This is a genomic window from Arthrobacter sp. efr-133-TYG-104, from assembly GCF_030208915.1.
Classification (GTDB): Bacteria; Actinomycetota; Actinomycetes; order Actinomycetales; family Micrococcaceae; genus Arthrobacter.
In genome coordinates this window covers 115,344-171,092 of the sequence record NZ_JARVTA010000008.1, presented here as the reverse complement: position 1 = coordinate 171,092, position 55,749 = coordinate 115,344, and the positions used below count along the sequence as shown (strand labels likewise).

Annotated in this window: 55 protein-coding genes and 1 pseudogene (2 of these 56 running past the window's edge); 35 read left to right on the top strand and 21 right to left on the bottom strand. The window is 62.8% G+C overall.

Going from position 1 to position 55,749, the window contains the following annotated elements:
* On the top strand, positions 1-303 hold the 3' portion of the coding sequence (proC, locus tag QRN04_RS08385) for a pyrroline-5-carboxylate reductase (protein WP_284975555.1). Its footprint begins 528 nt before the window's first position; the window shows 303 of its 831 coding nt (coding positions 529-831); the start codon falls outside the window, past its left edge; it ends in the stop codon at positions 301-303.
* 26 nt (positions 304-329) lie between these two features.
* Here the strand turns inward: proC and QRN04_RS08380 are convergent, their stop codons facing one another.
* Positions 330-968 carry a potassium channel family protein gene (locus QRN04_RS08380; protein ID WP_410550918.1) on the bottom strand — a complete coding sequence of 213 codons (639 nt, stop codon included), beginning with the start codon at positions 966-968 and terminating at the stop codon, positions 330-332.
* A gap of 40 nt (positions 969-1,008) precedes the next feature.
* Positions 1,009-2,442, bottom strand: coding sequence for a TrkH family potassium uptake protein (locus QRN04_RS08375; protein WP_284975553.1), 1,434 nt, complete (start codon positions 2,440-2,442; stop codon positions 1,009-1,011).
* Positions 2,443-2,543: 101 nt separating this feature from the next.
* Here QRN04_RS08375 and QRN04_RS08370 point away from each other — a divergent pair, with 101 nt between their 5' ends.
* From QRN04_RS08370 to gdhA, 3 genes are all read left to right on the top strand, one after another.
* On the top strand, positions 2,544-3,770 hold the full coding sequence (locus tag QRN04_RS08370) for an acetoin utilization protein AcuC (RefSeq protein ID WP_284975552.1): 1,227 nt from the start codon (positions 2,544-2,546) through the stop codon (positions 3,768-3,770).
* A 67-nt stretch (positions 3,771-3,837) separates the two neighbouring features.
* Positions 3,838-4,428 carry a metalloregulator ArsR/SmtB family transcription factor gene (locus QRN04_RS08365; RefSeq protein ID WP_284975551.1) on the top strand — a complete coding sequence of 197 codons (591 nt, stop codon included), beginning with the start codon at positions 3,838-3,840 and terminating at the stop codon, positions 4,426-4,428.
* A 114-nt stretch (positions 4,429-4,542) separates the two neighbouring features.
* Entirely contained in the window at positions 4,543-5,880 is a 1,338-nt protein-coding gene (gene gdhA / locus QRN04_RS08360) for an NADP-specific glutamate dehydrogenase (protein ID WP_284975550.1), read from the top strand.
* A gap of 80 nt (positions 5,881-5,960) precedes the next feature.
* On the opposite strand, the gene QRN04_RS08355 is transcribed toward gdhA, so the two are convergent.
* Complete coding sequence (locus QRN04_RS08355) at positions 5,961-7,292, bottom strand: alpha-hydroxy acid oxidase (RefSeq protein ID WP_284975549.1); 1,332 nt, start codon at positions 7,290-7,292, stop codon at positions 5,961-5,963.
* Positions 7,293-7,369: 77 nt separating this feature from the next.
* Between QRN04_RS08355 and QRN04_RS08350 the strand changes: the two are divergent.
* Positions 7,370-7,837: pseudogene (locus tag QRN04_RS08350) on the top strand (FadR/GntR family transcriptional regulator); the annotation flags it as partial.
* Between the two features lie 45 nt (positions 7,838-7,882).
* Here QRN04_RS08350 and QRN04_RS08345 read toward each other — a convergent pair.
* On the bottom strand, positions 7,883-8,935 hold the full coding sequence (locus tag QRN04_RS08345; RefSeq protein ID WP_284975548.1) for a LacI family DNA-binding transcriptional regulator: 1,053 nt from the start codon (positions 8,933-8,935) through the stop codon (positions 7,883-7,885).
* Between the two features lie 204 nt (positions 8,936-9,139).
* Between QRN04_RS08345 and QRN04_RS08340 the strand changes: the two genes are divergently transcribed.
* The 4 genes from QRN04_RS08340 (at position 9,140) to QRN04_RS08325 (ending at position 12,263) form a co-directional block, all read left to right on the top strand.
* Positions 9,140-10,159, top strand: coding sequence for an acetylxylan esterase (locus QRN04_RS08340; RefSeq protein WP_284975547.1), 1,020 nt, complete (start codon positions 9,140-9,142; stop codon positions 10,157-10,159).
* Between the two features lie 217 nt (positions 10,160-10,376).
* Positions 10,377-11,525, top strand: coding sequence for a 3-deoxy-7-phosphoheptulonate synthase (locus QRN04_RS08335; protein WP_284975546.1), 1,149 nt, complete (start codon positions 10,377-10,379; stop codon positions 11,523-11,525).
* Positions 11,526-11,778: 253 nt separating this feature from the next.
* Entirely contained in the window at positions 11,779-11,991 is a 213-nt protein-coding gene (locus QRN04_RS08330) for a helix-turn-helix domain-containing protein (protein ID WP_017199160.1), read from the top strand.
* Positions 11,992-12,164: 173 nt separating this feature from the next.
* Complete coding sequence (locus QRN04_RS08325; RefSeq protein ID WP_003792170.1) at positions 12,165-12,263, top strand: 30S ribosomal protein bS22; 99 nt, start codon at positions 12,165-12,167, stop codon at positions 12,261-12,263.
* Between the two features lie 81 nt (positions 12,264-12,344).
* On the opposite strand, the gene QRN04_RS08320 is transcribed toward QRN04_RS08325, so the two are convergent.
* Positions 12,345-13,163 (bottom strand): HAD family hydrolase, encoded by an 819-nt coding sequence (locus QRN04_RS08320; protein ID WP_284975545.1) that lies wholly within the window; start codon positions 13,161-13,163, stop codon positions 12,345-12,347.
* Positions 13,164-13,269: 106 nt separating this feature from the next.
* Between QRN04_RS08320 and QRN04_RS08315 the strand changes: the two genes are divergently transcribed.
* Positions 13,270-13,524: a glutaredoxin family protein gene (locus QRN04_RS08315; RefSeq protein ID WP_284975544.1), complete on the top strand. Its 255-nt coding sequence runs from the start codon at positions 13,270-13,272 to the stop codon at positions 13,522-13,524.
* A 75-nt stretch (positions 13,525-13,599) separates the two neighbouring features.
* Positions 13,600-14,334 (top strand): redox-sensing transcriptional repressor Rex, encoded by a 735-nt coding sequence (locus tag QRN04_RS08310; protein WP_502868773.1) that lies wholly within the window; start codon positions 13,600-13,602, stop codon positions 14,332-14,334.
* Positions 14,335-14,368: 34 nt separating this feature from the next.
* Here QRN04_RS08310 and QRN04_RS08305 read toward each other — a convergent pair whose 3' ends face one another.
* The 3 genes from QRN04_RS08305 to QRN04_RS08295 all read right to left on the bottom strand — a co-directional run bounded on the left by QRN04_RS08305 (position 14,369) and on the right by QRN04_RS08295 (position 16,780).
* Positions 14,369-15,148, bottom strand: a complete 780-nt coding sequence (locus QRN04_RS08305) for a hypothetical protein (RefSeq protein WP_284975542.1) — start codon at positions 15,146-15,148, stop codon at positions 14,369-14,371.
* Between the two features lie 215 nt (positions 15,149-15,363).
* Positions 15,364-16,062, bottom strand: a complete 699-nt coding sequence (locus tag QRN04_RS08300) for a hypothetical protein (protein ID WP_284975541.1) — start codon at positions 16,060-16,062, stop codon at positions 15,364-15,366.
* Between the two features lie 166 nt (positions 16,063-16,228).
* A complete protein-coding gene (locus QRN04_RS08295) occupies positions 16,229-16,780 on the bottom strand; it encodes a YceI family protein (RefSeq protein ID WP_284975601.1) in 552 nt (183 codons plus the stop codon).
* Between the two features lie 213 nt (positions 16,781-16,993).
* Here QRN04_RS08295 and QRN04_RS08290 point away from each other — a divergent pair, with 213 nt between their 5' ends.
* Genes QRN04_RS08290 through ccsB form a run of 5 tightly spaced genes read left to right on the top strand, consistent with a single transcriptional unit; the run spans position 16,994 to position 21,827 of the window.
* Entirely contained in the window at positions 16,994-17,659 is a 666-nt protein-coding gene (locus QRN04_RS08290) for a histidine phosphatase family protein (RefSeq protein ID WP_284975540.1), read from the top strand.
* Between the two features lie 2 nt (positions 17,660-17,661).
* Entirely contained in the window at positions 17,662-18,267 is a 606-nt protein-coding gene (locus QRN04_RS08285) for a TlpA family protein disulfide reductase (RefSeq protein ID WP_284975539.1), read from the top strand.
* Between the two features lie 4 nt (positions 18,268-18,271).
* A complete protein-coding gene (locus QRN04_RS08280) occupies positions 18,272-19,027 on the top strand; it encodes a cytochrome c biogenesis CcdA family protein (RefSeq protein WP_284975538.1) in 756 nt (251 codons plus the stop codon).
* Positions 19,027-20,766 (top strand): cytochrome c biogenesis protein ResB, encoded by a 1,740-nt coding sequence (resB, locus tag QRN04_RS08275; RefSeq protein ID WP_284975537.1) that lies wholly within the window; start codon positions 19,027-19,029, stop codon positions 20,764-20,766. The genes QRN04_RS08280 and resB overlap by 1 nt, the downstream gene beginning before the upstream one ends.
* Positions 20,766-21,827 (top strand): c-type cytochrome biogenesis protein CcsB, encoded by a 1,062-nt coding sequence (gene ccsB / locus QRN04_RS08270; protein WP_284975536.1) that lies wholly within the window; start codon positions 20,766-20,768, stop codon positions 21,825-21,827. Before resB ends, ccsB begins: the two co-directional genes overlap by 1 nt.
* 31 nt (positions 21,828-21,858) lie before the next feature.
* Here the strand turns inward: ccsB and QRN04_RS08265 are convergent, their stop codons facing one another.
* The gene (locus QRN04_RS08265; RefSeq protein ID WP_284975535.1) at positions 21,859-22,227 is read right to left on the bottom strand and encodes a PLD nuclease N-terminal domain-containing protein; all 369 of its coding nucleotides are present in this window, start codon (positions 22,225-22,227) and stop codon (positions 21,859-21,861) included.
* Positions 22,228-22,315: 88 nt separating this feature from the next.
* Between QRN04_RS08265 and QRN04_RS08260 the strand changes: the two genes are divergently transcribed.
* The gene (locus QRN04_RS08260) at positions 22,316-22,624 is read left to right on the top strand and encodes a DUF4229 domain-containing protein (RefSeq protein WP_284975534.1); all 309 of its coding nucleotides are present in this window, start codon (positions 22,316-22,318) and stop codon (positions 22,622-22,624) included.
* 42 nt (positions 22,625-22,666) lie between these two features.
* Here QRN04_RS08260 and QRN04_RS08255 read toward each other — a convergent pair whose 3' ends face one another.
* From QRN04_RS08255 to QRN04_RS08235, 5 genes are all read right to left on the bottom strand, one after another.
* Positions 22,667-23,548 carry a 1,4-dihydroxy-2-naphthoate polyprenyltransferase gene (locus QRN04_RS08255; protein WP_284975533.1) on the bottom strand — a complete coding sequence of 294 codons (882 nt, stop codon included), beginning with the start codon at positions 23,546-23,548 and terminating at the stop codon, positions 22,667-22,669.
* Between the two features lie 62 nt (positions 23,549-23,610).
* Positions 23,611-24,747, bottom strand: coding sequence for an AMP-binding protein (locus tag QRN04_RS08250; protein WP_284975532.1), 1,137 nt, complete (start codon positions 24,745-24,747; stop codon positions 23,611-23,613).
* 8 nt (positions 24,748-24,755) lie between these two features.
* On the bottom strand, positions 24,756-25,721 hold the full coding sequence (locus QRN04_RS08245; protein ID WP_284975531.1) for a 1,4-dihydroxy-2-naphthoyl-CoA synthase: 966 nt from the start codon (positions 25,719-25,721) through the stop codon (positions 24,756-24,758).
* A 21-nt stretch (positions 25,722-25,742) separates the two neighbouring features.
* Complete coding sequence (locus QRN04_RS08240) at positions 25,743-26,180, bottom strand: VOC family protein (RefSeq protein WP_284975530.1); 438 nt, start codon at positions 26,178-26,180, stop codon at positions 25,743-25,745.
* Between the two features lie 48 nt (positions 26,181-26,228).
* Positions 26,229-26,972, bottom strand: a complete 744-nt coding sequence (locus tag QRN04_RS08235) for a CPBP family intramembrane glutamic endopeptidase (protein WP_284975529.1) — start codon at positions 26,970-26,972, stop codon at positions 26,229-26,231.
* A 239-nt stretch (positions 26,973-27,211) separates the two neighbouring features.
* Here QRN04_RS08235 and QRN04_RS08230 point away from each other — a divergent pair, with 239 nt between their 5' ends.
* The 12 genes from QRN04_RS08230 to paaZ all read left to right on the top strand — a co-directional run bounded on the left by QRN04_RS08230 (position 27,212) and on the right by paaZ (position 43,012).
* Positions 27,212-28,675: an amino acid permease gene (locus QRN04_RS08230; RefSeq protein ID WP_284975528.1), complete on the top strand. Its 1,464-nt coding sequence runs from the start codon at positions 27,212-27,214 to the stop codon at positions 28,673-28,675.
* A 109-nt stretch (positions 28,676-28,784) separates the two neighbouring features.
* Entirely contained in the window at positions 28,785-29,441 is a 657-nt protein-coding gene (locus QRN04_RS08225; RefSeq protein ID WP_284975527.1) for a pentapeptide repeat-containing protein, read from the top strand.
* 179 nt (positions 29,442-29,620) lie between these two features.
* The gene (locus tag QRN04_RS08220; protein ID WP_284975526.1) at positions 29,621-30,370 is read left to right on the top strand and encodes a peptidoglycan-binding protein; all 750 of its coding nucleotides are present in this window, start codon (positions 29,621-29,623) and stop codon (positions 30,368-30,370) included.
* Positions 30,371-30,377: 7 nt separating this feature from the next.
* Positions 30,378-32,846, top strand: coding sequence for a hypothetical protein (locus QRN04_RS08215; RefSeq protein ID WP_284975525.1), 2,469 nt, complete (start codon positions 30,378-30,380; stop codon positions 32,844-32,846).
* 132 nt (positions 32,847-32,978) lie between these two features.
* Positions 32,979-34,205: a thiolase family protein gene (locus QRN04_RS08210; protein ID WP_284975524.1), complete on the top strand. Its 1,227-nt coding sequence runs from the start codon at positions 32,979-32,981 to the stop codon at positions 34,203-34,205.
* Positions 34,205-35,026 carry an enoyl-CoA hydratase/isomerase family protein gene (locus QRN04_RS08205; protein WP_284975523.1) on the top strand — a complete coding sequence of 274 codons (822 nt, stop codon included), beginning with the start codon at positions 34,205-34,207 and terminating at the stop codon, positions 35,024-35,026. Before QRN04_RS08210 ends, QRN04_RS08205 begins: the two co-directional genes overlap by 1 nt.
* A complete protein-coding gene (locus QRN04_RS08200; protein ID WP_284975522.1) occupies positions 35,023-35,886 on the top strand; it encodes a 3-hydroxyacyl-CoA dehydrogenase family protein in 864 nt (287 codons plus the stop codon). Before QRN04_RS08205 ends, QRN04_RS08200 begins: the two co-directional genes overlap by 4 nt.
* A 25-nt stretch (positions 35,887-35,911) precedes the next feature.
* On the top strand, positions 35,912-36,523 hold the full coding sequence (locus QRN04_RS08195; protein ID WP_284975521.1) for a GNAT family N-acetyltransferase: 612 nt from the start codon (positions 35,912-35,914) through the stop codon (positions 36,521-36,523).
* 74 nt (positions 36,524-36,597) lie between these two features.
* Complete coding sequence (locus tag QRN04_RS08190; protein ID WP_284975600.1) at positions 36,598-37,329, top strand: tyrosine-protein phosphatase; 732 nt, start codon at positions 36,598-36,600, stop codon at positions 37,327-37,329.
* Between the two features lie 27 nt (positions 37,330-37,356).
* Positions 37,357-38,334: a glycosyltransferase family 2 protein gene (locus tag QRN04_RS08185; protein ID WP_284975520.1), complete on the top strand. Its 978-nt coding sequence runs from the start codon at positions 37,357-37,359 to the stop codon at positions 38,332-38,334.
* 160 nt (positions 38,335-38,494) lie between these two features.
* The gene (locus QRN04_RS08180) at positions 38,495-40,699 is read left to right on the top strand and encodes an S-layer homology domain-containing protein (RefSeq protein ID WP_284975519.1); all 2,205 of its coding nucleotides are present in this window, start codon (positions 38,495-38,497) and stop codon (positions 40,697-40,699) included.
* 213 nt (positions 40,700-40,912) lie between these two features.
* Positions 40,913-43,012 carry a phenylacetic acid degradation bifunctional protein PaaZ gene (paaZ, locus tag QRN04_RS08175; protein WP_284975518.1) on the top strand — a complete coding sequence of 700 codons (2,100 nt, stop codon included), beginning with the start codon at positions 40,913-40,915 and terminating at the stop codon, positions 43,010-43,012.
* Between the two features lie 98 nt (positions 43,013-43,110).
* Here the strand turns inward: paaZ and QRN04_RS08170 are convergent, their stop codons facing one another.
* Genes QRN04_RS08170 through QRN04_RS08160 form a run of 3 tightly spaced genes read right to left on the bottom strand, consistent with a single transcriptional unit; the run spans position 43,111 to position 45,580 of the window.
* The gene (locus QRN04_RS08170) at positions 43,111-43,713 is read right to left on the bottom strand and encodes a TetR/AcrR family transcriptional regulator (protein ID WP_284975517.1); all 603 of its coding nucleotides are present in this window, start codon (positions 43,711-43,713) and stop codon (positions 43,111-43,113) included.
* A gap of 38 nt (positions 43,714-43,751) precedes the next feature.
* Positions 43,752-45,113: a phenylacetate--CoA ligase PaaK gene (paaK, locus tag QRN04_RS08165; protein ID WP_284975516.1), complete on the bottom strand. Its 1,362-nt coding sequence runs from the start codon at positions 45,111-45,113 to the stop codon at positions 43,752-43,754.
* An 8-nt stretch (positions 45,114-45,121) separates the two neighbouring features.
* Complete coding sequence (locus QRN04_RS08160; protein ID WP_284975515.1) at positions 45,122-45,580, bottom strand: hotdog fold thioesterase; 459 nt, start codon at positions 45,578-45,580, stop codon at positions 45,122-45,124.
* A gap of 108 nt (positions 45,581-45,688) precedes the next feature.
* Between QRN04_RS08160 and QRN04_RS08155 the strand changes: the two genes are divergently transcribed.
* Positions 45,689-46,264 (top strand): GNAT family N-acetyltransferase, encoded by a 576-nt coding sequence (locus tag QRN04_RS08155; RefSeq protein ID WP_284975514.1) that lies wholly within the window; start codon positions 45,689-45,691, stop codon positions 46,262-46,264.
* Here the strand turns inward: QRN04_RS08155 and QRN04_RS08150 are convergent.
* Positions 46,244-47,800: a putative bifunctional diguanylate cyclase/phosphodiesterase gene (locus tag QRN04_RS08150; protein ID WP_284975513.1), complete on the bottom strand. Its 1,557-nt coding sequence runs from the start codon at positions 47,798-47,800 to the stop codon at positions 46,244-46,246. The two genes, QRN04_RS08155 and QRN04_RS08150, sit on opposite strands and share 21 nt — an antisense overlap.
* Positions 47,801-47,802: 2 nt before the next feature.
* The gene (locus tag QRN04_RS08145) at positions 47,803-48,855 is read right to left on the bottom strand and encodes a hypothetical protein (protein ID WP_284975512.1); all 1,053 of its coding nucleotides are present in this window, start codon (positions 48,853-48,855) and stop codon (positions 47,803-47,805) included.
* Positions 48,856-48,962: 107 nt separating this feature from the next.
* Between QRN04_RS08145 and QRN04_RS08140 the strand changes: the two genes are divergently transcribed.
* Positions 48,963-49,139 carry a hypothetical protein gene (locus tag QRN04_RS08140; RefSeq protein WP_284975511.1) on the top strand — a complete coding sequence of 59 codons (177 nt, stop codon included), beginning with the start codon at positions 48,963-48,965 and terminating at the stop codon, positions 49,137-49,139.
* Between the two features lie 118 nt (positions 49,140-49,257).
* Here QRN04_RS08140 and QRN04_RS08135 read toward each other — a convergent pair whose 3' ends face one another.
* Positions 49,258-50,853 (bottom strand): ATP-binding protein, encoded by a 1,596-nt coding sequence (locus tag QRN04_RS08135; protein WP_284975510.1) that lies wholly within the window; start codon positions 50,851-50,853, stop codon positions 49,258-49,260.
* A 219-nt stretch (positions 50,854-51,072) separates the two neighbouring features.
* On the opposite strand from QRN04_RS08135, the gene QRN04_RS08130 reads away from it, so the two are divergent.
* Both QRN04_RS08130 and QRN04_RS08125 read left to right on the top strand, forming a co-directional pair.
* Positions 51,073-51,453 carry a DUF7793 family protein gene (locus QRN04_RS08130; RefSeq protein WP_284975509.1) on the top strand — a complete coding sequence of 127 codons (381 nt, stop codon included), beginning with the start codon at positions 51,073-51,075 and terminating at the stop codon, positions 51,451-51,453.
* Between the two features lie 19 nt (positions 51,454-51,472).
* Positions 51,473-52,282, top strand: coding sequence for a class I SAM-dependent methyltransferase (locus QRN04_RS08125; RefSeq protein WP_284975508.1), 810 nt, complete (start codon positions 51,473-51,475; stop codon positions 52,280-52,282).
* An 18-nt stretch (positions 52,283-52,300) separates the two neighbouring features.
* On the opposite strand, the gene QRN04_RS08120 is transcribed toward QRN04_RS08125, so the two are convergent.
* Complete coding sequence (locus QRN04_RS08120) at positions 52,301-54,520, bottom strand: S9 family peptidase (protein WP_284975507.1); 2,220 nt, start codon at positions 54,518-54,520, stop codon at positions 52,301-52,303.
* Positions 54,521-54,716: 196 nt separating this feature from the next.
* On the opposite strand from QRN04_RS08120, the gene QRN04_RS08115 reads away from it, so the two are divergent.
* Positions 54,717-55,514: a glycosyltransferase gene (locus QRN04_RS08115; protein WP_284975506.1), complete on the top strand. Its 798-nt coding sequence runs from the start codon at positions 54,717-54,719 to the stop codon at positions 55,512-55,514.
* A protein-coding gene (locus tag QRN04_RS08110; protein ID WP_284975505.1) for a glycosyltransferase family 4 protein crosses the window boundary here: on the top strand, positions 55,511-55,749 show its 5' end (the start). 1,204 nt of this gene lie beyond the right edge of the window; only the first 239 of its 1,443 coding nucleotides appear in the window; its start codon is at positions 55,511-55,513; the stop codon falls past the right edge of the window. The genes QRN04_RS08115 and QRN04_RS08110 overlap by 4 nt, the downstream gene beginning before the upstream one ends.

Here is a 55,749-nt window from a genome sequence, read left to right as displayed (position 1 = left end):
AGCGGCTCAGGGCCTGCCTATGCCTTCTACCTGGCCGAGGCGATGGCGGCAGCGGGAACCGAGCTGGGGCTCGATCCTGAGCTGTCCGTGATGTTGGCGCGGGAGACCGTGGCCGGAGCAGGTTTCATGCTCGCAGAACCGGGCGCGGACCCCACTGCCCTCCGTGTGGGAGTGACAAGCCCCAACGGCACCACCGAGCGCGCCATCGCCGTGTTTGACGACGCCGGGATTCCCAAGATCATTGCCGACGGCGCCCGGGCGGCAGCCGCGCGGGCAGCGGAGATCACGAAGCAGCTCAGCTAAGGTTCGGCCCAGCCGTGGGGAGCCGCCTAAGGGCGTGCCGCGAACCGTTCCAACAAATCCACATGGCCGGAGACGATCAGCATGTCGTGGCTGGACACCTTGGTTTCGGGACGGGCGTACGTGAAGTCCTCGCCGGGGGACTTCACCCCCACAATGGTCACGCCGTACTTTGACCGGACCTTGGACTCGTCGAGGGTAAAGCCCACGGTTTCCTTGGGCGGGTACATCTTGACGATCGCAAAGTCGTCGTCGAACTCGATGAAGTCAAGCATCCGGCCGGAGACCAGGTGTGCCGCGCGGACCCCGGCATCGGCTTCCGGGTAGATCACGTGGTTGGCACCGATTCGGGTGAGGATCTTGCCGTGCGAGGGCGTGATGGCCTTAACCCAAAGGTGTTCAATGCCCAGGTCAACCAGGTTCACCGTGATCAGCACGGAGGATTCGATCGATGTCCCGACGCCCACCACCGCGGAGCTGAACTCCTGTGCACCGAGTTGGCGCAGCGCATCGATATTGGTGGCATCGGCCTCAACTACGTGGGTGAGGACGGGTGCCCATTTCTGGACCAAGGTGCGATCCCGCTCGATGGCGAGGACTTCGCGTCCCTGCTTGACCAGTTGCTCGGCTGTGGCGGACCCGAAGCGGCCAAGGCCGATGACCAGCACCGGGGCGTTGTGGGCGGGGCGGTTGGCCGCCCCCGTGGTCTTAGCCAATGATTGGCCTCTCTTCCGGGTAGTGGTACAACTGGCTGCGCTGGCGCAGGGCCAAACCGGCAGCGAGGGTTACGGTGCCCACGCGGCCGGCGAACATGAGTATGGCCAGGACGTAGACGCCCGACGGCGGCAACTCACCACTGAGGTTGGTGCTCAGGCCCACAGTGGCGAAGGCGGAGATGGTTTCAAAAAGTACCCGATCCAGGGACGCTCCGCTAATGGAGAGCAGCAGGAATGCGGCCACGGAAACGAAGGTGGCCCCGGCGACGATCACGGAGATGGCCACCCGCATGGTGCCTTGGGGGATGGTGCGGCCGTACACCTTCACGTCGGCATCGCCGCGGGCTTCGGCGATGATCGCTAGGAACATGACGGCGATGGTGGTTACCTTGATGCCGCCGGCAGTCGAAGCTGAACCGCCGCCGGCAAACATGAGCGCATCGCTGAGGAGTTTGGTGGTGGGCTCCATCTGGTTCTGGTCCACCAGGCTGAAACCGCCGGAGCGTGTCATGACAGAGGCAAAGATGGAGTGAATCACCTTGTCGCCGAAGTTCATATTGGCGATGGTGCGTACGTTATCCCACTCCATGAGGCCCCACAGCAGGGCACCGGCCACCAGCAAAATGAGGGATACCTGGATGGTGAGCTTGGTGTGGAGGTTCCATTTCTTCCAGTTGAGCCCGTTTTGTTGGAGCACCATCACCACGGGGAAACCCAGGCTTCCAAGGAAGACGCCAAGCATCAGGGGGACCAGTATCCAGAGATCGGTCTCGTAGGGGACTACGCCGTCCGAGTGTGGGGTGAATCCGGCGTTGTTGAAGGAAGAGATGGCATAGAAGATTCCGTGCCACACCGCCTCCCAGAAGGGCTCGCCCAACACCAGGAAACGGGGAATCAGGGACAAAGCCAGGGCGCCTTCGATGACCACCGAGGTGACGATCACGATCCGGAGCAGGGTACCCACTTCGCCAAGCCTGCCGGCGTGGTTCATCGCTTCCTGGGCGATGAGTTTGCCGCGAACGCCCAGCCGTTTGCTCACCATCAGCGCCAAGAGCGAAGCCAAGGTGAGGGTACCCAGGCCGCCCACGAAGATGCCGAGCAGGATGACCAATTGCCCGAAGAAGGACCAGTACGTAGCTGTTGAAACTACGGTCAGGCCGGTCACGCAAACACTGGACACCGCCGTGAACAAGGCTTGGTGCAGGGGAGTGGATTCCCCTGAAGCAGAGGCGGCGGGCAGCGACAACAACCCGGTGAACAGCACGATGACGGATGCGAAAATGACCAGGGCCAAACGGGCCGGTGAGCTGTTTGCAACGTTGTCGATGAAGTCGCGGACGCGGGTGAAAATCCAGAGGCCCTGACGGTCCTGGTGCGTGGGCTGCCAGTTGGCCGGGCTCTGGGACCTCGACTGGCTTTGGGACATGGCGCTCTTCCTCGGTTGAACAAGCTTTCCTGAGTAGTAAACCACTATTCGCGGGCCTGACCGGGCGATGTGGCCTTTCAGCCTCCGGTAGCCTGTTCAGGGTGAACTCCAGAGTTGGGATATCAGCTTCCAGCATTACGCGGTCCGCACTCCCAACGACGGTGGTGTGGGACCCCGCGATGACGGCTTACGACTTCGGCCCGGGTCACCCCATGGCGCCCCGGCGGCTGGAGCTAACTGCACGGTTGGCCCTGGCGCTCGGACTTTTTGACCACAGCCATGTGGCAGTTGAGGCGCCGGCCGTGGCAACCGACGTCGAGCTTTTGACTGTTCACAGCCGGGAGTACATCCAAGCTGTGCGTCGCGTCGGTGCGGATCCTTCCAGCCCCGACGACGCTCGCGGGTTGGGGACCGAAGACGATCCCGCGTTCGCAGGAATGCACGAGGCCAGCGCACGGCTTGCCGGCGGTTCACTGCTGGCTGCCGAGTCCGTCCTTTCCGGCAGGTCGGTTCGGGCGGTGAACTTCAGTGGCGGAATGCATCATGCGGCGCGTGGGAAGGCCAGCGGCTTTTGCGTGTACAACGACGTGGCCATTGCCATCCAGCGGCTGCTCGACGGCGGTGTGCAGCGCGTGGTCTGCATCGACGTCGACGCCCACCACGGCGATGGGACGCAGGGCATCTTCTGGGACGATCCCAGGGTCATGACCGTGTCGCTCCACGAATCCGGCCTCACGCTATTCCCCGGAACGGGTTTCGCCAACGAAACGGGGGGACCAAACGCGGTCGGGACCGCCGTCAACGTGGCGCTTCCTGCTTTCACCGGCGATGCGGCCTGGTTGCGTGCTTTCCACGCGGTAGTGCCGCAGCTTGTGGCCGCCTTCGCACCCGAGGTCATCGTCAGCCAGCACGGATGCGATTCCCACCGCCTTGATCCCCTGACGCACCTCAACCTCAGCGTCGACTGCCAGCGCGAGGCCGCTGCCGCCGTCGCCGGCCTTGCCGCCCGCTACTGCGAGAACCGCTGGATTGCCACCGGGGGAGGCGGCTACGAGGTCACCGGCGTTGTGCCGCGCGCTTGGAGCCATCTGATCGGTATGGTCACGCAGCGACCCGTACCGGTCTCGAAGCCCGTGCCGGAGGCGTGGCGGAGCTATGTGAAGGAAACCTACGGCGAGCCCACCCCCGCGTTGATGGGCGACGACGTGGACATCTGGTGGCGTTCTTGGGAGGTCGGCTACGATCCCGCAGACGAGGTGGACCGCGCCGTCATCGCTACGCGTAAGCAGATATTCCCGCTGTATGGCTTGGATCCCTGGTTCGACTGACGTGTCCTGCACTCGGGCGGCATGAAACAGGATGCCAACAGGCGTATATGTCGCTAGGGTGGGAGGCATGGTGACTGACGACGTATTTGCCGTCATAGCTGAGGCAACCAGACGCGACATCCTGGTCTCCCTCCGCTCTGGGGATAAGGCTGTAGGTGAACTCGTGGCGGAGCTGGCGGCGAGCCAGCCCACTATTTCCAAGCACTTGAAGGTGCTCCGCGAGGCAGACCTCGTCACCATGCGCGCACAGGGCCAGAAGCGCTTCTACACCCTGAACACCAAGCCGCTCGCGGGCATCGCCTCGTGGCTGGAAACGTTCGACGTCGGGCAGGTTAAGCCCGCCGTCGTCGCGCCTTCTGGTGGGGAGCCAGCAGCCGCCGTCAACGGGCCTGCTGCCGTCACCGCCCCCGCCGGCGCGGTGACCGAATCCGGGACGACCGAATCGGGGGCTGACACGCCTGCTACGCGGGTGGACGCCGTCGGCCAGGCCGTGATGGCGCATGCCACCGAATCATCAGGGATTCTTGAGGGCGCCCCGGATGACACCATGCCCCAACACATCGGACGCACCGTGGGCCGGGCCGCCACCAAGGCCGCTGATTTGCTGGCCAACCTTCCGAATCTGCCCAACCTGCCAAAGTTCGGCCGGAAGCGCTAACAGCCGGGTTGGGTCACATTCCCCCCGGATGGAGATGCCGGGGAAGCAAGTGCAACCATGGGCGGGACTGAACACGTCCCCTACAGCTGGGCGCACTGAGGATAGGAACCCCCCATGGATTCAAGGCTCGAAGGTATCCGGGACACCGTGCTTGCGCGGAACCCGGGTGAAAAGGAATTCCACCAGGCCGTCATCGAGGTCTTTGAAAGCCTGGGCCCGGTCCATGACAGGCACCCCGAATTCCTCGAGGGCGCAGTCCTTGAGCGCCTGTGCGAACCTGAGCGGCAGATCATTTTCCGCGTCCCGTGGACCGACGACGCGGGCCGGGTCCATGTCAACCGTGGGTTCCGTGTGGAGTTCAACTCGGCGCTGGGCCCTTACAAAGGCGGCCTGCGTTTCCATCCCTCCGTCTATCTGGGGATCGTGAAGTTCCTCGGGTTTGAGCAGATCTTCAAGAACGCATTGACGGGCATGCCCATCGGTGGCGGAAAGGGCGGCTCGGACTTCGACCCCCGGGGGCGTTCCGACGCCGAGATCATGCGTTTCTGCCAGTCCTTCATGACTGAGCTGTACAGGCATATTGGCGAGTACACCGACGTGCCGGCGGGGGACATCGGGGTGGGAGGCCGTGAAATCGGGTACCTTTTTGGCCAGTACAAGCGCATCACCAACCGCTACGAATCCGGGGTCCTCACGGGCAAGGGCATCTCATGGGGCGGGTCGCTCGTTCGTCCCGAGGCCACCGGCTACGGCACTGTCATCTTTGCCCAAGAGATGCTCAAGACCCGGGGACAGTCCTTTGACGGGCAGCGGGTGGTGGTTTCGGGCTCAGGCAATGTCGCCATCCATGCTATCGCCAAGGCACAGTCCTTGGGGGCCACCGTGGTTGCCTGTTCCGACTCCGCCGGATACGTCGTGGACGAGGCGGGGATCGACGTCGAGCTTCTGCGCCACATCAAGGAAGTGGAGCGCGGGCGCCTGACCGAGTACGCCGCCCGCCGCGGTGGTGCCACCCACGTAACCGGTGGTTCCGTGTGGGACGTCAACGGCACGGTGGCGCTGCCGTGCGCCACGCAGAACGAGCTCGACGGCGATGCTGCCGCCAAGTTGGTCAGCAACGGACTCATCGCGGTCGCCGAGGGCGCCAACATGCCTTCCACAAGGGAAGCCGTGTCCGTGTTCCACGAGGCAGGCATCCTGTTCGGCCCAGGCAAGGCCGCCAACGCAGGTGGTGTTGCCACATCCGCGCTGGAGATGCAGCAGAATGCCAGCCGCGATTCATGGTCTTTCGAGCACACCGAACAGCGGCTCACGGAGATCATGGTAGGCATCCACGATCGCTGCGCAGCAACCGCCGACGAGTACGGTGCGCCTGGAAACTACGTGGTGGGCGCCAACATCGGCGGCTTCGTCAAGGTAGCGGACGCCATGCTCGCCCAAGGCCTCATCTGAGGTTGCTACCCAACTAGGGGACAGATCAGGCCGTACTGAGCCCTCATAGCGACAGGTGCTGTCCCCTAGTTGGGTGGGGGTTAGCGCTGCAGCAGCCGCACGTGGTCCGGATTCAGGTCCGAGACCTTGCTGACGCCCAGCAACGCCATGGTCCTGGTCATGTCCTTCTCGAGGATCTGGATGGCACGGTCCACACCCGGGCGGCCGCCCGCCATCAAACCGTAAAGGTACGCCCGGCCAATCAGGGCAAAGTCAGCACCCAAGGCCAGTGCAGCCACGATGTCCGCACCGCTCATGATGCCCGTGTCCAACATGACGGCAGCCTTGCTGTTGTCCGACGCCAGCCCCGTTGTGACCTCGGGAAGCAAGTGGAACGGGATGGGTGCGCGGTCCAGTTGGCGGCCCCCATGGTTGGACAACACGATGCCATCGGCGCCGTGGTCCACCACTTGCCGGGCGTCCTCCACGGTTTGGATGCCTTTGACCACGAGCTTGCCCTTCCATGTTTCACGCAGCCAGTCCAAGTCCTGGTAGGTCAGTGTCGGATCAAACATGGAATTGATGAGCTCGGCCACAGTCCCGGTGTAGCGCGATAGTGAGGCAAACGTCAGGGGTTCGTGGGTGAGGAAGTTGAACCACCACGCCGGGCGGTAGGACGCGTCCACCACCGTTTTCAGTGTCAGCGCCGGCGGTATGGTCATGCCGTTCCGGACGTCCCGCAGGCGCGCACCTGCAACAGCGGTGTCCACGGTGACCATCAGGGTGTCGTTACCGGCCTTCGCGGCCCTTTCGATCAGCCCAAGGGAGCGCTCGCGGTCCGTCCACAAGTACAGCTGGAACCAGTTCCGGCCGTTCGGGGCAGCGGCTGCCACATCCTCGATCGAGGCGGTGCCCATGGTGGACAGGGTGTAAGGAATCCCGGTGGCTTCGGCTGCTTGTGAGCCCGCGTATTCGCCCTCGGACTGCATCATGCGGGTAAAGCCGGTTGGTGCGATCCCGAAGGGGAGGCGTGATTCCTGGCCCAAAATGTCCGTGCGGAGATCGATTCTTGAAACGTCCCGCAGGATGCCAGGGCGGAATTCGATGTCCTGGAAGGCCTGACGTGCGCGACGAAGGGTGATTTCTTCCTCGGCAGCACCGTCGGTGTAATCAAAAGGAGCCTGCGGGGTGCGACGCTTGGCCATGTCCCGCAGTTCCCAAATGGTGCTGGCCCTCTTCAGCCGGGCGGTCTTGCTGAACTCCGGCTTCTTGAACTGCATCAGCGGCGCCAGGTCCGCGACGCTCGGTATGCGTCGCTTCAGTGCCGGCGGCCGCACGACGGCGGCTGGCGGCTGGGGTGCGCGGGTTACGTTTTGGTCGCTCCCGGCATCGGCTGGCGCGGCGGTGATCTTGGGATCGATCGTGTCGGTCATGCGGGTCTCCCTAGGGTTCGCGTGGTCTAGCCACACTCTAGGGCATGTGGTCTGACCACATCAAGTACTATTCGGATATGCGCACGCACGAGCTGGTCCTGCAATGGATCGAAAAGCAGATTTCCGACGGCGAGCTCACCTTGGGTGGCCGTTTACCCGGCGAGCGGGCCATGGCTGAGCAACTGCAGGTTTCCCGGACCTCGGTCCGTGAGGCCGACCGGATCCTGGAGGTCATGGGGGTGGTCCGGGCCGGCGTTGGATCCGGGAAAGATGCGGGAACGGTAGTGATTGCCGAGCCGGGAACTGCTTTGGGTTCCACCCTGCGCTTGCACGTGGCCACCCGTCACCTGCCGGTAGGGGACATGGTGGAAACCCGCGTGCTCCTCGAGTCGTGGGCAGCCGGTCGCGCCAAAGCCGGCACGCCTGCGCTTGAGGAGGCCGCCAAGCTCTTGGATGAGATGGATGCGGGCCCGGACGTCGGCACGTTCCTCACCTTGGACTCACGCTTCCATGTCGCCCTGGCACAAGCGGCGGGAAACGCCGTCTTCTATTCCGAGGCTGGAGTTGCCCTGGTCTACGCGGGCCACTGATCAGGCGCTGGGCTGATCAGGCGTGCCCCCTCGTGGGCTCAATGAAGGCGCCGCGGTGCTTTTCCGGATCTCCATTCGTGGCCGGAACTCGTCCCGGACCGGTGCGGGTGCTTCACCGGGCTGCTGGATCTGTTCCCGCATCCTGCGCCACGCCAGGCTACCGATTTCGTTGATCGGTACGGCGGCGGTGGTGAGCGGGGGAGTGGTGTACCGGGCGAACGGAATATCGTCGAAGCCCGCCACGGAGATGTCATCCGGAACGCGGAGTCCACGCTCATGCAAGCCACTCAGCAACCCCATGGCCACAAGATCGTTGAATGCAAGGATTCCGGTGGCACCGCAGGCAATCACGAGGCCGGTTGAATCGTGTCCTGAATCGAAGTTTGAGCCTCCGGGAAGCAGCTGGAGTTCGATCGCGGGGTGTTGCTCACGGAAAACTTCCAAGCCGGCAAGGCGCTGCCTGTTGGACGCGCTGTGTTCCGGTCCCGCGAGGAATGCCAGTCGCTTATGCCCAAGCGCTACAAGGTGGTGGGCCAAGTCCTGGATGCCCTGTTCGTAGTCGACGTTCAGGCTGGGGGTGTTGTCCACCGTCGTGCGGTTGATGAGCACCAACGGGTGCAGGCTCGGCGCAAGTTCCTCCAACTGGGCGTCGCCCATCCTGGGCGCGCACAGCACCACGCCGTCGCATCGACGCCGGGCCTCGCCAGCCAAGATTGCCTCCTCGCTGGTAACCTCCGAGGAATCGGCGATGAGGACCCGGTATCCGTCTGCCCCGGCGGCAATGCTGAGGCCGCGGAGGATGGCCTGGAAGGTCGGATTGGCAAGGTCCGGGACCACGATCCCGATGGTGTCCGTTTTGCCCAAGGCCAGGCTCCGGCCCACTGGATTGGGCTGATACTTCAGTTCTGCGGCTGCCACCCGGACCCGCTCAGCGATGCCTGCATCCACCGCGGCATTGCCGTTCATGACGCGGGAGACAGTGGCGTGCGAGACGCCGGCCTTAAGGGCAACATCGGCAATGCCAATGCGTTTGTTGGCGTTGTTACGTGCCATGCCGCCCTCCCCATCTATCGCCGCACCCTGCCGGAGCAGCCTGCCATGAGCCTCGCGGCCCGGAATCGGGCCCGCTCGCACGCCGAGGCGTTGACAGAAAGCTTATAGTGCCTCGGTAAACGATTTCTTGGTTCACTCGAAACTGTCCAGCGGCCGGTTGCAGGGCTCGCTTGCGAGGCCGTGCGGAGGACGTAGGATGCCCTCATGCCTCTTTTCGACCTCCCGCTCGAGCAACTCCGTGATTACACTTCCGCGGCAGTACCGCCGGCCGACTTGGACGCCTTCTGGGACCGCACCATCTCCGAGGCCCGGGCTTTCCCGCTCGACGCCGTTTTCGAACCGGTGGATAACTACCTCACGGTCATCAACACTTTTGACGTCACATTCTCCGGCTTCGGCGGCGACCGCATCAAGGGCTGGCTTCACATTCCCGCGAATTGCGAGCCGGGCCAGAAACTTCCTGTGGTGGTCGAATTCATCGGATACTCCGGCGGGCGGGGCTTGGCCAACCAGAATACCCGATGGGCCCAGGCCGGCTACGCGCATTTCATCATGGACACCCGCGGTCAGGGGTACGGCGGTGTGTCAGGCGATACGCCCGATCCGCACCCTTCGGCGGGCGAGGTCAACTTCGCCGGGCTCATGACCCGGGGTTCGGGGCACCAGGAGGAGTACTACTTCCGCAGGGTCTACGTGGATGCCTTCCGTGCGGTGGAAGCGGCACAGAGCCACGCCGCCGTCGACCCCTCCAAAGTAGTGCTGACCGGGGTGAGCCAAGGTGGCGGGATCACCGTCGCGACCGCTGGGCTGACGGCCGGAAGGCTCGACGGCGTCATCGCCGCACTGCCCGACGTCCCGTTCCTGCAGGATTTCCCGCGAGCAATCGACATCGCCCCGCGTGGTCCGTACCTGGAAATCGCAGGATTCCTCGGCAGGCACCGCGACAAATACGAGCCTATGCTGGCGGTTCTTAACTACTTCGACGGCGTGCATCTGGGCCGGGCGGCCACCGTTCCCGCGCTGTTCTCCGCCGCGCAAATGGACGATATTTGCCCGCCCTCAACGGTCTTTGCCAGCTACAACAGCTACGGCACCGGCCCTTCCGCAAAGGTCAGTGCGCCGGACAAGGACATTGAGGTGTATCGCTTCAACAACCACGAGGGCGGCCAGGAGCACCACTGGATCAAGCAACTTCAGTTCCTGCGCAAACTCTTGTCATCATGACGGACACGATTTGCCCGGTGTGAAGAAGCGCAGTTATGGTGTGGCTATGACTAACCGTTGGTATGCGTATTTTTCGTTGGCTCTGGAGGGGCCCGCGTCTAACTGACACGCATCCAACTTTCCTTCAGAGCCAACAGGGCAGAGATCATTCTCTGCCCTTTGCCATATCCGGCGGGTTCTGAGACGGGACCCGCTCCGCACCGGACAGGACCCAGACATGACCAGCATCGCCGCCGAATCCCCTGAATCGCTCCATGCCGCCGAACCCACAGAGGCAAAGCAGCCCGCCACCTCCAATCTGCGGGTGGCCCGTTTCGAACCGCTTCCGGCACCCCAGGACCTCATCGCTGAGCTGCCGCTGGACGGCCACTCAGCTGCCGTCGTCGACCGTGGCCGCGACCAGGTCCGTGCCATCATGGACGGCGTGGACGATCGCCTCCTGGTGATCGTGGGCCCGTGCTCCATCCATGACCCCAAGGCGGGCCTCGAATACGCCCGACGGTTGGTCAGCCAAGCGGAGAAGCACAAGGCCGACCTGCTCATCGTCATGCGGACTTACTTCGAGAAGCCCCGCACCACCGTCGGCTGGAAGGGCCTGATCAATGATCCCCACCTGGACGGCAGCCACGACATTGCCGCGGGCTTGCGTGCCGCTCGCGGCTTCCTGAAGCAGGTCACGGCACTGGGCTTGCCCACGGCCACCGAGTTCCTCGAGCCCATCAGCCCGCAATACATGGCGGATCTCGTTTCGTGGGGCGCAATCGGCGCGCGCACCACCGAAAGCCAGATCCACCGCCAGCTTGCCTCCGGCCTTTCCATGCCCATCGGTTTCAAGAACGGTACCGACGGAGACCTCCAAGTGGCCATTGACGCATGCGGTGCATCTGCTGCTGAGCAAGCCTTCCTGGGAATCGACGACGGCGGCCGGGCAGCCCTGGTGGCGACCTCCGGCAACCCGGACACCCATGTGATCCTGCGCGGCGGACGCAAGGGCCCAAACTACTCGCAGGAGCACGTCGCCGCGGCGTCGTCCAAGCTGGCGGCCAAGGGACTGAACCCGCGACTGATCGTGGACGCCAGCCATGCCAACAGCGGCAAGAGCCACCACCGGCAGGCCGAAGTTGCCTTGGAAATCGGCGCCCAGCTGGAGGCAGCGGAGACCTCGCCGATTGCCGGCGTCATGCTGGAGAGCTTCCTCGTGGGCGGAGCCCAGAACTTGGATACCGCCAAGCAGTTGGCCGGGGAACAGGAGCTGACGTACGGGCAGAGTGTCACGGATGCCTGCATGGAATGGGACGTCACGGCATCGGTGTTGGAGCAGCTCGCAGCCTCGGCCCGGAAGCGTCGGCAGGCTACCGCGGAGTAGGACTCTGGGGCCCGGTCCGCGCGGCCCGTTTCGTGGGTTTGCTGCGCAAAGTGCCGTGCGCTCGGCCTTCCACGCAGCGATCCCCCGTTCCGGGAACGTCCTGCTCCCGGAGTCGTGTCCCACTTGTCGGAAATGCTTTCACATTGGCCCCAGCAGCCTCTAGAGTATCTATCACAGGGTTGTTTGATGGCTCAGCATCGGCACACCGTCTATCTGGGGTGTCCTACTGGCTGAGAGCAAAGGAATATGGGAAATGTCCGCGGAGACTAACTTCTCGAATGCGCGTTTCATGACGGTGGCTGAAGTGGCCGACGTTCTTCGCGTTTCCAAAATGACCGTGTATCGATTGGTGCACTCAGGGGAAATGCCCGCCGTCAGGTTCGGCCGCTCCTTCCGTGTCCCGGAGGAAGCAGTTGCACAGTACCTCAAGGGTGCTGTTGTTGACGGGCAATCCGAGACTGCCTGAGACCGCATGTTCCGTCCGGGCTTTGCTGCGCGGACGGTGGTCACAGAGTGCCCCGTGAAAGCGGTACCCTGTTAAGGAACGTTTTACGTCAATGTAAGAATCTGTCAGTTGTACTGTCTGCTTCCGCGGATGCGTTCCAACAGACAGGACCTTCTAGTTTGTAAGGAACTTTCGTGGGTTCAGTTATTAAGAAGCGCCGCAAGCGTATGGCCAAGAAGAAGCACCGCAAGCTGCTTCGCAAGACACGCCACCAGCGTCGCAACAAGAAGTAGGGATACTTCATCAAGCGTGAATGCCCGTTGCCTTTCGAGGCGGCGGGCATTTTTGCGTCTACCCGCCCATGCCGGCGAGGGCTAAGGCCGCGGGCCGCGGAACCTTGAGAAGCCCCGCCATAGGCCGTAGATCGCCCCGCCGACGGTAGCTGCCTTAAGCCCCAGGGTCGCGGCACGGCGCCCCGCGCGGTAGTCATAGACAGGCCAGTTGTTGTCGCGGGCGTGCCGGCGAAGCTTTCCATCGGGGTTGATAACTACTGGGTGCCCCACCATGGTCAACAAGGGGATGTCATTGGCGGAATCGCTGTAGGCCCAGCAATGATCGAGGTCCAGTCCTTCGCGCTCCGCCACGAGTTGTACTGCCACGGCCTTCGCCGGACCATGCAGGATGTCGCCCACCAGCTTACCGGTGTACATCCCGTCGCTGACTTCGCCCACGGTACCGAGTGCGCCCGTGAGTCCGAGCCTCGTGGAGATGACAGTAGCAACCTCAACCGGAGTGGCTGTCACAAGCCACACCTTCCGGCCTACTCGGAGGTGCTGTTCGGCGAGAGCCTTGGTTCCGGGCCAGATCCGCGATTCGATCATTTCGTCGTACACTTCTTCGCCCAGGGCCTTGATGTCTTCCACCGAGATCCCGGCCGCGAGAGTCAGCGCCGAATCGCGCACGGCATGGACATCTTGCAACGTCTCGCCGCGCATGACGAACTTGAATTGTTTCCACGCGAAACCGGCTGCCTGACTGAGCGTGAAGGCTTTGCGCTCGTACATCTTGCGCGCCACGTGGAAAAGGCTCGCGCCCTTCATGAGGGTGTTGTCCACGTCGAAGAAGGCCGCTTCCCCTGTGTGCTTCTGCAGTTGCGCGTCTGCGACCACAGCGGCGTTCTTCTCCTCGGGCATGCCTTGAGTCTAGTCAATTGCCGGGTCCCCGTGCTTCGCCGCACTGGAGCGCGAGCGGTGGGCATGAGATGGGCGTGGGAGAGGGTGGTGGGGATACCGTTGAGGCATGGTCATTCCCGACGTCGTTCTCCTCACCAAAGCTGACTGCCACCTATGCGCCGAGGCGCGTACCGCCGTCGAGCGTGTCACCGCGGCGCTGGGCGTCCCGTGGGCGGAGCGAAGGATCGACGACGACGCCGGGTTGCAGGAGCAGTACGCGGAGGAGATTCCCGTGGTGTTGGTCGACGGCATCCAGCGTGATTTTTGGAAGATCGACGAACAAAGGTTGGCCCGGACCATCAAGAAGGCCATGGCACGCTGACCCTCCGATGCCGGGAGCAGCAGCTTTTGTTCAGTTTCACCGCGGAGCCATAGAGTGGAACAACGAAGCGATGCAATGGAGAGTACCGTGACTGCTCTGGAACCGTCCCCGGGAGCAGCAACCGAAGGCAACGATCCTGCCAGGAGGCAGATCCCGCCCGCGGCTGTGGCCCGGATGACCCTCTACTTGCGTGCGCTCAATTCCCTGCTGGCTGAGGGTGTGGAACGGGTGTCCTCGGAAGCACTGGCCGAGGCATCAGGCGTCAGCTCCTCCACCCTCCGCAAGGACCTTTCCTACGCAGGTTCGTACGGAACCCGCGGAGTGGGGTACGAGGTCCAGTACTTAAGCCGTCACGTTGCGGCTGCACTCGGACTGACACACGACTGGAAGGTCGCGATCGTCGGGGCCGGTAACCTCGGAAAAGCCCTTGCCAGGTATGGCGGTTTTGAGTCCAGGGGTTTCGACGTCGTGGCGATCTTCGACGCCGATCCCATGGTCATAGGTAACGAGGTGGGCTGGCTCCGTGTCAGTGATTCCGCCGAGCTCGAACGTGTCCTGGAACGGACCCACACAAACATGGTGGTGCTTGCACTTCCGGCCACGGTTGCCCAGGAAGTGTGCGACCGGGTGATAGCCGCGGGAATCAGGAGCATCCTCAGCTTCGCCCCTGTGCTCCTCCAGGTACCGCCGCACGTCAACCTGCGCAAGGTGGACATGGCCACGGAGCTGCAGATTCTGGCCTACCACGCACAGCGGGCGCAGACGCCGGGCCAGGCCGTTGAGCCAGAGCCGGGTCTCCGCCCGCGGTAGTTCGTTGCTGGATCGTTTGTTGCTGGGATGCTTCCTAGTTGCCGTACGGGTTCTGGAACGCACCACTGAACGGCTTCGCCTTGCGGAAGTACGGTGCCGACGACGGCAGGTACAGCAAGACGATGGCGGCGATACCCAAGAGGATCGTGATGGTGGTCAAGCCCAACTGCGCAAGCCCCAGCAGTGAAAGCGCGGCGAGGACCGTGCCCAGGATGCGTGCCCAATTCTTACCGCGCCGAATCTTGAAGGCAACCAAAGTGTAGAGGCCGATCATGATGATGGAAATGATGACCAGGAACGTAATCGCCAAGTTGATGAGGTTGCTCACTGTAACCGCGGGATCCTGCGTGCCCTGAGCTTGGATTGCCTGTTCCACCATCGATTGGCCAGCGCTGGAATTGAGCATGACGATGGTGAGCGGTAGCGAAATCAGCGTCAGGAGAGCGCAACCAAGGAGCATCCAGAAGGAGACGTTGACCAGCTGGGGCACGCCCGTTGCGGATGCTGCTGCTTCACTGGGCCAGCTCATCGGTTGGTTGTACATCGGTGCCGTGGGCTGGGAGACCTGGCCGTATTGCGGCGCTGGGGGCGGGGAGGCCTGGCCGTACTGTGGCGCTGGCGGCGGGGAAGCTTGGCCGTATTGCGGCGCGGCGGGCGGCGGGGAAGCCTGCCCGTACTGTGGCGCGGGCGGAGGGGAGACCTGACCGTACTGCGGGGCAGGGGGCGGGGACGCCTGACCGTACTGTGGGGCGCCCGGTGGCTGGGGGTGGTTGGTGTCGCCCGGGTTGGTGGGCGGGAGGGGCGGGTTGCTCATGGCATTCCTTTGCTCGTTCGACTGCTGGTTCGGCCGCCGGGATCAGCAAAACGACCCTGCCCCCAGCGTGGTTCTGATTCCACCGTACCCCCCTGCGCTGAGCGTGTTCGTGATCCCACGCACCTTTTCCGCCGTCGTCGCAAAATCATCATGAAAGGCGTACTTCCACGATGAAGGCCGCAGCCGTCCGGGGACGGCCGCGGCCTTGCGCTCTCTTAGACGAAGTGCTTCTGGGAATCAGGAAGCCACATCATGACTGCGCCAACCACCGCGGCCAACGATCCAAGAAGACCCAAGTTGAATGTGATGAGAAGGAAAAGGAGAGACAGGACAGCAAAGCCACCTAAAATCGATAGAACCAGTCGGGACCAACGGGCGCCTTCCTTGAGACGTATGGCGACGAAGATATACACCGCAGCTAGGACTAGCGCGAAGACGAGATTGGCGATACCAGCGCCGACCGCGAGTCCCCCGAAGATATCGCGGTAGACAAAGATGTTTACAAAACTCGTCAAGATCCCTAGCACGGCGGCCGCAACCCAAAGCCAGTACGATATGACCAAAGTTTGGGGCACTCCTCTGGTATCCCGGAACCGTTGGGCGATGTTATTGAAATCCAAGCCGAAAACATTCCGTGGTGGAGCGCTGTAGCCCAAGCCGTAGGGGGGTGCAGGATTGTGGGTAGCGGGAGGTCCGTAGGTGGGCTGTCCCGGCGCGGGCTGCGAGTACTGCTGTCCGGGCGAGGGCTGGCCCATTCCGGGCTGCTGCGGAGGCTCGTAACCCGGAGGTGGCTGGTAACCCGGGGGCGGTTGGTAGCCCTGCGGAGGCTGGTAACCCGCAGGAGGAACATTGCCTGGCTGCGGAGGCTCGGAGCCGGGCTGCTGTGGCTGGGGTGCTTCATCTGGGGTACTCATGGCATCACTGTAGACCGCGGGTTGAGGGTTGCATAGGCAATTTTGAGCCAATTCGCAGGTAACTACAGGCTGTTTGCCGAACAATCGGCAAGTGCTCTTGGGAAATGAGAAACGACGCCCCCACCAGCCGTTGGCTGCGCGGGGGCGTCGTCGAAAATGCGGCTGCTTATGCGGCTGCCGGTGCGATGAACGCGAGTTCCAGGTTGATGACTACCTTGTCGCTGACCAGCACGCCACCGGCTTCGAGGACGGCGTTCCAGGTGAGGCCGAAGTCCTTGCGGCTGATGGTGGTTTCGCCGGAGACGCCGGCGCGGGTGTTACCGAAGGGATCGACGGCGACGCCGTTGAATTCGGTTTCGATGGAAACTTCCTTGGTCACACCCTTGATGGTGAGATCGCCCACGAGGTCAAAGCTGTTGCCGTTGGACTTGACGTGGCGGGAAACGAACGTGATTTCCGGGAACTTCTCCACATCGAAGAAGTCCTCGCCCTTGACGTGTCCGTCGCGGTTGACGTCGCCCGAGTCGAAGCTGGCGGTCCGAATGGTCGCGGTGACTTTGGAATCGATCAGGGTCTCACCGAGTTCCAAGGTTGCTTCGGCATCCTTGAACTGGCCGCGTACCTTGCTGATACCTGCGTGGCGAACGGTGAAGCCGATTTCGCTGTGCGAGGCGTCAAGGGTCCAGGTGCCGGTGGTGACGTCAGCGGGAAGGGTCATCATGGTGTTGCTCCTATGGGTAGTGGTAGGTACTGCTTGCTCGACGCTTGCGATGCTTCCTGTTTACTTGAAAGATCAACCGAGCTTCGTACCCAGTATAAACATGCATATGCATCTTTTATTCCAACTCCACGGAACATTTCGGGAAATTTCTGAGTTCTACTAGATGTAGAAGATTTCGGATCGCCCCGCTTCTTTGAGAAACTGGTAAACATGCCCCAAGCAACTGTCCATCTGCTTCGCCATGGCGAGGTCCACAACCCCGATGGCGTCCTCTATGGCCGGCTGCCGGAATTTCATCTCTCCGAACGCGGCCGGGACATGGCGCGGATGCTGGCCGAGCACTTCGTTGCGCGCGCCACCGCAGGCGCCAAGATCTCGTATTTGGCTGCGTCGCCGCTGACGCGCGCCCAAGAGACGGCGATGCCCACGTCCGAGGCACTCGGCCTGGAGATTCATACAGAACCGCGCATCATTGAAGCTGAGAACCACTTTCAGGGACTCCACCCCACCAAAGCCGAGTTCCTCAAACCCAAGCACTGGTGGTACTTCCGGAACCCGCTGCAGCCTTCCTGGGGCGAACCATACAAACAGCAAGCAGCCCGCGTCCTTGCGGCAGTGCAGGACGCCCGGATTGCGGCCATCCACTTGGCCGGAGATGGCGCCGAAGCAATCCTGGTCAGCCACCAGTTGCCTATTTGGGCTACGAAGTTGACCGCGGAGGGGCGCAGTTTGGCCCACGACCCCCGTAAGCGGGAGTGCACGCTCGCGTCCTTGACGTCCCTCGTGTTCGACGACGCCGGCAAGATTATCCGCGTCGACTACAGCGAACCTGCAGCCGTTCTTCTTCCCGGTGCAGCCAGCACCCCGGGAGCATAGCCATGGACAACACTTTTTCGCGCCGCGGGGTCCTGGCCGCCGGGGGAGTCCTGCTCGCCGGCTTGGCAGTGGGACTTTCGGCCTGCGCGCAGCCCGACTCCTTGGCCGAGCAGGCCAAGAAAGGCGACAACAAGAACTACGTCGCCGGGGACGGATCAGTGACCGAGTTCGCCAAGGCCGATCGCACGGCCCCGGTTGCCCTCAAGGGCACCCTCTTCGACGGGACCGCCGTCGAACCCGGGGTGCTCAAAGGCAAAGTCACCGTACTGAACTTCTGGTTCGCAGCCTGTGCTCCCTGCCGTGTGGAGGCGCCACAGCTTGAAGCCCTCCACCAGGAATTCAAGGGCCAAGGCGTCCAGTTCTTCGGTGTCAACCTGAGGGACGAGAAGGCGACGGCGGACGCTTTCGATAAGACTTTCAGCCTCACCTACCCGAGTTTCGATGACAAAGACGGTGCCGTGCTGCTCTCGGTGTCCGGAATCGTCCCTCCGGGTGCAGTGCCCACCACGCTGGTCCTGGACAAGGATGGCAGGGTGGCATCGCGCGTCCTCGGCGGAATCGAAAAGGGCACGCTTAAGGCACTCATCACCTCAGCAGTGGCTGAGTAGGCTCATGAACAGTCCTTTCGCTGAAACGATCCTGAACGGCTCGCTGTTGCTGGCCGTGCCGGTGGCGTTGCTGGCAGGACTTGTCTCGTTCCTTTCACCCTGCGTGCTTCCCCTCGTTCCGGGCTACTTGGGCTACGTCACCGGCCTGACCGGCGTCGACCTTCAGAAGCAGCGGCGAGGCCGCATGTTGGCGGGAATCGGCCTGTTTGTTTTGGGCTTCTCCGTGATCTTCGTTCTCCTCGGCGGTGCGTTCGGGCAGCTGGGAACGTTGCTGACCGGAAGGCAGAACGCGTGGATCACGCAGCTGCTGGGTGTGTTGGTGATCGTCATGGGCGTTGTGTTCATGGGCGGTTTCGGGTGGTTGCAGCGGGACGCGAAGATCCACGCAAAGCCACCGGCAGGCCTGTGGGGCGCTCCGCTCCTGGGGTTGACCTTCGGCCTGGGATGGGCGCCCTGCATCGGACCGACGTACTCCGCGGTACAGTTACTGAGCCTGTCCGGTGGTTCGTCCGCCGCCAAAGGCGCCCTGCTCGCCTTCGCATACAGCCTCGGCCTGGGGATCCCATTCCTGGTGATTGCCTTGGCCGTGCGCCGGGGAATGGGCGTCATGTCCTTCTTCCGCAAACGCCGCCTGGCCATCCAGCGGCTCGGCGGAGGCATCTTGATTTTGCTCGGCGTCCTGATGGCCACAGGAGTGTGGGGGAGCTGGGTGACCCAGTTGCAGTACTGGTTCCAAACTGATGTGAAGTTGCCGATCTGATGAGCGAGTCTGTGAAAGCCAAGAAGAATTCCACCGCCGGTTACACGCCGGAAGCGCCCGAAGAGACCGGCAGCTCCGCGGTAGATCGTGCCAAGTCGGAGGCCGCACTGCCCGCGCTGGGTATCAAGGGAATGCTCCGATGGTCCTGGACCCAGTTGACCAGCATGCGCACCGCGTTGTTCCTGCTGCTGATGCTGGCGGTGGGCGCGGTCCCCGGTTCCCTGTTTCCCCAGCGGGCGGCCAACGCGGCAATCGTTACCCAGTACATCAAGGACCGGCCCACTATTGGGCCGATCATGGATGCGGTGCAGCTGTTCGACGTCTACTCGTCAGCGTGGTTCTCGGCAATCTACATCCTGCTCTTCATTTCCTTGATTGGCTGTGTGACTCCGCGGGCGATCGCCCATTACAAGGCTCTGAGGTCCAAGCCACCCCGGACCCCCAAGCGCCTTTCGCGCCTGCCGGAGTATGGCACGTTGGTGCTGCCGGCCGACGCCGGGATCCCGGCGTCGAAAGCCATCACCGATGCCGCCGGGCTGCTCAAGAAGCGCGGTTACCGTGTGGACATCAGGGACGCCGACGGCGCGCTGCCTTCCGTGGGTGCCGAGCGTGGCCTCATCAAGGAAGTGGGAAACCTGGTTTTCCACACCGCGCTGATCGGGGTGCTTGTCTCGGTGGCTGTGGGTGGGCTCTTTGGATACAGCGGCCAGCGGATCCTGGTGGAAGGTGACACTTTCGTCAACACGTTGGTGGGTTACGACCAGTTCACGCCCGGCTCCAACTTCCAAAGCGGCTGGCTGCAGCCGTACTCCGTTCAGCTCAACAGCTTCCAAGCCACCTTCGATCACGAGTCGCCGGGTAAGTTTGGCCAGCCCATCGATTACACAGCTGAGGTGACCACCAAGGAATCACCCGATGCGCCGGCCCAGAAGCAGGTCCTGAAGGTCAACGATCCCCTCTCCTTGGGCGGAACCAACATCTACCTCACAGGAAACGGTTACGCCCCCATGGTCACTGTCCGCGACGGGCAGGGCAACATCGCCCTGCAGGGACCGGTAGTGGCCAAGGTGCAAGGTGCCAACTATTATTCCTCGGTGGTCATCAAGGTGCCCGACGCCAAGCCGGATCAACTCGGCTTTGTTGGTTTCTTTCTTCCCACGGCCTTCGCCACTCAGGACGGGGTTTCCTTCAGCGGGGACCCGGAACTCCTTAACCCGCAGCTGAACCTGAGCTCGTTCTACGGCGATCTCGGCTTGGACAAGGGCGTGCCCCAAAACGTGTTCGAGCTGAACGTTGGAAACCTTAAGCCGCTCAACGGCCGCGGCCTCCCGAACAAGCCCATCACCCTTACTCCCGGCCACACCGTTACTTTGCCGGACGGCAAGGGCAGTATCACGTTCGATGGCGTCAGGAAGTACGTGGGCTTGGACGTCCACAACAACCCCGGCCAGCTGTATGCGCTGATCTTCGGGTTGCTGGCGGTTGCAGGCCTGGTGACGTCCCTGTACGTCAATCGCCGGAGGGTGTGGGTGCGAACCGGAACGCATGAAGATGGCCGCACTATGGTGGAATACGGACTGCTGGCCCGCGGTGAGGACCATCGCCTCGCGGGAGAGGCCGCAGCCTTGCGTGAACTTTTTGCCCGGGAATGGAATGTTGCCGGTGAGCCCGACACCACGAGCCCGGCTAACCCGGACGCCCCGAACGTCGTCTCTTCCTCAACCACGAAGGACCAGTAATGCCTGTCATCAACGAAACCCTGGGTCAGTACAGCGAGCTCTTCATGCTGCTGGCCGCCAGCACGTACACCGTGGCTTTCATCGCGTTCGCCTGGGACCTGGCCAAGAGCAGCAAGGCACTGCGCGCGATCGACCTCAAGGCAGCGGCAAACGCCGAGGCCGAGCGGGTGCCCGTGGCCGCCGGCCGCGCCGCCTTGGCAGGACCCGACGCCGGTGGGCCGGCCGGTCGTGCCGAGCGTCCGACGTCGGGCGTCACCGTTGAGGGTGGCACAGCGGCGGGGGACATGAGGTACACAGCCGCGCGCCGCGTCCCCGCCCGTGTGGCCGTCGCGCTGACCGTGTTGGGGGCCCTCATCCACGCAGCGGGTGTACTGACGCGCGCGTTCGGCGCCGGCCGCGTGCCGTGGGGAAACATGTACGAGTTCCTCACCACCGGAGCCTTCGTGGCCATCGCCGTATTCCTGGTGGTCCTCATCCGGCGTGACCTCCGGTTCCTCGGAACGTTCGTGGTGGGCCTGGCCATCATCATGCTGGTGTCGGCGTCAATTGCTTTCTGGACTCCTGTTGGCCACCTTGTTCCGGCCTTGCAGAGTTACTGGCTGATCATCCACGTTTCCATTGCGGTGCTGTCCTCGGCCTTGTTCACCTTGACGTTCGCGATGTCAGCGCTTCAGTTGGTGCAGTCGCACCGTCAGAAGAGCCTTGCCGCGGGGCGACCGGACAAGCTTGGCTTCATGCGCTTGGTACCGAACGCGCTGAGCTTGGAGAACCTGTCCTACCGGATCAACGCCGTCGCTTTTGTGGGCTGGACGTTCACGTTGATGTTTGGTGCCATCTGGGCAGAAAAGGCGTGGGGCCGCTTCTGGGGCTGGGACCCCAAGGAAGTATGGACGTTCGTGATCTGGGTTGTGTATGCCGGTTACCTGCACGCCCGTGCAACCCGTGGCTGGACCGGAACCCGAGCCGCATGGTTGTCGATCATCGGCTACGCCTGTGTCATCGTCAACTTCACGCTGGTAAACACGGTCCTCAACGGTTTGCACTCGTACTCGGGGCTGTAGGGCTTACCGGGCTCTTCTCCACCACCGGCGCTTAGTTCAACCCGTCGGTGTCTTGCGGTTCCTGGCCGCGCGCACGCTTCTCCTTGTCCCTTTTCGCTTTGAGTTGCCGCAGGCGCTGCTCTTCGGCTTGGTTCCGGCGCCGGATCTCGAGGTTTCGCAGGAACTCGGGGTCGTCGTCGGGCGCTGCGGGATAGTGGCGGGTGACTTGGGCTTCGGGCTTGCCGTAGGGCCGGCCAAAGATGAACCACAGAACCGCGCCAAGCAAGGGGAGCACGATCATGACCACGATCCAGGCGAGCTTGGGAAGACCGCGCGTGGCCCGTTTGTCGGTCCGGATCGCGTCCACCAAGGCGTAGACAAAGAAAACAAGAACGACGACGACGCCAACTACCCGGACCATGCACCAAGTCTAGTCTTCCAAGGCCCTTCACTGGGGGCGGATTTTGACGCCATCAGGCTGCTCCCAGTTGAACGGGTAAACTTGCAGGGTGGCTTTCCTGAAGTATTCCCTCATCCGTTTGGCACTGTTTGTGCCGTTGTTCGTGCTGTTCGCTTTCCTGCAGGTGGGCTTGGTGGCAGCGGCGGTGTTTGCCGGACTGGTGGCTTTCGCCCTTAGCTACCTTTTCTTCCAAAAGCAGCGGGATGCGGCCACCGCCGCAATGCGCGAGCGGCTTTCCGGCCGGGCAAAGCCCCTCCGGACCGCCGGTGAGGTGGAAGATGCCGCGGTTGAGGACAACCTGGTGGAGCAGAACCCCGAAATCGGAGTGAACAACGACAAACGGCCGGGCAACGCGTAGGCCGTATCAGCGCGGCTTATGTGCTCAGCGCGGCCGCAGGCCTCAGAAGCCGCGGCTCAAGATCAAGCCGATTGAGAAGAGAACGCTGTAACCGAGGTTGATCAGCCCGGTCTGTTTCAGCACCGGGATGAGGCTCTTGCGCTTCTTCCCGTTGATCATGAGCCACGCCGGCAACAGGCAGGCCGGGATCAGCAGCAGCACAATCAGCATCCACGGCTTGGCGGGAGCCAGGACGATCACCAGCAAGATCGCGACAGCGAGCATCAGCACATAGCTTTCGCGGGCGTGCCGGTCTCCCAAGCGCACGGCGAGCGTCCGTTTTCCGGCCGCGGCGTCCGTGGGAATATCCCTGACGTTATTGGCCATCAGCAGCGCGCAAGCGATCAGCCCTGTACCGATCGCGCCCACCACCGCAGCGACGCTGATCTGTCCGGCCTGCGTGTACGTGGTGCCAAGGGTGGCCACGAGCCCAAAGAACACGAAGACGAAAACGTCTCCCAGCCCCATGTAGCCGTAGGGGTTCTTGCCGCCGGTGTAACCCCACGCGGCCAGGACGCAGCCAATGCCTACCAGGATCAGCCACCACGATTGGGTAATGATCACCAAGATCAGTCCGCAGATCATCGCCGCACCGAACAAGCCAAACGCTGCCCACTTCACGTGCTCGGGCTTAGCCGCACCGGATCCAACCAGGCGAAGGGGCCCAACGCGGTCTTCGTCCGTGCCACGGATTCCGTCCGAATAATCGTTGGCGTAGTTCACGCCCACCTGCAGCAGGAGCGCCACAAGTGCCGCCAGGATTGCGTTCAGTAGCCGGAACGCATGGAGCTCATACGCTGCTGCCGAACCGATCAGGACGGGCGCGATAGCCGCGGGCAGTGTGCGGAGCCGGGCCCCTTGAATCCATTGTGCAGCTGTCGCCACGTGCAGTACCTCGTGTATTTCGCGATTGATCGTCGGGTGGAGTTCGTGAGGGAAGAACGTGTCTATTGTCCCCGATGGAGGGCGGAAAGCCGTTCAATCATGGTTAGCCGGTCCGGTTTCCCATTGGGCAGCATCAGCAAGTCCCTGTCCACACACGCGGTCTTGGGCGCCAAGACGCCCAGCAAGTCCTCCCGGCGTGACATGACACGATGCAGTCCTTCTTCGCTGGGGTCGTCCAGGGCTAAGTATGCTGCCACGGCTTGGCCCCACTGCCGGGAGGGGACGCCGGCAACGAAAGCCGCTTTGACGCCGTCGAGCGTTTCCAACTTGCTTTGGATGTACGCGGCGGAACCTTTGACGCCGCCCGTGATGATGACGTCGTCCGCGCGGCCCAACACCGTGAGCTTGCCGTCGTCGGACAATTTGCCCAGGTCGCCGGTCACGTACCAGCGGATGCCGTCTTCTTCGAAGAACGCTTGGGTGGAGGCCTCGGCATCGAGGTAGCCCGCAGCCACGGTGTCACCGCCGAGCAGGACACGGCCCGCCAACTCAGCGGCCCCGATGCGCACCTCGACGCCGTCAAGCGGCGTGCCGTCGTAGACGCAGCCGCCGCAGGTTTCGGCCGAGCCGTAGGTGGTCACCACCGTCAGGCCTGCGTCCCGGGCAGCGGCAAGGAGCGCGGGGGTGGCAGGTGCGCCGCCCAGGAGGATTGCGTTGAAACGTCGCAGGACGGCCAGGGTTGCTGGCGCGGGAGAATCGAGGAGCCGTTGCAACTGCGTCGGCACCAAGGACGTGAAGCGGATCTTGTCCGTGAGTTCCTCTGCCGCGGCCGTGAAAGCCTCAGGAGTGAAGCCGTTCGACTGGTCCATCACCCACGGGCGGGTTCCGGCGTAGAGCGACCTGACCAGCACTTGGATTCCGGCCACGAACTGCAGGGGCAAGGCCAGTAGCCACTGCCCTTCGCCGCGGAGCGCCATGGCGGTGGCCACGGATGACGCCGCAAGGGCGTCCACGGTCAGGATGGTTGCCTTGGGAGTCCCTGTGGATCCAGAGGTGCGGACTACGACGGCGGCATCCTCGACTCCCGTTTCCACCGGGACCGCGGTCGGCTGGCCGTTTGCGCTAACAATAATTTCGACGGCGGGGCCCTCGCCCTCCAAGGCGGCTGCGAGTGCTTTGAGTACGGGCTCGATGTCCACGAGGTGTCCTAGAAGTAGTAGGGGAAGCTGGACCAGTCGGGGTCGCGCTTCTGGAGGAATGCTTCCTTGCCTTCCACGGCCTCGTCCGTCATATATGCCAACCGGGTGGCTTCGCCTGCGAATACCTGCTGCCCGGCCAGTCCGTCATCGGCCAGGTTGAACGCGAATTTGAGCATGCGGATGGCCTGCGGGGACTGTCGGGCAATGTCGGCCGCGTACTCGAGCGCCACCTCTTCGAGGCGCTCATGGTCTACAGCCTCGTTGACAGCGCCCATGCGGACCATGTCCTCGGCGGAATACTCGCGTGCAAGGAAGAAAATCTCCCGCGCTGCCTTCTGCCCGATTTGCCGGGCGAGCAGCGCCGAGCCGTATCCGGCGTCGAAACTTCCCACGGTGGCGTCGGTCTGCTTGAACTTACCGTGCTGGCGCGACGCAATGGTGAGGTCGCTGACCACGTGCAGGGAATGGCCGCCACCGGCTGCCCAACCGTTCACCACGGCGATGACTACCTTGGGCATGGTGCGCATGAGGCGCTGGACTTCCAGGATGTGGAGCCGGCCGGCGCGGGCAGGGTCGATATATTCTGCGGAATCCCCTGCGGCGCCCTCTACCTGGTAGCGGTATCCATCCCGGCCACGGATGCGCTGATCCCCTCCGGAACAGAACGAGTGGCCGCCGTCTTTCCCGGACGGGCCGTTGCCCGTGAGCAGGACCGTCGCGACGTCGGGCGTCATGCGGGCGTGGTCCATGGCGCGGTAAAGCTCGTCCACCGTGCCGGGACGGAAGGCGTTCCGAACTTCCGGCCGGTTGAACGCGATCCGGACCGTGGGCAGGTCCTTGACGATCGTTCCCGCCGCATCACGTTCCACCTGCCGGTGGTAGGTCATGTCCTTGAAGCCGTCAAAGCCGGAAACTGTGCGCCAGCGGACGGGGTCAAAGATGTCGGAAACCTTGGCAGGCAGATCGTTGTTCACAGTCCGAGTCTAGTAATGGCCTCAGCTGATGCAGAACTCGTTGCCTTCAGGGTCCGCCATGGTGTGCCACTCATGCGGCCCCTGCCTGGCCGTCCAGAGGTAGGTGGCGCCCCGGTCCTCAAGCTGTTTGCGGACCGCGTCCTTGTCCCGGCCATCGAGCCGGACATCCCAATGCACCCGGTTCTTGACGGACTTTTCGGCGGCATCCACTTGGAACAGGATCCGCCGGCCCTCCTTCTGGCCCAGCTCCCCAGCGGGCACGATCGCGCAGCCATCAGCCCACACGAGTTTGCCGTTGTGGGTGGTGGCCTGACCTTCGGTGGCGAAGCCCTGCTCGATCATGGACCGGATGGTGGACTCGGACTGCGGCTCTACCTGCCATTGAAGGGTCTCCGCCCACCAATCGGCGAGGGCGTGGGGGTCCTTGCAATCGACTACTACTTGGATGTTCAGTGCCATGCTTATGAGGCTAAGCGTGCGGATGGGTGGCTGGGTAGGCCGACGGGCTCAGTGGGGGAGGAGTTGCGCGGGGACGGCGTAGATCAGGACTACCGCCAAGAGGTTTTTTGTGGCGTGGACAAAGTACGAGAACATCAAGTTCTTTCCTGTCCACACGTACACCGCCACCAGGACGATGCCCATGCCCAGGTACGGCGCCAGGGCTGAAAGTACCAATCCCTCCCGGCCCACAACATGGATCGAGGCAAAGAGGAACACGGACAGTGCGCAGCAGATCCAGATATTGAAGTGCCGCGACAGCTTACCGATCACAAGGTGGCGGAAAAGGTACTCCTCCACGAACGGGCCAAGCACCACCAGCAGCGGAACCATCAGCCACGCAGGCACGTGCTGCAGCAGGCCTTGGATGCCCAACTGGTTTTCCGAGCTTTCCGCCGAGCCGAATGCTGCCATCAGGAAGGCCGTGAGAATGAGCATCACAACGATGGCTAACGGCACCATCCCCAGTGTGAACCACGGCCGCGTGCCCAGGATCCTGAAGTCGCGGCCCACAACGCGCCAAGCAGAGATGATCGCGAAAAGCCCGACGACGGCGTAAAACACCGCATTGAGCGCATATGCCGCTGTAGCCGGGTCTGGGAAAACCTGCAGCATCAGCGGTCTCAGCGACTCACCTGCCAGCGTGAAATAGACCGTGAAGCCCACGTAGGCGGCAACTGCAACGGCATCGAAGGCATTGAATTTGTACAGATGTGCCTTGGTTGGCCGCGCGTTGGTCGAAATGGTGCCCATAGGACCAGCGTAGCTTTGCTTGGCAGCCGTACGCATGGCCCCTCTGTTGCCTGCGTCACGGACCATCCCTACCCGTCCCGTAAGATAGACGGGTTGTGCGAACGTTCGGTGTTCCGCTGCTTTCGGCTTTCAACGGGGTTTCCAAAGTGGAAAACCTCGAATTATGTGAGCCAAAGCCGCGTGTTTTCCGTCACGTTGACCGCCCTTAACAGCAACACCCCGACCCACAAGGAACAGCTGTGCCGCAAAGTACTCCCACAGATCTCAAGAACGCCCCGGTCGCATCCCCGGCCGCCGGTTCCACCCTCAGTGCCGAGGGATATGAAAAGACCCTGGGCCGCCGCCACGTCACCATGATCGCCATGGGTGGCGCAATCGGCGTCGGACTCTTCATGGGTGCCGGTGGCCGGTTGGCCTCCACTGGCCCGGCCCTGATCTTCTCCTACGCCATCGCGGGCGTCATCGCGTACCTCCTGATGCGCGCCTTGGGTGAGCTCATCATGTACCGCCAGACCTCAGGCTCCTTCGTGAGCTACGCGGGTGAAATGTTCGGCAAGAAGGGTGCCTACCTTTCCGGCTGGATGTACTTCATCAACTGGGCAATGACCGGCATCGCCGAACTCATCGCGATCGGACTGTACTTCCAGTTCTTCTTCCCGAACGTGCCCGTAGAACTCTCTGCCATTGCCGCGCTGGTGCTGCTGGTGGCAGTGAACCTGTTCAGCGTCAAGGCGTTCGGCGAGTTCGAATTCTGGGCGTCCTGCCTCAAGGTTGCCGCCATCCTGATCTTCCTTGTGGTAGGTACGTTCATGGTTGTCACCAACGCCCATGTCGGCGCCGGGCACGCCTCGGTGGGCAACCTCTTCCAGGGCGAAGGTGGCATGTTCCCCAAGGGCGGACTGGTCATGATCCTGGTCCTCAACGCCGTGATCTTCGCTTACAACGCCATCGAACTGGTGGGCATCACCGCGGGCGAAATGGAGAACCCGGAGCGCGAAGTGCCCAAGGCGATCCGCGCCGTCGTCGTTCGTATCGTGATCTTCTACGTCGGTTCGGTGATGCTCCTGGCGATGCTGCTGCCCTCTGACCAGTACCACGCCGGAACGTCGCCGTTTGTTACCGTGTTCGGCCAGATGGGGCTCGGCTGGATGGGCGACGTGATGAACATGATCGTCATCACCGCCGCGCTGTCCTCATGCAACTCCGGGCTTTACTCGATCGGCCGCATCTTCCGGACCATGGCCAACAACGGCCACGCTCCCAAGTGGCTCACCAAGATGTCCACGCGGCACGTCCCGTACGCGGCCATCCTCGCGATCGGCGCCGTTTACCTCGTGGGCATCCTTCTGAACATCTGGCTCGGCGGCTCGCACGCGTTCGACCTTGCATTGAACACCGCTTCCATTGGTGTCATCTTCACCTGGGGCTCCATCTTTGCGAGCCAGATCGCGCTCCGGAAGAAGCGCGGCAACGTCTCCACCCTTCCGATGCCCGGCTCGCCGTGGACAAGCTGGGTGGGCCTCGTGGCGCTGCTCGCCATCACGGTGCTCATCGGCTTCGACACCATGACGGACAAGGCTTCCGGCGAGGTCTTCCTGTTGGGTCTCTGGACGCTGGCCACCATCCCCTTCTTTGCCCTCGTGCTGTGGCTGGGCTGGCAGAAGGTCAAGAACAACGAGCCTAAGAGCGAGCTGTTCAGCTAACCTTCCTGTTGTGGGGCCCGCTCTACGCACTAAACCAGGTGTTTGGCGTGTAGAGCGGGCCCCACATGCGTGAATTGGGGGTGTCGGTCCCCGGGGATAGGGTCGATGCATGGATTACACAAAGGTCGCGGCGCCCAAGATCTCCCCGGTGCGCCTGGAAGAATTGCACGACGACGACGCCCCGGACTTCCAGCGTGGCGAACGATATGACGGTGTTCGCTTCACCCGTGCCTCCGCGGACGGGGAGGAGTTGAGCGGGGCCGATTTCATCGAGTGCGAGTTCAACGGCGTCTCCTTCAATGAGGCCCAGTTGCGCGGTGCCACCTTCCGTGAGTGTGTCCTTTCCGAGCCGTACGCCCCCGTTTTCGCGGCTGCGCGCACGTCCTGGCAGGACGTTGAGATCAGCAACCCCAGGTGGGGTTCGGCCGAACTTTACGAGGGCAACTGGCGCTCCGTCCGCATCGACGGCGGCAAGCTGGACTACGTGAATCTCCGTGGTTCCAAGCTCATGGACGTCCGGATTTCCGATTGCATCATCAGCGAACTGGATCTGGGTGGCTGCACCGGGACACGGATTGCGCTGAAGAACTGCACCATCGGCACCCTTGATGTCACCGGCGCCAAGTTCAAGGACGTGGACCTTCGGACCACCGAATTCCGCGGCGTGAATGGCTTGGCGGGGCTGGCGGGCGTTGTGATCGACGATTACCAGCTGAGCCTCATGGCACCGCTATTGGCCGGGCACCTGGGGATACGAGTGGTTTGATCCGGGCCCGGTTGTGACGGCACGGTCGCTGACCGCTTCCGAAATAATGATCATTATGCTTACTATCTGTTGGTACTGAGGTGCCTAGCTACCTAGGTACCTCGAGCTGAATCCGTCCGTTGAGGGCTGGATGACGAGGGCTGTGACCAGGCATCAGGGTGCCGGATAGGGAGATTCTTATGAGCGTTGAGCGGGAAATGCCTGAACTTTCGGAGGAAGAACTCATGTCCCAAGGGGCAACCGCCCTCCCGGATAAGGAAGTGGCCTCCGTGCTGGACTTGAACGCGGACCTCAATCTGGGGATCAGCGCGGCTGCTCCCATCGATCTTGGAGTTGCTGCCAACGCTAACGTCGCAGCACCCATTGATGCCGGTGCGTCCGCAAACGTCCTGTCGCTCGGCTCAGAATCACAGGCTTTGGCACAGCAGGGGGCTCTGATCCACCAGGGCATCACCGGCGATGCCACCGCGCATTCGGTGCAGGACAGCGGAATCGACCAAGGCGCGGGCACCGCCCCTGCGGCTTCCCCGGCTCCAGGGTCACCCGCGCCGGCCACCGACGGGACCGCTGTACCTGCAGCAACCACCGGTACCGAGGCGCTGCCCGGTGCTGGCGCAGTGCCCGGTGCTGGCGCAGTGCCTGCCGGGACAGTAGCGGATGCTGGAACAGCTGCCGCTGGCGCACTGAATGGCAACCTGCTCAACGTCGACGTGAACTTGGATGCCAATGCGGGGATTGCGGCGCCGATCAACGGAGCCGTGGCCGCTAACGCCAATGTCGCAGCCCCGATTGATGCGGCGGTTGGTGCGAACATCGGGTCCATCGATAGCCAAGCAGTCGCCGTTTCCCATCAGGATGCCATCATCAACCAGGACATCCATGGCAATGCGACGTCGGCGGCCGATCAGCAGTCCACCATGAAGCAGTAGCAGCCGGATGAGTCTTGTGAACGGAGGGCCGTCCGGGCAGGACGGCCCTCCGGTAGCGCCTGCGGCACATGGCAGCCTGACCATCCCTGTCCGGGCTGACGGCGTTCAGCTCATCGGCGAGACGAAGGGCTCGGGCTACAAAGAAGCCCCATCCCTGGTCCGACGTGCCGACGGCCAGACGATCCAGCTCACGCGGCTGCTGTACCTGATCCTTGAGGCAATTGACGGCCGCCGGGACGTCGATTCCATCGCAGAGCATGCCAGCAACGGCTTCGGAAAACTGGTGAGCCCGGACAATGTCCGGACGCTGATAACGTCACAGCTCCTGCCGCTGGGCCTGCTGCAGCTCGCGGACGGCTCCCAGCCCGAAGTGAGGAAATCGAACCCGCTTCTTGGCATGCGGTTCCGCTACTCCGTCACGGATCCGGAGCGAACACGGAAACTTACTGCGCCCTTTGCGAGGCTTTTCAACCCGGTAATCGTGGCGGTTATCACGATCGCCTTCCTGGCCTCATGTTGGTGGCTCCTGATGGTCAAGGGCCTCGCCTCGGCTACCCACGAAGCGTTCGCCAACCCTGGTCTGGTCCTTCTCATCTTGGTGGTCACAGTGGTCTCGACCGGCTTCCACGAATTCGGCCATGCCGCTGCGGCCCGGCGTGGTGGTGCCACGCCCGGGGCGATGGGCACAGGCCTTTACTTGATGTGGCCCGCGTTCTACACCGACGTCACGGATTCCTACCGGTTGGGCCGAGGTGGCCGAATCCGGACCGATCTGGGTGGGCTTTACTTCAATGCCATCGTGGCTGTTGCCATCATGGGCATCTGGTGGGTCACCGGCTACGACGCCCTTTTGCTGGTAGTGGTCACCCAAATCCTGCAGATGGTTCGGCAGTTGATGCCCATGGTTCGCTTCGACGGCTACCACATCCTTGCCGACGCCACGGGGGTTCCGGACCTCTTCCAGCGGATCAAACCCACCCTGCTGGGACTCCTCCCATGGCGAAAAACCGATCCAGAGGCCCAACTCCTCAAGCCCTGGGCGCGCGCCGTCGTGACCATCTGGGTCTTGGTAACCGTTCCCCTGTTGGTATTCAGCATGGCCACTATGCTGCTTACCCTTCCTCGCGTGCTGGCCACTGCATGGGACAACGGTTGGAAACAGCAGGCCATGCTTTCCCACAGCGTCTCCACGGGGGACTTTGCCGATGTCGCTGTGCGAATCGTCGCGATCATGTGCATCGCCCTGCCGATTCTGGGCATCTTTTACATCCTGCTCCGCTCCGGACGCCAGTTCCTCACCGGACTTTGGCGAAAGACGGAGGGCAAGTCATTGCAGCGGGGCGTGGCAATGATGGCAATCCTCGCTGTCGTGGCGGGCTTGGCATGGGCTTGGTGGCCAGGCGCTGATACGTACCGTCCGATCCAGCCTTACGAGCGCGGTACCCTCCTTGATGCCGCAACCGCGATGCTCCCTGCCGCTGCCGTTCAAGGTATGCACGAAGGCCAAACCGGCCAGACGGTTGTGCTCTGGCCAGCCGGTGCCCGCAAACCCACCCGTGACAATCCGCAGCTGAGCATGGTGTTAGTGCCGAGGGATGCTTCAGCCAAGACAAGCCAGTCCGCCCAAGGTGGCGCGCCCGGCACAGTGGCGCCTTCCTGGGTGTTTCCCTTCGACAAACCCGCTCCGCCGGCGGATGGGGATAATCAGGCCCTCGCCGTCAACACCACGGACGGCTCAGTAGTCTACGACGTCGCATTCGCGTTGGTGTGGGCCGACGACGGCCATGACGTGCTCAACACCAACGGTGCCTACGCCTTCGCCAGCTGCAAAGACTGCGCCGCCGTCGCCGTCGGATTCCAGGTTGTGCTGATCGTTGGACAGGCGAACGTGGTCGTCCCTCAAAACCTCTCGACGGCGGCCAACTACAATTGCGTCCGCTGCCTGACGTACGCCTTGGCCAGCCAGCTCGTACTTACCCTTGACGGTCCGTTGAGCTCAGAGGGGATGTCCAAGCTCACTGCGCTGTGGCAGCAAATCGCTGAGTACGGGCGGAACCTGCAAAACGTCCCGCTTTCGGAGATCCAAGGCAAACTGCAAGCGTTCAAGGACCAGATCGTCGCTATCATCCGTGCGGAGCCCGGCGCCTCCCCGGCTGGAAGCACCGGACCCACAGCACCGGCAAGTACCTCGCCGGGGGCTACCCAAGCCCCGGAGGTTGCACCCACGGATCCATCGACGCCCGTTCAGCAGCCGACGCCTGGATCCAACCCCTCCAGCGTTCCCAGTCCCGTGCCTCCGGCAGACCAGGCACCCGGTCAGGCGCCAATCCAGCCAGCCGGGCCGACCCAGCAAGCGGTGACCCCCGAGCCCGCGGCGCCCGTTGCTCCAGCACCAGCGGCGAGCCCACCGCCCGCCACGGCAGCACCGGCACCGGTAGCACCGGCACCGGCAGCTACTTCTCCCGCGAGCCCGTAACGTGACCCGGGCTCGCGTGGAAGCCTGTACGGTGTCATCTGTTGACCACTCCGCCTGGCCGTGTAATCTTTATAGAACGAACGGTCGGTATATTATTCCGTGCCGACCCTTTCTTCTGCGAAGGATGTTCCCATGGTCGAAGCTTTTCTGGTTGGCGGCGCACGCACGCCTGTAGGTCGATACGGTGGGGCGCTGTCCGCTGTCCGCCCCGACGATCTTGCAGCTTTGGTGGTCCGGGAAGCCGTGGCGCGTGCCGGCGTCGACCCTGACGCAATCGACGAGGTGATCCTCGGCAACGCAAACGGCGCAGGTGAGGAGAACCGGAACGTTGCCCGGATGGCTACCATCCTGGCCGGACTGCCCCTTCACATCCCCGGCATCACCGTGAACCGCCTCTGCGCCTCCGGGCTGAGCGCCATCATCATGGCCAGCCACATGATCAAGTCCGGTGCTGCGGACATCGTGGTGGCCGGCGGGGTCGAGTCGATGAGCCGGGCACCGTGGGTCCAGGAGAAGCCAACCACGGCGTTCGCCAAACCCGGACAGATCTTCGATACCTCCATCGGCTGGCGCTTCGCCAACCCGCAATTCACCAAAGGCGAGCTCTCGCGTGACGGCAAGATGACGTATTCCATGCCGGAGACTGCCGAGGAAGTGGCTCGGGTGGACAACATCTCCCGCGAAGACGCCGACGCGTTTGCCGTCAAATCTCATGAGCTCGCCCTTGCGGCCATCGCGGGAGGGCGTTTCAAGGACGAAATAGTTCCTGTCACGGTCAAGACCCGCAAGTCCGAGACCGTGGTGGACACCGATGAAGGACCACGCGAGGGCACCACCATGGACGTCCTGGCCGGGCTGCGTCCCGTGGTTCCCGGTGGCTCCGTGGTCACGGCCGGCAACTCGTCGACCCTCAACGACGGTGCCTCCGCCATCATCGTCGCGTCCGAAGCGGCCATCAAGAAATTCGGCCTGACGCCCCGCGCCCGCATCATCGACGGCGCCTCGGCCGGATGTGAGCCGGAAATCATGGGCATCGGGCCAGTCCCGGCAACGCAGAAAGTCCTTGCCCGCACCGGTTTCAGCGTGGAGCAGCTCGGCGCCGTGGAGCTCAACGAAGCTTTCGCCACGCAGTCGCTGGCGAGCATGCGTCGCTTGGGCCTGGACCCGGACATTGTGAATAACGACGGCGGCGCCATCAGTTTGGGCCATCCCCTGGGTTCCAGCGGATCACGTATCGCCATTACGCTGCTGGGCCGGATGGAGCGCGAACTCGGCTCCGCGACGGGACCGAAACGGGGACTGGCCACCATGTGTATCGGCGTGGGACAAGGTACCGCGATGCTGCTGGAAGGCGTGTAATGGCACTGGATCCGGAGGACTTCACCACCCTTGTCCTTGACGACAGGGAGGACCGGCTGACGGTCCTGCTGAACCGCCCCGAAGTGCGCAACGCGATCGATCAAACGATGGTGGATGAGTTGCATCTGGTGTGCGCCGAACTCGAACGCAACCCGAAGGTACTTATCATCGCGGGTACCGACGGCGTCTTCGCCTCGGGTGCCGACATCGGGCAGTTGCGCGAACGACGCCGGAACGACGCCTTGCAAGGCATCAACTCCACGATCTTCGCCCGTATCGCCAAGCTACCCATGCCTGTCATCGCCGCCTTGGATGGTTACTGCCTCGGTGGGGGCGCCGAGCTTGCCTACGCCGCAGATTTCCGGATCGGCACCCCGAACGTCCGCATTGGTAACCCGGAAACCGGCCTGGGCATCCTCGCCGCGGCGGGCGCCAGCTGGCGGCTCAAGGAATTGGTGGGGGAGCCGAAGGCCAAGGAGATCCTCCTGGCCGGCGCTGTGTTGCGGGCTGATGAAGCACTCGCCATCCACCTGGTCACCGAAATCCACCAGGCGGAAGAGCTGATGGATGCAGCGCATAGGTTGGCGGACCGGATTGGCCGGCAGGATCCATTGGCAGTCCGGATCACCAAGTCCGTTTTCCATGCCCCGGCCGAATCCCACCCACTGATCGATACCCTGGCCCAAGGCATCCTCTTTGAGTCGCAGGCGAAGTTCGACCGCATGCAGGCGTTCCTCGACAAACGAAACGAAAAGAAATCGGCAAAGACGCCGGATATGCCCGCCCAAAACGTGCCAGCCCAAGACAGGACCGAGAAATGACAGCCACTCACAGTATCCCGCACGTCGTCGGAGTCCTCGGCGGTGGCCGGATGGGTGCCGGGATCGCCCACGCGTTCCTCACCAAAGGTGCCACGGTGATGGTGGTCGAACGCGATCACGAGGCCGCCGCCGGAGCGCAGGCGCGGGTGGCCGACGCCGTCGCCAAGTCCGCTGCCCGCGGCACCTTGAACGAGGCACCCGAAGAGGCGATGGCCCGGTTCAGCACGTCCACCGATTACGCATCGTTTATCCATTGCGGGCTCGTGGTGGAGGCAGTGCCGGAGGATTATGAGCTAAAGGTCACGGCCCTCAAAGCCGTTGAGACGCACCTTCCCGCCGATGCTTACCTGGCCTCGAACACGTCCTCCCTCTCTGTGACGGGGCTCGCGAACGAACTGCAACGTCCGGCCAATTTTGTCGGTCTGCACTTCTTCAACCCCGTCCCCGCGTCCACCCTCATCGAGGTGGTGCTTGCCAAGGAGACGTCTCCCGAACTGGCCGAAGCGGCGAAAAGCTGGACCGAGGCACTTGGCAAGACCGCCGTCGTCGTTAATGACGCACCGGGCTTCGCCTCATCAAGGCTGGGCGTGGCTATCGCGCTTGAAGCGATGCGGATGGTGGAAGAGGGCGTCGCGTCCGCCGAAGACATCGACGCCGCGATGGTGCTCGGATACAAACACCCCACCGGACCGCTCAAGACCACCGACATTGTAGGGCTGGACGTGCGCCTGGGCATCGCCGAGTACCTGCAGTCCACTTTGGGCGACCGTTTCGCGCCGCCACAGATCCTTCGGGACAAGGTGGCACGCGGGGAGCTGGGGCGCAAGACCGGCAAGGGGTTTTTCGACTGGACGGACTGATGCCCGTGCCGGTTAGGCTTGCCGGGTGACTTCCTTCGAACCCATCACCTTGACCGGAAAATTCGTGACGCTCGAGCCTTTGAGCCAGGAGCATCATGATGACCTTGTGGAGGCCGCCCGCGACGGCGAACTCTGGAAGCTGTGGTACACCTCCGTGCCGACGCCGGAGGGGATGGCCGCCGAGATTGATCGCCGGCTGGGACTGCAGGCAGAAGGCTCCATGCTGCCGTTCGCCACTCGCGCCAAGGCAACGGGCAAGCTCATCGGTATGACAACCTATATGAACATCGACGCCGTCACACCCCGCGTGGAAATTGGCTCCACCTGGAACGCGGCATCGGCCCACGGCACAGGGACCAATCCGGACTCGAAGCTGTTGCTCCTGCAGCACGCCTTTGAAGTGCTCGGCTGCCCGGCCGTGGAATTCCGCACCCACTGGTTGAACCATCAGTCGCGCGAGGCTATCGCCCGGCTCGGGGCCAAGCAGGATGGCGTATTGCGCAACCACTCCCGCAGCGCCGATGGTGCACTGCGCGACACGGTGGTTTTCTCCATCCTTGAACACGAGTGGCCCGCGGTGCGCAACGGCCTGGAGTTGCGGCTAAGCTCTCGCCGAGGGGCGGGATCTCGGCGGTAAGTGCGCGTTATAGTCGTGAGAGCTAACCCCTCGGCGAAGCCGCCCGCATGTGCTTAGCTGCTGGTATGACTCGCATGGAAGGGACAAGCCCTTCGCCTGAAAGCGTCCACTGGGACGGTGCCGTCAACGCGTGGCGGATCGCCGGTGATGTGTACAGAATGGGGCGCAGCGAGTGGGTGACCGAGGCCGGTTGGTCGCAAATGTACGACGACGGCGTCCGGACAGTCATCGATCTCCGCACCTCCCGCGAGAGGCGCTCGCGCGATACCGATCCCAAGGTCCCCGCCGATGTGAAGGCCCGCATCGACGTCGTCCATTGCCCCACGGAAGATCCGGACCATAGCCGCTTCAGCGAGTTGTTCGGCCCCTACCTGAAGGATCCGGAGCAGTACGCCGATTACCTCAACCTGTTCGGAGGCAAAGTTGCGGCGGTGTTCAAGGCAATTGCCGCCTCGCCGGGCAAGGTGGTTGTCCACTGTTCTGCGGGGCGTGATCGAAGCGGTGTGATAGCCCTGATCCTGCAGCGCTTGGCGGGCTTCAGCGACGAGGAAATCGTCCAGGGTTATGAGTTCGCGGCCCGGGGAATCAATGAACGCCACCGCACGCACGGTGCCCCGCACGCCCATGATCCTTACCTGTCGGATGACGACCTGGGCGCGTTATTGACGCAGCGACGGACCAGCCTGCGGGCATTTTTGCGCTCGTTCGATGCCACAGGGTTCCTCGAAGCCCACGGGGTCTCTGCCGCGGAAGTGCGCGCCATCAGGGGTAAGCTCGCCACCCGCACTGCTAATATGCAGAACTAATCACAGTTCCCCATTGGAGGACCACCCATGACCGCAGGCGCCCGTGTCACCATCGTGACCCGAACCAAGAACCGCCCGATCTTCCTCGCCCGCGCGCTGGATGACATCTTTGGGCAGACTTTTCGGGATTTCGAAGTCGTGGTGGTTAACGACGGCGGCGATTCCGGCGACGTCGAACGCGTCATGTCTGCCCGGTCCGACGCCGAACGTGAGCGGATCACCACCTTGCATCACACCGAGTCGGTGGGCATGGAAGCGGCATCGAATGCCGGCCTCAAGGCGGGAACCGGCGAGTTCATCGTGATCCACGATGATGATGATTTCTGGGCTCCCACTTTCCTCGAGCGCACCGTCGCTTACCTGGATGGGCATGCCTCCGATGTCGGGGTCATGGTTCGGACGGAAATCGTCATCGAAGAACTTGTGGGTGAGGCGATCGAAGAGGTCCGCCGCGAGATTTTCTGGGCCGACATGCGGCAGATCACGCTTTCTGACATGCTCAAGATCAACCGGGCCGTCCCCATCTCGTTCCTGTACCGGCGCAGCCTGCATGACGCCGTGGGATATTACAACGAGGACCTTCCCGTGGTGGGGGACTGGGAGTTCCACCTTCGGGTCCTCAGCCATGCCCATGTTGGATTCCTCGACGGCGAACCGCTCGCCTTCTGGTCGCAGCGGCCGGAAGCCGGGGGACACGCCGGTAACAGCCTCTTCTCCAAGGCGGCCGATCACGCCCGCTACGACGCCGTGGTGCGCGATGAGTACCTCCGTGAAGGAGTGGCCCGGAACGGCCTCGGCGCCACGCTTTACCTGACCCGGGTGCTGGCCACCCAGGAGGAACTCATCATGGCCCAGCAACGGCGCCTCGACGAAGCCACTGCGAAGCTTGACCACCTGCTGGATCGGTTGGAGGCGCTGAACCAGACAGTGCTGACGCGAACCAGCGTGGGCGAATTCCTGAGGAAGCCGATGCTGCTGGCAAGGAAGCTGGGGAACCGCAAGTAGTCCTGCACCCACATCCCACCTTGTCTGGGGTTGGTCTGTCCCATGCGCGCGTCATTTGAGCCTTGGGCATCGACTATGACCGGGCTGAGGCCTTATGCTCACGAAAGGGCCGCTTAACGTAGCGGCCTTTTCGTTCGCATGAAACATTGGGGGACCCGCTATGGGTAATTCGCGCGGCCGTTTTCGGCTCGCTCTCACACTTTTGGCAGCAATCTTCCTGGGCGCCCTGCCTGCCGGCCTGGCATCCCCGGCCTTTGCAGCAGCCACGGGAACCATCTCAGGAACAGTGACGGTGCCGGCCGGGGTGGACGTAACGACCGTTGCCGTTCAGACCTTTGGGGGCCCTTCCTACAGCCGGGTCCAAGTAAATCCCAACGGCAGCTTTGCGCTCACCGGACTTGGAGCGGGGCAGTACAAGGTTGGCTTCAGCCAGTACCCGGAGGGCACACTAGCATCCTCGTGGTACGGAAGTTATGCGGAAATCCAAGCCACTCTGGTTCCGGTCGCTGCCGGCACAACCGTCACCGGGATTAACCAGGCGATGCATTTGTCCGGCTCCATCGCCGGAAAGGTGACCGTCCCGGCAGGCGTTGATGCCTCGAAGATAACTGTTTCAGCCGGCCCGGAAGTCGGGAACTATAGGACGGCCAACCCGGCGTCGGACGGCACCTTCACCGTAGCCGGGCTTCAGCCAGGCGACGCATGGGTCAACTTCTCATATTTGGACTCGCCCGCGCCGGTCGTCGCTGCGTACTACTCTACTGTCCCGGATGGGACGAAAACGCTGGTCGCCGTCACTGAGGGAGCAACCACCGGCGGCATCAATCAAACATTGAAGCCAGCCGCGATCATCTCGGGAAACATCTCGGTTCCAGGAGGCTCGCCCGCTTTCACCGGCCAAGTGACGGTGGCGGGAGGACCTGACTACACCCTGACCAATGTGGTTGGATCGGCGTGGATCAGTGCGGACAAGTTGGGGAACTATGCCATTGGGGGCCTTGCCCCAGGCGTCTATAAGCTTCATTTCGCGTCCTACAGCGACAACGTTGCCAATATGTGGCACGGAGGGGCCGCTGTTGCCGGCAGTTCGCCATCCATCAGCCTCTCCGCGGGTCAACAGCTCGCAGGCGTCAGGGATGCCGCAGTGGGTGCGGCAAGCATCACGGGATCAATTTCCGGCGCGCCGGCTCCCGGCCCCACAATGACCGGCCCCGGCATGAGTATCACTGCTGTCCTGCAGGACGGGTCTGTGGCTGCCTCCACGGTCATGCAGACATCGCAGAGCACGTATGCGTTGAAGAACCTGCTACCCGGAACATACCGGATCCAATTCAATCGGACCCCTGGCTTTGTGTCCTCCTACGAGGCTCAGCTGTACAGGGATCTACCCGAATCCGGGGGCTTAGCCAACGCGGCGCCACTGGCTGTGCTGGCCGGGCAGACGGTGACCAACATCAATGCCACGGTTCACCTCGGCGGCACCCTCACAGGCAAAGTGTTGGGCGCCAGCAGTGCCCCCTTGGCCAACGCCCGGATCAACGTCTACACGAAGAACGGATCGCTCGTGAGCCGGTTCGCGGACACCGCGTCGGACGGCACCTTCAGGGTCACGGGCCTGAGCTCCGGGCTCTACTTCGTCTCTGCCACACCTGCGGACGGGAGCGGTCTGATCTTCTCCGGTAACGTCGTCACCGAGGCGAACGCCCGCTCCGTTGCCGAGGCTGTAGGCCAGAACACGGACATCGGCACCTTGAGTTATGCAAGCGCCGGGCAAGGAAAGCAGGGGTTCGACGATGTTCCGCTTGGGGCCCAGTTCCAAAATGAGATCCAGTGGCTGGCAGACAAGGGCATTTCCACTGGCTGGCAGGCAGGCGACGGCTCCAGGACTTACCAGCCGTTGACGCCCGTGAACCGTGATGCCATGGCTGCTTTCATGTACAGATTGTCGGGCAAGCCCGCATTCACGGCGCCCACTATACCCACGTTCAAGGATGTCCCGGCCGAAGCCCTGTTCTTCAAGGAAATCACCTGGCTGGCAGACAAAGGTATTTCCACCGGATGGGAAGAGGCTGACAAGACCAGGACGTACCGGCCACTGCAGCCCGTGAACCGGGATGCGATGGCGGCCTTCATGTACCGACTGGCTGGAGAGCCGGATTTTACGGCCCCCCAGGATTCTCCGTTCACCGATCTTCCTACGACTGCCCAGTTCTACAAGGAGATCACGTGGCTCGCCGCGCAGGGGATATCCACAGGGTGGGCGGAGGTGGGCAACACGAAGTCGTTCAGGCCGTTACAGCCGGTGAACCGTGACGCGATGGCAGCCTTCATGTTCCGCTATAACGCCAAGTTCGGCTCGATCTAGGGAATCCAGCGGCATCGCGTGTATTCGGGGGCCGGTCTGCCACTTCGGGAGGCCGGTCCTTCGCCGTGTCTGATCCGGGAATGGAAAATTCCTGCTGTACTCCTCCCGGCATTCATGTAGGCTGTCTATATTACCGAACGGCCGGTCAGTAATGTTGGCGCTCGTCAGCAATGACCGTGCCGCTTTCATGTGCCTTGGAAGGACCCGTCGACGATGACCACTACCGCAGTCGCCCCGGAAACCACAGCCGTTGCAACCGTACCCAGTTACGTCCAGGACGCTTGGTGGACCCCCGAACCCGGCGCCAAGACCGTCCCGGTTCGCGATGCGAGCACCGGACAAGTCCTGGCAAACGTCAGCACCGACGGGCTGGACCTTGCCGCCGTCGTGCATTACGGACGCACCACCGGGCAAACTGAACTTGGGATGCTGACGTTCCATCAACGGGCGCTCAAGCTCAAAGAGCTGGCCATGTACCTGAACGGGCGCCGCGAGGAACTGTACGCGTCCTCCTCCCAGTCGGGTGCCACCAAGATCGACAACATGATCGACATCGACGGCGGTATCGGCGTTTTGTTCACGTTCGGATCCAAGGGCCGCCGCGAACTGCCGAACTCGCAGGTTGTTGTGGACGGCCCCATGGAGACGCTGTCCAAGGATGGCTCCTTCGTAGCTGAGCACATCTACACCCGCATTCCCGGCGTCGCTGTGCAGATTAACGCCTTCAACTTCCCTGTCTGGGGCATGCTTGAGAAGTTCGCGCCGTCGTTCCTGGCCGGCGTCCCCACCATCGTGAAGCCGGCCACGCCCACGGGGTATGTCGCCGCCGCGGCCGTTAAGGCGATCATCGAATCCGGGATCCTCCCCGCTGGTTCCCTCCAGCTGATTTCCGGCTCCGCCCGGACGTTGCTGGACGAACTGGACTACCGCGACCTCGTTTCCTTCACGGGTTCTGCCGCAACAGCCAAGTCGCTCAAGTCGCACCGGAACGTCGTCCAGGGCGGGGTCCGATTCACGTCGGAAACCGATTCGCTCAACGCTGCCATCCTCGGGCCCGACGCTGTTCCCGGTACCCCGGAGTTCGACGCTTTCATCAAGGCCGTGGTCACTGAGATGACCGTCAAGGCCGGCCAAAAGTGCACAGCCATCCGCCGCGTCATCGTCCCGCAGGCGTTGACCGCTGACGTCGCCGCCGCCGTCGGCGCCCGCATCAACGAGCGCGTTGTCCTCGGTGACCCGCGCGCTGAAGGCGTCACCATGGGTGCCCTGGCATCCTTGGACCAGCTGGCCGACGTCCGCGCTGCCGTGCAGTCAATGCTCGACGCCGGCGGCGAGCTCGCGTACGGGTCCCTCGATTCGCCGTCGGTCACCTCGGTCGGAGGCGCCGTGGGCATCGTGGAGGATGGCGCGTTCATGTCGCCGGTACTCCTGAGCTGGGCGGACGCCGAGGCCGAAGAAGTGCACTCACTCGAGGCTTTCGGGCCGGTGTCCTCCGTGATCGGGTACTCGGACCTTGCTGATGCCATCCGCCTCGCAGCCCGCGGATCAGGGTCACTCGTGGCCTCTGTATGCACGAACGATCCTGCCGTAGCCCGGGAGTTGGTCCTGGGAATCGCGGCTCACCACGGCCGTGTCCACATGCTCAACCGCGAGGACGCCCGGTCCTCAACGGGGCACGGTTCTCCCGTTCCGCACCTGGTCCACGGTGGCCCCGGCCGGGCAGGTGGCGGAGAGGAGCTGGGCGGAATCCGCTCAGTCCTGCACCACATGCAACGAACCGCCATCCAGGGTTCCCCCAACATGTTGACGGCCGTCACCGGCGTCTGGCACACCGGGGCCGACCGCAACTTCACCGTGGAGACAGAAGGGGAGCACCCGTTCCGGAAGCACCTTTCCACGCTCCGCATCGGCGACGCAGTTCGTTCAGAGCTGCGCGAGGTGAAGCTTGAGGACATCACAGCCTTCGCGAATTCCACGGGGGACACTTTCTACGCGCACACCAACCACGAAGCCGCCGAGGCCAACCCGTTCTTCCCTGGGATCGTGGCCCACGGCTACCTCCTGCTGAGCTGGGCGGCCGGGCTGTTCGTTGAGCCGGCGCCGGGCCCCGTGCTGGCCAATTACGGCCTGGAGAACCTGCGGTTCATCACCCCTGTTGCGGCCGGCGACTCCATCCGGGTCACCCTGACGGCCAAGAAGATCACCCCCCGCGAGACGGATGAGTACGGCGAGGTGGCTTGGGATGCCGTCCTGACTAACCAGAACGACGAAATCGTGGCTACCTACGACGTCCTGACCCTCGTGGAGAAGTAGTCTCCGCTGAACTGATCCCAGGAACTGATCCCCGTAACGACGAAACGCTTCTCCACAAGGTAGGGAAGCGTTTCGTCGTTATGGGGGATGGGGGAGGGCTAGACGGCGGTGTGCAGGCCGTCGAAGGCCATGGTGATGAGGTCGTCCGCCAGCTTCTCCGGGGACAGGGAACCACCGGGCTTGTACCACTCAACGATCGAGTTGACAGTGCCAAACAGCAGGCGGGTCACGGTGCGGGGATCGATATCCTGGCGCAGCGAGCCGTCCTCGCGCGCGGCCGAGATCAGCTCAGCGACTCTGTGGTCGAACGCGCGGCGGCGTTCCAAGGCGTCGCGCTCAATCTCCGTGTTGCCGCGCAGGCGAAGCAGCAACGTCACGAACGGCAGCCGGTCCACCAGCACCGCGATTGTTTGCCGAAGCACGAACTCAAGCCGGGCGTCTGCGGGACCCGAGGTGGCAGCGGGCTCCTCCAGGATGGCTTCCAGGCCGCCCAGCGCGTGGTCAAGGGCGAGCTTGAGGAGATCGCCCTTGGACGGAACGTGGTGATAAATGGCCGACTTGGAGATCCCGAGGTTCTCGGCCAGGATGCCCATGGACGTCGCGTCGTACCCGTGGCGGTTGAAGACGTCGACGGCGATACGGAGCACCGACTGCTGGTCATAACCGGGCCGGCCGCGCTTGGTGGTGGTCTCAGTAGGCATGCTGGCATTTTCTCATGATCTCAGCGAGCGGAACTCGCTCAGCCCTTGGGGCGCAGGTCGTAGATGCGGCGCAGCTTGCCGTTGGAACGCTCGAGGGAACCGGGATCCACTACTTCCACCACGCAAGAAGACCCAACATGGATCTTGATTTGCTCACGCAAGGTGCGGGCCGCCGTCGTGCTTGATTCAGCGGACACGGACTCGCGGCGTTCAATGCGTACCGTGAGTGAATCCATCCGCTTGCCCTCGGGGCGGGTGAGCTCGAGTTGGAAGTGCGGGCTCAGTTCCGGGATGCGGAGCGCAATTTCTTCGATCTGGGATGGGAACAGGTTCACGCCGCGGAGGATGATCATGTCATCGCTGCGGCCGGTGATGCGGCCCATGCGACGGTGTGCCGGACGGGCAGTGCCGGGGAGCAGGCGGGTCAGGTCCTTGGTGCGGTAGCGGATGATCGGCAGCGCTTCCTTCGTCAACGACGTGAAGACGAGTTCGCCGGGTTCGCCGTCGCCCAAGACTGAGCTTTCGCCCCGGGAGGGGTCGAAGGGGTCGATGATTTCGGGGCGGAAGTGGTCCTCCCAAATGTGGCAGCCGTCCTGCGTTTCAACAGCTTCGCCGGCAACGCCCGGGCCCATCACCTCAGAAAGGCCGTAAATGTCCGAGGCCTTTATGTTCATGGTGACTTCGAGTTCGTGCCGCATCTCCTCGGTCCACGGCTCGGCGCCGAGCACCGCGTATTTCAGTGAGGTGGACGTGGGGTCGATGCCTTGGTGCGCCATGGCGTCCGCGATGGTCAGCAGGTAGGTCGGCGTGGCAAGGATCGCGTCCGGCTTGAAGTCCTGGATGAGTTGGATCTGGCGCTCGGTTTGGCCGCCGGAGATCGGGATGACCGTGCAGCCGAGTGCTTCAGCGCCGGCGTGGGCGCCGAGACCGCCGGTGAACAGCCCGTAGCCGTAGGCATTGTGGACCTTCATTCCGGGGCGGACGCCCGAGGCGCGGAAGGACCGTGCCACCAGGGTTGCCCAGATAGCGAGGTCATTCTTGGTGTAACCAACCACTGTGGGACGGCCGGTGGTCCCGGAACTGGCGTGGATGCGTGCAACCTGGTCCTGCGGTACGGCGAACATGCCGAAGGGGTACTCCAGGCGGAGGTCTTCCTTGGTGGTGTACGGGAACTTGCCAAGGTCGCTGAGTTCCTTCAAGTCGGTGGGGTGCACACCGGCGTCGTCGAATTTGCGCTTGTACAGCGGGACGCGATCGTAGGCGTAGGCCACTGTGTGCTGCAGCCGGCTCAGCTGGAGGGCCTCGAGTTCGTCGCGGGAGATGGTTTCTTCGCGGTCCAGGACGGGTGCACTGTCTTTGGAGGTGGAGCCGGAAGGTGCGGCCACGGTGTTCTGGGTCATCTGGGTTCCTACTTCTTGGAGATGGTGCGGCTGCGTCCACGGAACTCGGCGATGAGTTCCCCGGGGGTACCGTCTGGAGTGGTGCCGGGCGTGGCGGCGTAAATCTGGATGTCGTAAAGCCCGCTTCGGCCGGCACTGGCGCGGCGATTGGCGACGGCGGTGATCGCTTGGCCTCGGAACGCCGGCTTGATGAAGTTAATGTCGACGCCGGACGCCACTGTGATGGTGGAGGATTCCTCGGGGGTGGGGTTCGCCGGGTTGCAGGCCAAGGCGAAGGCCGTGTCACCGAAGGCGAAGATCATTCCGCCGTGCGCCATGCCGAAACCGTTGAGCATCTCGTGGCGGAGCGTCATGCGGATGGTGGCGTGGCCGTCGTCGATCTTGAGGACCTCGATCCCCATCCATTCCGACGCGGGGTCGTTGGCCAGGATGTGGTGCGATGCACCGGAAAGGGTTGTTTCCACCATGCGTCATTGCCTCCAGCTTTATTTACCGAATGTTCATTAGGTAATCCCAGATCGCTTGAACTGTCAAGACTGGACCAAGTTCCGGGACGGCCTAGTAGCCTCTATGACATGCCCGATATCGAACTTCCCATCACCACGGAGCGGCTGGTCCTGCGGCGCTTTGAAGCCGAAGACCTGGACCGGTTCCACGGCTACCAGTCGCTTCCGGAGACTGCCCGCTTCCTCTTCCGCAACGAGCTCAGCAGGACCCGGTCCATGGAAGTCCTCGGGCGGTACGCAAACTTCCAGTTCACAGGGGAGGGGGACTGGGTTTGCCTGGCGATTGAGCGGAAGGACCGGCCCGGGTTGCAGGGCGAGATTGTCCTGAAGTGGCTTGAGGGGACAGGCCAAGGTGAGATCGGCTGGATTCTGCATCCGGATGCCCGCGGCCAAGGGATCGCTACCGAGGCCGCCGAAGCTGTCCTGGATTTGGCCTTCGGCCAGCTCGCCTTCCACCGCGTCGACGCGAAACTCGATGCCCTCAACACGGGCTCAGCCGGAATTTGCCAACGATTGGGCATGCGCTTGGAGGCCGCCCTGGTGGATAACTGGCATTACAAGGGCCAATGGGCAACGGAGAATATTTACGCGATCCTCGACGCCGAATGGCGGGGCAGGCAGGACTCAGGACTCAATCGGCCATGACTTATGGAGTTTCAGTTGTTCAGTCAGCTCAGCTTCGGGCAGCGGTCTGCTGAAGTAATACCCCTGGCCGCTTGTGCAGCCGATGCTCAGGAGGTAATCGGCTTGTTCCTCCGTTTCAATACCCTCCCACACGGCATTCAGTCCGCATGCCCGGATCAGTTGCAGCACTGCGGCCAGAAGGGCTGGCTGGGAGGGATCACTGCCTAGGGCGGCAAGCAAGGTCCTGTCCACCTTCACGGCGTCCACAGGCAGCTGCCGGAGGTAGCTGATGGACGAGTACCCTGTGCCGAAGTCATCGATCTCCAGCCCCACACCGAGCCGCTGCAGGCTGCTCAGCGTGTAGCGGTCCAGGGCGTTCCCCTGGATAACGGCGCTTTCCGTCAGCTCAAGGACAAGGGCGGAAGGGTCCAGCCCGGACGCCGACAGGGCTTCCCGCACCTCTTCCACGAACTCAAGCCTTTGCAGGTCGGGAGCCGAAACGTTGATACGCATAGAGAAGTTATGGCTTGACGTCAGGGGGTCGCTGCGCCATAGCTTCAATTGCTCGACGGCGGCGCGCAGCACCCAACCGCCCAATTCCGAGATCATCCCAGTCTCCTCGGCGATAGGGATGAACTCGTCCGGCATGACGATTCCACGCGTGGGGTGGTTCCAGCGGACCAACGCCTCGACGCCCTCTATTTCCCGGGTGTCCAAGCGGATGATCGGCTGGTAGTACAGCACCAATTGCGAGCCTGCAATTGCGTCTTTGAGCTCGGCCACCAGCTGGTTGCGCATTTGCCGTACGTGCAACATGGACGGCTCGAATGCCTTGAGCTTCCCCCGCCCGTCCGCTTTGGATTCGTACATGGCGATGTCGACTTCCATCATCAAGTCATCGGCGCTGACGCCTGGATCAGCCATGCGCAGGCCCATGCTGGCCCCACACCGAAGGTGGTGGCCTTCGATCTCTATAGGGCCGTCCAAAGCCGCCAAGATCCGGTTTCCGACTGAAGCAGCCATGGCAGGGGATACGCCCGGCAAAAGAACAGCAAACTCATCGCCGCCCATGCGGGCCACCATGTCTTGTTCCCGGACTGCTCCGGAGATCCGGCGGGCGATGGCCTCCAGTACTTTGTCCCCGATGGTGTGGCCCAAAGAGTCGTTGATGGCCTTGAACCCGTCCATGTCCAGGAGAAGGATCGCCGGCTTGGTGCTCGTTTCGAGCTCGGCGGCTTGGGCCTCCGCCAGGGCAGCAGAGAAAGCAGATCGGTTGCTCAATCCGGTCAGGGGATCGGTCATGGCCATGTGTTGCATTGCCAAGCGGGCATCGTTGAGCTGCTGGGTGCGGGCTTCCACCCGCTGTTCGAGCTCCTCATAGATGATCTGGAGGTCCTCGGCCAACAGGTTGGTTCCCATGATTACGGCGTCGATCTCATCGCGCGCAGCTGAGACCTCGATCCTCGTTTCCAGGTCTCCCGCAGCCAACCTGACGATGCCCTCCAAGAGGAGGCCCAGGCGGGGGTCATCCGCGGAGTACGCGGTTTCCTCAGACATGGTCACTCCCCATAGGGCCTGTTCGGCCGGTCATCGATATGCAGCAGGTGTTCGCGAACTGCGGCGCTCCGCTCCGGTAGTGCGGCCTCGTCGAACAGCCGCGCCGTTTCCTCGAAGGTTGCCACGGCGTCGTCGCGCCGTCCTGCTTCCACCAACGCCCGCGCCAAGAGGAAATGCGCTTCGGCGGCCGTTTGGGTGGCCAGGATGGAGGATTGGGCACACAGCGGTTCAAGAATTCCCAACGCCTCGGGGATGTCTTGAATGAGGAAATTCCAGTGTGCCCTAACCAGCGCCATTTCCAAATCGTCCCGGTCGGATCCTCCCACGATATCCGTGGCCAGTTCCGCACGCTCAATGCATCGAAGCGTTGCTGCGTCGTTGAGTTTTGCCTGTAGTCGCATTTCGGCCGATGCCCGATTGAAGCGGGCCCATAAATCGACGTCTTTTGACGGCGAAAGCCATTCGGCAGCCTGATCGTGATAACGAACGCCCTCTGAGACGTGATCGGTGAGGAAGGCTACGTTCCCGATCACCCAGTACCCCTTTCCGGCTGTATCCTCGTCAACTTCATCCGTCAGGAGTGTTTCCAGAACGAGGCATTCCCGCCAGGCGTCCTCCAGGCGTCTGCTTTCGGCCAAAGCGGCGATCAAAGCACGCTGGGCGAGCACCTGGACATAAAGAAGTTCGGGATCCGGGGCAGCCAGTTGCGCAGCCGCGGACGCCACCTCAGCGGCTTCCGGAAGCCGGCCCGAGCCCTGCAAAGCAACGGCCAACAGGGTGCCGGCCTTCGCGCCGAGCTCGGGCGAAGTGGCAGTCAACTGGAGGTTGTTCAGATCCGTAGCCAGCTTCAGGTATTGCTCAATGTTTCCCTGGTCCCTCAGACACTCAGCTTGGAGGTAGAGCATATTCCACCACAAGAGGTGATCACCGGCGGCCTGGGCAAGATGCGCGGCTTCACCGGCCAAGCGATACGCGTCGTCAAAGCCCCGCTCTTTCCATTTGGCGCGGGCAGCGAGCCCGGCGACCAGGTGGGGGGCTAACTGCGGACTCTGCATGTGCTCATTATCCATGTCAAAGATGGACAAAAGCTCGTATAGTTTGCGGGGTGACGTTTTTACATATCACATACTGAAGTTCGCATCAGTTTGAAAGGGCACAGCGGATGAAGAAATTTGCAGTAACCCTGCTCATGGCAGGCATTTTGGCGGTAGCAGGATTCGTTGCTCCGGCCAATGCCGCGCCAACCCAGGAAACCAACACCACGGCAATCGGATGGTGGCCGAACAGCATGACCACCACCAAGACGAATACCACGACGATTGGGTGGTGGCCGAACTAATTGGGGATAGGACGGCCTGTCCTGACAGGCTGATGAAACAGCACGATGCCCCGGGTGACCACCCGGGGCATCGTTGTGTTAATTGTTCCTCCAAGGGCGCTGTGTTGCGAAAGCGTGGCTAGGGACCACCAACGGGAAGCTCCACGGACACTGTGGTCCCGGTACCCAGCGTGGAGTCGAACACCATTTTGCCCATGTGGCGGCTGATGATGTCGTGTGCGATCGCCAAGCCCAGTCCACTCCCGGGAACGGCTGCCGATGTGGCGTTGGAGGCGCGGTAGAAGCGGGTGAAAATGTGCGGCAGATCGTGCGCCGGGATACCAAGCCCAGTGTCGGCGATGCGTACCACCGCAGAGGTTGGCCCGCCGTTGGAGGCGGTCACTGAACTGGTGATCCCCACCTGGCCGCCCTCGGGCGTGAACTTGATGGCGTTGGCAACGATGTTCGTGAAGACCTGTTCAAGCTTTGCTTCGTCAGCTGTGATCTCCACGTCCTCCGACGCCTCCGAGAAGGACACCGAGATGTGCCGGGATTCAGCCAAGGGGCGCAAAGTTGCCACCACCACTTGGAGCAGTTTGGCGATGTCCACAGGTTTAAGGTCCAGGTTGCTGGCGTCCTGCATGGACACCGTAAGCATGTCCTCGATGAGCGTGCGGAGCCTGTCCGAGTTGCGGGTTACGACGTCGAGCATGCTGCTGATGCCCTCCGGAACCGGTCCGCCGGCGCCGTCACGGATCATGTCCAGGTAGGCCGTGATGGAGGTAAGCGGAGTGCGGAGTTCGTGGTTCACCGTGGCGAGGAAGTCTGTTTTGGCTTTGTCCAATTGCCTCAACTGGTGAAGAACGCGCTGTTGGGCGCCAATGAGGTGGCCCTGGATCAGTCCATGGGCTACGTTCCCCGCCACGTGCTGCATAAGGGCGATTTCGGCACTGGTCCACGGGTGCCTCTCCTGCACGGTGGCAAGCAAGATGACACCCAGGGCGGAGCTGCCCTCGCCTACAGGGAGCAGCACTGTGGAAATGGGGTGGAGCTCCTCCGCCCATTCGTGCAGGGCCTTGGTGATCCGGGAATCGGGCTCTTCGCGGTGATCGGTCACGGCAAGGACTTCTGCCTCGGCCCACAACCGGTTGGATACCTCAATGATGGTCTCTTCACTGGGGCCGAGCTTGGCGGGGAGCTGGGGAAGGCCGGACCGGTTACATTGGGCGCGGATCAGGGGGACCCGTTCATCGCGGAACGTCGCGAACCATACGTGGTCCACATCCAAGGCCCTGCCGAACCCGCGGACAACATGGTTGGCGATTATTTGTGGATCATTGGTTTCCCGGATCGCCGCCGAAACGTTACGGAGGTTTTCGCGCAGGGCCTCGACCTTGCTGCGGTTCCGGACACGTTCGGCTGCACGGCCCACCAGGGCTTTGACCCGCTGGACCAGTTCGTCATTGCGCACCGGGCTGAATATATAGTCCGCCTGGCGCCAGGCCTCCACGGTCTTCGGATCCACGGAGTCTTCCGGCCCAACGAGCAGGAGGATGGGCGCTCCAGGATTGTGGAGGCTGTCGGCCAATGCGTTTTCGACCACGATCACCGACGGCGTCCGTGCGTTGATCAAGGCCGCAAGCGAGGCAGGGTCACGCGCCGAAAGTACCTCGAAACCCGCTGACGTCAGCGCAGTTGTGCTTGCTCCCAGGCGGTCCTGGTCTGAATCTGCCACCACAGCAAGAGGAGCGTGCTGCGCATTGGAGCCAGTCGGGCCCACAGAACCACCTCCAAGACAATATCGACCACCCGAATTGCGGATTTGCCAACACACTATCAGCGGCAGGCCTGTACGGAGGTTCGTCGCTGAACAAGCCGCATGAGTGTTTACCTGCGCCTTTACTTTGGCCCGCGGATTAGTCAGCCTTGAGGCAGACTGCAATCGAGGAGAATAGTGAAGCCCGAAGCAACACCAAACCAGCAAGAGGTCGCGTTTGAGCTTAAGCTCCAAGATCCCGGTTATTTGCGCCTGACCTGGCCCCGGGGTGCAAGGATCAAGGAACCGGACGCCCAAAGGGCCATGGATCGGGTTAACGAACTCTCCGGCACCAACCGGCACCCGATGATCGTGGACATGGCCACCACCGACGACGTCACGAGGGGTGCCCGTTCGGTGTTCGCCAAGCCCTGCCAGGCATCGCGGATCGCACTGCTTGGCGCCTCACCCGTGGACAGGGTCATCGCCAATTTCTTCCTGGGCATCATGAAAGCGCCGTGCCCTACCAAGTTCTTTACGTCCGAGACAGAGGCCCTGGAGTGGCTGGTGGGCGTGTAAGGACCCTTATATTTAGATCATGTTCTCCGGTCTCAGGAAGTACCTGCTGGTACCTCGCCTTATCAGGCTCTCTTCTTCCGCGCCTAAAGATGCCTCCACTGCGTGGGATAAGTACTGGGGCGACGTACGGTCTACTGGAGCCGGCGGTGATGTCCTGTGGGATTCCGGCAGCGACCATGAACTCAACGGCTACCTCCCCATCCTGGCCCAACTGGACCCGGCGCTTCCCGTGGTGGACGTTGGGTGTGGCAATGGCAGCTTCACCCGCCTCCTGGCCCGGCATTTCCCGCACGCGCTGGGACTCGACTATTCCGCTAACGCTGTGGAACGCGCCCGTCAGGAGTCCGCAGGAATGACGACGACGTCGTTTGCCGTGTGCGACATGACGGCACCTGACGCGGCGGGCACCGTAGCGACGGCGCTCGAAGCCGCCGGCTGGAAGGGCGAAGCCAACGTTTTTATCCGGGGAGTGCTGCACGTCCTGGACCGCGAGGGGCGCGCTGCGTTGGCCGAGAACCTGCGTCCCGTCATCGGATCCCGGGGCAGCGTCTTCCTGGCCGAAACCAACTTCCGGGGCACTCCCGTGGACTACGTAAGCCACCTGGGCGCCACCCGGAATTCCATTCCGGAGCCGCTGGAGTGGGCCATCCGCGGGTTGCCCATGCCCGGACATTTCGGTGCACCGCAGCGAACCAAAGCCTTCCCGGCGGCCAACTGGGATCTCTTGTCGGAGGGCGAGGCCCATATCGAGACCCGCCCCCTCACCAACCCCCACTCCTCGGACGTGATCCCCGGATATTACGCCGTCCTGCGGGCCCGGCAGGCCTGAGTCCTACTTCAGCAGCTCTTACTTCAGCCCGGCCCCGGGCAACAGGGCGGTGGCGCCCAAGGCATCGGCTACGAACGCGTAGTCCCAGGCCCGTTCCCGCCACTGGACGTACCTCCCGGACGCCCCTCCGTGACCGCCGTCCATCTCAATCTTCATGACCACCGGCTCTGCCCCGGTGGTCACCGAACGTAGCTCCTGGACCCATTTGGCCGGCTCCACGTACAGCACCCTGGTGTCATTGAACGAGGTGACGGCGGCAATCTTGGGATAGTCCACGGCCCGCACATTCTCGTACGGAGTGTAGGACTTCATGTAGGCATACACCTCGGGGTCTGTGATCGGGTTACCCCATTCCTCCCATTCCAAGGCGGAGAGAGGAAGGTCCGGGTCCAGGATGGTGGTCAGCGCATCCACAAAGGGCACTTGGGCCACCACTGCCGCGTATTTTTCGGGCGCCATGTTGGCGATAGCGCCCATCAGAAGGCCTCCGGCTGATCCGCCCATTGCAGCTATGCGGGCAGGGTCCACCCACCCTGAACCTGCGAGCCAGTCGGTGGCGGCGATGAAGTCGGAGAAAGTGTTCTTCTTGCTGAGCTTCTTACCCTGGTCATACCAATGGCGGCCCAACTCGCCACCCCCGCGGATGTGGGCGATCACCATCACGATCCCGCGATCCAGCAGCGACAATCGGGCCACCCCGAAACCCGGGTCCATGCTCACTTCGTAGGAGCCGTAGCCATACACCAAGCCGGCAGAAGCGCCGTCCTGCTGTACCGATGCGTGCCGGAGCACGGACAGCGGCACGCGGGTGCCGTCGTCGGCCGTGGCCCATTCGCGGGTGGCCACATAATCCGCACGCGAGTAGCCGCCCAGAACGGGGCTTTCCTTGCGGAGCAGCAACTGGCCGTGGGGCTCGCCGGAGGTAGGCAGGACGAAGTCATAGACGCGCGACGGCGTGAAGTAGGACGTGTAGCCCATGCGGATTACCGGGGCGTCGTAGTCAGAGCCGGAAACCCCGGCCGTATACAGCTCTTCGTCGAACGAAGGCTCCACCGGTGCCTGTTGCCCTTCGGTTCCCAGCCCTGCAAGCGGCAGCACCTGAACGCGCTCAATGGTGTCCTTGCGGACGGACAGCACCAGATGGGTTGAGGTAAGGCCCGCGCCGTTGACGCGGACGTCGTCGGAATGATCGACGACGGTACGCCAGTGCTGCTCGGCGAGCGGCTTGGTGAGCTCGGCTGGATCCACGAGGCTGACCATCGAGTTGATGGCGTCCTTATTGTGGGTCAGGAGCAGCGTTTCGCGGCCCTCCAGCAGGAAGGGTTCGGCGTCGTAGAGGATGCGTTCGTCACGTGAGATAACGGTGGTCAACCCGGCGTCGGGATCGTCGAAGCGCAACACGCGGGTCTCGCTGAACTCGGAGCAGCCGATGCTGAGCACCAGGTGACGGCGATCCGAGGCGAGTTCGAAACCGAGCCACATGGCGACGTCGTCCTCTTGATAAAGAACCTTGTCCTCGGAAACGGGTGTGCCCAAAACGTGGGCCTTCACCTGGTACGGACGCCACGAATCATCGGCGAGGGTGTAGAAGATGCGGGTGCCGTCAGGGGAGAAGGCGACGCCGTAAAAAATGTTCTCGATGACGTCGGGCAGGAGCTCGCCCGTGCGCAGATCCTTGATGCGTAGCGTGAAGCGCTCGTCCCCTGCGTTATCCACTGCGTAGGCGTAGAGATTGCCGTCCACAGTCACGGCAGCGCCGCCGACACTGAAGAAGGGCTTGCCTTCAGCCTCGAGGTTGCCGTCCAGGATGATCTGTTCCCCCGGAAGCTCCAGGCCCGCCTCCACAGTGGGGGGAGTCCAGTCAGCCACGCGGTCACCGGTGTTTTGCGCTTGGACGCGGCACTGGATGCTGTACTCCATGCCTTCCACGGACCTGCTGTAATACCACCACCCATCCTTGCGGCTGGGCACGGACAGGTCAGTCTCCTGCGTGCGTCCCTTGATTTCCTGGAACATGGCCTCACGAAGCGGCTCCTGATGCGCCGTCTGCGCTTCCTGGTAAGCGTTCTCAGCCCGGAGGTGTGCGATGACCTCCTCCGATTCCTTGTCCCGCAGCCACTCGTAGTTGTCCACGAACACATCTCCATGGTGTTCGCGGCGCGTGGGAACACGCTTGGCGACGGGAGGCTGGATTGACGGTTCCGTATCAGCGGCAGGTGCGGAGGAAGTCTGGCTCATGTGGCCACTCTATAGAGGGCCCCTGACACCGAACCGGAATTTCGCTCAGAGCGCCGGACGGGGGCCACCGCTAGCGATAGCTGTCCACGACTTAGCAGGGAACCAACACTCTCGCGTCATGACTTGCGCTGGGGTGCCACTCAGTATAGGCGAGCACGGTTTGTGCCCTTTCCGTTCCGAAGAGTTGGAGGTTCAGATGGTCCCGCTTCAATCACCCAGTGTCCACGTTGGAAAACGGGTGCGCCTGCAAGCCCGGCAGCATCCGGAGACGTTGCGGCGCTCGCCAGTGGATTTGGAAGTTGTGATTCCTGCGTACAACGAGGCAACGAGAATTCCGAATACCTTGGTACAAACGGTGGATTTCCTCGCCAACCAATCATGGTCCTCACGCATTGTGGTGGTGGACAACGGCAGCGTGGACGAGACGGCGGCGGTGGTGCGGCGTATCTCCCGCGACACAGGCGCCGTGGTACCTATCTCCTTGGTGGGTTGCTCCCTGCGGGGAAAGGGAGCAGCTGTCCGGCGTGGCCTACTGAGCGGAACGTCCAGGTTTACCGGCTTCTTTGACGCAGACCTCGCTACTCCTTTGGAAACCCTCACAGAGACGATGTCCCTCCTCGAGGATGGGGCCGCGGCGGTGATTGCGTCCCGCCATGCGGAGGGCTCTACCGTGGTGCGTCCACAGCATCTGGGGCGCAGGGTGGGCGGAACGGCGTTCCGCGTGCTGACCAAAGCAAAGGTCAAGGGCATCCAAGACACCCAATGTGGCTTCAAATTCTTTGAACGGGACGCCTTGACGGCGGCAATGGTGCAGTGCCGCAGCACCGGTTTCGCCTTTGACGTTGAGCTCCTTTTGCGCCTCCAGAACAATGAGGCGCGCATCGTGGAGCTCCCGGTTGCCTGGACTGACGGAGCTAGGTCAACGTTCCGCCCCTTCCAGGATGGCGTGGCCAGTTTCGCCTCCGTGATTCAACTCCAGAAAGCATCAGCATGACCTATGCCACAACGGACATGAACTCCCCGGCACAACTTGCCGGCAAGCATGTGCTGGTCCTCAACTGGCGCGACATCCAGCATTCCCAGGCTGGTGGCGCCGAACAGTACATGCACCAGATCTCACGTAGATGGGTGCAAAACGGAGTTCAGGTTACGTGGTTTACCGGGCGTGACTCGGGCCAGGCTGCGGAGGACGTCATCGACGGGATCCGGATACTGCGCGGGGGAGGCCC

What these genes read in the sequence shown, in the direction of transcription:
- QRN04_RS08375 (WP_284975553.1), bottom strand. Translation starts at nt 2,442, where the DNA reads ATGTCCCAAAGCCAGTCGAGGTCCCAGAGCCCGGCCAACTGGCAGCCC.
- QRN04_RS08365 (WP_284975551.1), top strand. Translation starts at nt 3,838, where the DNA reads ATGGTGACTGACGACGTATTTGCCGTCATAGCTGAGGCAACCAGACGC.
- gdhA (WP_284975550.1), top strand. Translation starts at nt 4,543, where the DNA reads ATGGATTCAAGGCTCGAAGGTATCCGGGACACCGTGCTTGCGCGGAAC.
- QRN04_RS08355 (WP_284975549.1), bottom strand. Translation starts at nt 7,292, where the DNA reads ATGACCGACACGATCGATCCCAAGATCACCGCCGCGCCAGCCGATGCC.
- QRN04_RS08345 (WP_284975548.1), bottom strand. Translation starts at nt 8,935, where the DNA reads ATGGCACGTAACAACGCCAACAAACGCATTGGCATTGCCGATGTTGCC.
- QRN04_RS08340 (WP_284975547.1), top strand. Translation starts at nt 9,140, where the DNA reads ATGCCTCTTTTCGACCTCCCGCTCGAGCAACTCCGTGATTACACTTCC.
- QRN04_RS08335 (WP_284975546.1), top strand. Translation starts at nt 10,377, where the DNA reads ATGACCAGCATCGCCGCCGAATCCCCTGAATCGCTCCATGCCGCCGAA.
- QRN04_RS08330 (WP_017199160.1), top strand. Translation starts at nt 11,779, where the DNA reads ATGTCCGCGGAGACTAACTTCTCGAATGCGCGTTTCATGACGGTGGCT.
- QRN04_RS08320 (WP_284975545.1), bottom strand. Translation starts at nt 13,163, where the DNA reads ATGCCCGAGGAGAAGAACGCCGCTGTGGTCGCAGACGCGCAACTGCAG.
- QRN04_RS08315 (WP_284975544.1), top strand. Translation starts at nt 13,270, where the DNA reads ATGGTCATTCCCGACGTCGTTCTCCTCACCAAAGCTGACTGCCACCTA.
- QRN04_RS08310 (WP_502868773.1), top strand. Translation starts at nt 13,600, where the DNA reads ATGGAGAGTACCGTGACTGCTCTGGAACCGTCCCCGGGAGCAGCAACC.
- QRN04_RS08305 (WP_284975542.1), bottom strand. Translation starts at nt 15,148, where the DNA reads ATGAGCAACCCGCCCCTCCCGCCCACCAACCCGGGCGACACCAACCAC.
- QRN04_RS08300 (WP_284975541.1), bottom strand. Translation starts at nt 16,062, where the DNA reads ATGAGTACCCCAGATGAAGCACCCCAGCCACAGCAGCCCGGCTCCGAG.
- QRN04_RS08295 (WP_284975601.1), bottom strand. Translation starts at nt 16,780, where the DNA reads ATGACCCTTCCCGCTGACGTCACCACCGGCACCTGGACCCTTGACGCC.
- QRN04_RS08290 (WP_284975540.1), top strand. Translation starts at nt 16,994, where the DNA reads ATGCCCCAAGCAACTGTCCATCTGCTTCGCCATGGCGAGGTCCACAAC.
- QRN04_RS08285 (WP_284975539.1), top strand. Translation starts at nt 17,662, where the DNA reads ATGGACAACACTTTTTCGCGCCGCGGGGTCCTGGCCGCCGGGGGAGTC.
- QRN04_RS08280 (WP_284975538.1), top strand. Translation starts at nt 18,272, where the DNA reads ATGAACAGTCCTTTCGCTGAAACGATCCTGAACGGCTCGCTGTTGCTG.
- resB (WP_284975537.1), top strand. Translation starts at nt 19,027, where the DNA reads ATGAGCGAGTCTGTGAAAGCCAAGAAGAATTCCACCGCCGGTTACACG.
- ccsB (WP_284975536.1), top strand. Translation starts at nt 20,766, where the DNA reads ATGCCTGTCATCAACGAAACCCTGGGTCAGTACAGCGAGCTCTTCATG.
- QRN04_RS08265 (WP_284975535.1), bottom strand. Translation starts at nt 22,227, where the DNA reads ATGGTCCGGGTAGTTGGCGTCGTCGTCGTTCTTGTTTTCTTTGTCTAC.
- QRN04_RS08240 (WP_284975530.1), bottom strand. Translation starts at nt 26,180, where the DNA reads ATGGCACTGAACATCCAAGTAGTAGTCGATTGCAAGGACCCCCACGCC.
- QRN04_RS08235 (WP_284975529.1), bottom strand. Translation starts at nt 26,972, where the DNA reads ATGGGCACCATTTCGACCAACGCGCGGCCAACCAAGGCACATCTGTAC.
- QRN04_RS08225 (WP_284975527.1), top strand. Translation starts at nt 28,785, where the DNA reads ATGGATTACACAAAGGTCGCGGCGCCCAAGATCTCCCCGGTGCGCCTG.
- QRN04_RS08220 (WP_284975526.1), top strand. Translation starts at nt 29,621, where the DNA reads ATGAGCGTTGAGCGGGAAATGCCTGAACTTTCGGAGGAAGAACTCATG.
- QRN04_RS08215 (WP_284975525.1), top strand. Translation starts at nt 30,378, where the DNA reads ATGAGTCTTGTGAACGGAGGGCCGTCCGGGCAGGACGGCCCTCCGGTA.
- QRN04_RS08210 (WP_284975524.1), top strand. Translation starts at nt 32,979, where the DNA reads ATGGTCGAAGCTTTTCTGGTTGGCGGCGCACGCACGCCTGTAGGTCGA.
- QRN04_RS08205 (WP_284975523.1), top strand. Translation starts at nt 34,205, where the DNA reads ATGGCACTGGATCCGGAGGACTTCACCACCCTTGTCCTTGACGACAGG.
- QRN04_RS08200 (WP_284975522.1), top strand. Translation starts at nt 35,023, where the DNA reads ATGACAGCCACTCACAGTATCCCGCACGTCGTCGGAGTCCTCGGCGGT.
- QRN04_RS08190 (WP_284975600.1), top strand. Translation starts at nt 36,598, where the DNA reads ATGGAAGGGACAAGCCCTTCGCCTGAAAGCGTCCACTGGGACGGTGCC.
- QRN04_RS08185 (WP_284975520.1), top strand. Translation starts at nt 37,357, where the DNA reads ATGACCGCAGGCGCCCGTGTCACCATCGTGACCCGAACCAAGAACCGC.
- QRN04_RS08180 (WP_284975519.1), top strand. Translation starts at nt 38,495, where the DNA reads ATGGGTAATTCGCGCGGCCGTTTTCGGCTCGCTCTCACACTTTTGGCA.
- paaZ (WP_284975518.1), top strand. Translation starts at nt 40,913, where the DNA reads ATGACCACTACCGCAGTCGCCCCGGAAACCACAGCCGTTGCAACCGTA.
- QRN04_RS08170 (WP_284975517.1), bottom strand. Translation starts at nt 43,713, where the DNA reads ATGCCTACTGAGACCACCACCAAGCGCGGCCGGCCCGGTTATGACCAG.
- paaK (WP_284975516.1), bottom strand. Translation starts at nt 45,113, where the DNA reads ATGACCCAGAACACCGTGGCCGCACCTTCCGGCTCCACCTCCAAAGAC.
- QRN04_RS08160 (WP_284975515.1), bottom strand. Translation starts at nt 45,580, where the DNA reads ATGGTGGAAACAACCCTTTCCGGTGCATCGCACCACATCCTGGCCAAC.
- QRN04_RS08155 (WP_284975514.1), top strand. Translation starts at nt 45,689, where the DNA reads ATGCCCGATATCGAACTTCCCATCACCACGGAGCGGCTGGTCCTGCGG.
- QRN04_RS08150 (WP_284975513.1), bottom strand. Translation starts at nt 47,800, where the DNA reads ATGTCTGAGGAAACCGCGTACTCCGCGGATGACCCCCGCCTGGGCCTC.
- QRN04_RS08145 (WP_284975512.1), bottom strand. Translation starts at nt 48,855, where the DNA reads ATGCAGAGTCCGCAGTTAGCCCCCCACCTGGTCGCCGGGCTCGCTGCC.
- QRN04_RS08140 (WP_284975511.1), top strand. Translation starts at nt 48,963, where the DNA reads ATGAAGAAATTTGCAGTAACCCTGCTCATGGCAGGCATTTTGGCGGTA.
- QRN04_RS08125 (WP_284975508.1), top strand. Translation starts at nt 51,473, where the DNA reads ATGTTCTCCGGTCTCAGGAAGTACCTGCTGGTACCTCGCCTTATCAGG.
- QRN04_RS08120 (WP_284975507.1), bottom strand. Translation starts at nt 54,520, where the DNA reads ATGAGCCAGACTTCCTCCGCACCTGCCGCTGATACGGAACCGTCAATC.
- QRN04_RS08115 (WP_284975506.1), top strand. Translation starts at nt 54,717, where the DNA reads ATGGTCCCGCTTCAATCACCCAGTGTCCACGTTGGAAAACGGGTGCGC.